A 57671-nucleotide genomic window follows, 5' to 3' on the forward strand; every position below is an offset into this window, starting at 1 on the left:
TTGTTGACGAACCGAGGCGAAACCCGGAAATGCCGAGCGGCTTCACGGTTGCTATGCCCTTCATTCACAAACGCAACGACACGCTCACGCAACTCGATCGGATGCGGCTTGCCCATGGTGCATCTCCTTCCATGGGCAAAGTGAAACACAGAGCAAGACAAACTGGAACCATGAATCAGGTTTACAGCGACACGCTTTAGAACTCATGCGCCCATTTTCGGTAACCGATTGACCTGATGCGCCAGGGCTGGTTCTCGAGTTTTCGCCAGGCATCGCAGCAATGAGCGACGATGTCGTCGTAGGATTTGAAGACCCGGTTGGAGAGCCAGTTCTCACGCATGAACTGCCAGAGATTTTCAACCGGGTTCAATTCGGGCGATTTCGGCGGCAACGGCAGGATGGTGATGTTTACGGGGACGACGAGATTATTGGACATATGCCAGCCTGCTTGATCCACGATGAGGATGGCGTGTGCATCGTCGGCAACATGGCGAGAGATTTCGGCCAGATGCCGGGTCATGGCATAAGTATCGCACCAAGGCATGATCAGCGCCGCAGCCTTGCCGAGCTTCGGGCAGATTGCGCCGAAGATGTAGGCCGACGTTGTACGTTGATCATGCGGTGCCGAAGGTCGCGTTCCGCGCTTGGCCCAGCGGCGCGTGATCTTCGTTCGTCGGGCAAATGATTCACTGGATCATTTGCTCTTCCTCCTCACTCTGCCCGATCCGGGCCTCGTCCTCGAACCAGATTTCTATGCGTTTCCCCTGTGCCGCCCCGGCGGCAATCTGCGCTACTGCGGCAGGGAAGTTTTTTTAAATTCAACAATGACTTGAGGGTCCTGCGCATGATGTTTGGGGCGGGCGGTGAGCTTGCGATAGCCCATAGCGTTCAACTCGCGCCCAAGCGTCTGACGACTGACTGAGATGCGATGCTCCTCCCAGAGCCATTGCACCAGATCGACGAGCCTCCAGCGCACCACCCCGTCGAGATAGGGAACCGGGCCTTTCTCGACCGCCGTGACAAGCGCCTTGCGTTGTTGGTCGTTCAGCAGCGGCGCACGGTCCTTGGCCTTTCCAGTGTGCAGACCGTCTGGCCGTCCCGATTGAAACGTTCGACCCAGTCCCGAATGATCTGCAGACCAACCCCGCCCATCGAGGCTGCCTGACTGCGTTAACCGCCATCGTAAATGACCGACAATGCAAGCAATCGGCGGGACCAATCCGCATCCCGGCACTCCCGCGCCAACCGTCGCAAATCGTCTGCCGTGTAGTCACGGCGAATATCCAGCGCTGTCCCCATGGCGAAATCTCCTTCCGCCATGTTGAATCATGATTTGCCCTAAAACGTAATCCCGTGAGTCGAGTTCATCGAGCTTTGGTATTATATTTCGGGGCAATAGATGTTCATCACATATTTAGCTGCTGTCCCTAATGGATCGGTTCCTGCTGCCTTTGAATCGAGCATCTCCACTGCAACCCATTTGTCGTATCCGATCTGTTGAAGTGCTTTAAATGCGCTCTTATGATCAGCCTCCGGATTCTGAAAATCCTTCAGGTCCGGCTCAGCGGCGTGGAAATGCGCCAGCTCCGCTGCACATGTGACGACAGCTTCGGCAATATCGCCTCCCCCAAGCATCACGCAACTCGTATCAAGATGGACCTTGAGATTGTCATGCCGGGTAAACCGCACCATTTGTAACACAGACTGCCACGTCGTCAGAAAGTCGCCGTTGTAATAGGGTGGCACAGGCTCAAGACCAATAATCATATCATATTGTCGAGCCGTTTCCGCAAGTTCGGCGAAACGCTCGGAACCTATACGAAAAGCTTCATCATCTGTAAGCGTGCCTTTACTACGTTGACGTGGAGCACCAAATACTGCCACCGATGCGCCGATTTCTTGCGCAAGTCCTCCAACCTTGTGCATATGTTCGCTCATCCGTTTAAAAGACTGGGTATCTTCAAGTAAGTTTATATTGTCGACGCCGAAAAAAATTGCCTGTAAGGAGGAAACGGTCAGGCCGAATGACTCCACATGTCGCCGAAAATTTCTCTGAACGATATCGGTCTGCTGATCCCAAGGCGCTATTCGACCAGGTGCTATCTCAAGGCCACTGACGCCTAGTTTGGCAAGATGCTCGAAGGCCAAGTCACTCGAGTCTTGCGCGAACGCCAAGTTTGAAAAGCTAATTTTCACAAACGTGGTTCCGCTGTAAATTTGGCGAGATCGGCAAGAACCTGCTGTCTTGTAATATGATAGCGGTCAGTGCCGTCTAAAAGCTCCGGATAGCGAGTTTGCATGTCATATCGCGGCCCCGGAAGCGAGTTGGCGCCAATCGTGCTTCGCTCAAAAAATGAGGAATGAATGTCTTTGGTCGGTATCGGTTCAGGCGAGATATTGACGAGCCTATACTGACTTGCCGCTACTTTAGCCAAATCTTTCGAAAATCGATGCATAGGATACCACTGAAGTACTCCATTCGGCGAAATATTTTCCGTCCCAGAGCCCTTTAGGAGGTCGTATATTAGATTTTTCTTCAGGCCATGGCCGAAAAGGCCTGGAAGCCGGATGATCGTTGTCTTCGGAAATTGTGCCTCGGCCCATAGTTCTAATTCACGCCGATGCCGTCCATAAGGTTGCGCCTGGGAAAGATCAGGCGAGTCTTCTTCGGTGACGCCAACAGGATTTGAATAAACGTCGATCGTCGATATCAGGATGAAATGGTCAGTGGATATTTCCCGAATGTTTTGTTTGAGCGAGTCAATAGCCTGACGGTCGGCTTCCGGCTCTTTGTTGGCAAGCCATTTTACAGCCGAGACGCCCGCACATACGACTGACGAAAACTGACGGCCTCGGATTTTCGTGATGTTTGATGAGTTATACAGCGCATCGTAGTTATCCGTTTGCAGCAGCGTCGAGCCGACGAAACCGGTGTATCCAATTAAAGCGCTTGTGGTCATTTAAACTTCACCGGCAGGTCGAGTTGCAGAATATCGTTTTGAATTGCAAAATTCCGAGTTAGAGGCGCAGAAGAATTGTTTTCTTCGAGCAGCGACAGGATTCTTTCGGTTGCATAAAAGATTGTATCTATTTTTCCTGACATAACGCTGAATGTCCGTTTGTCACGATAGACCGCGCAACTGCGATCATCATCCTTGCCGACCGGCTTTGTTTTGATCGAAAGCTGAACACCGCGGAATTTGAAACATTCCTTGAAATTTGGCACATACCGAGTGATCTGATTTTCCATTGCGTTGCGCTTCAGCTCAACGAGATCACTCCCAACAGAATTTAGTTTCTCCCAAGCTGCGGCTGATGATATGTAAGTGCCCAATGGCGTGTGCTCTACGCTGGAGAGCGTAAAAATCGATGGGTCTTCCGTAGGATAAACCGAACAAAGTGGACCATCCACCATCGTTATCGCCGGATGCGCATACTGCGCTTCGTAATAAAGCAGCATGGTGGGTTCATAATAAATGTCACGCGGGATGCCTGAAAAATGTCCCCATGTCGCATCGATAACATAGTCGTATTTTTCACCCTCTACTCTGACATGGCTGTCGAAAGCTTCGATCGACCTAACCGTAGCATTCAAATGCAGAATTCCCTTAAGACGCTTTTCAAAATGCTCTCTTGCCTGCTTTATCATCAGAACCCGCTCTTGGGTTAAAACTGCGCCAGATACATTTTTTAGCCATTGGTCGAAATCCGTCGTCTCGACAAAATCGATACCTGAAGATGCCATGATGAGCTTGTAGGTTGGAAAGTCGATCAGGCTATCGGCCACGGGGATCGCGTAAATATTTTTTTCGATTGGGTGGGACAGGTCAGGATAACGCTCAATAAAGCGCAGGAAACCATCTCGAGATTGCTGCCGTGTCCCATGATGGCGCGCGTAGTGGAACCCCATGTGCAATCTGAACTGGTTGTTGCCTGACGCACAATGCAGGGTTCGTCTTTCGCTCTCGAAAATTCGAACATCAAAACCAAGGCTCGCCAAGGAGGATGCGATGTGGCACCCGTACCAGCCGGCTCCGATAACCGCCACTTTAAAGCTCAAATCATGCTCCTGCCGCCCACGCCGGCGTTGTAATATCGCCGACTGATTTCGGCGTTGGTAAGCCGCGATTTATATCTAACCGAGTTTTGGACGGCAAGCTGCCTCAGATCTCATATCGAAGTCTAAGGCTTATATAAGGAGAATCATACAAATGAGCCTTATCGCGTCGTGGCGAGGTCTTAGAGCGCCTAACAAAATCGTCTGAGGCAGATGAGCGCGCATCCGAGTGTGAAAAAGGCCTAATGGATATCGCTGCGCCGTTCGTATCGAATGGCGAGGCGTCGGAACTGGTTGAGCCAAGCGAAGGTACGCTCGACCACCCACCGATGGCGTCCGAGCTTTTGGCTTGTTTCGATGCCGCGCCGTGCGATGCGGGGCACCACGGACCGGGCGCGGCATTCAAAGCGGCAGCGGCGATGGTCGTAGGCCTTGTCGGCATGGAGCTTGGCGGGTCGCTTGCGTGGTCTTCCCCGTCCGCTGCGAATACCGGGTATGGCATCCAGCGTTGCGGCCAGCATCATGCTGTCGTTTCGGTTGGCGCCGCTCAGGGTCAGGCCGAGCGGCGTGCCGTTCCGGTCGACCACAAGGTGGCGCTTCGTGCCCGGTTTGCCGCGATCCGTCGGGTTCGGACCGGTCGCGGATCCCCCTTTTTAGCTGCGACGCTTGCGCTGTCGAGCGAGGCACGGCTCCAATCGAGCCGATCGGCATCGGCCAGACGTTCCAGAAGAGCCCGGTGCAGCTTGGCCCAGACGCCGGCTGCCTGCCAGTCACGCAGACGCCGCCAGCAGGTCATGCCTGAACAGCCAATCTCCGATGGCAGCATCTCCCAGGGAATGCCCGAACGCAGCACGAAGACGATCCCGGCCAAGGCTTTGCGATCATCGCAGCGAGGACGCCCGGCTTTCGATCGGCGTGGTGCAGGCGGCGGTAAAAGAGCCGCTATCGCTTCCCATAATTCGTCAGATACAAGAGGTTTGCTCATGCAGCATCAACGCACAAAACCCAATTTTGTTAGATGCTCTAAGGATGTCTGGCATCAGCGAAGCCGTGTGTTACGGACAAGGACAGATGCCTCGTCCCGCTTCCCTGAGTTTGCAGCAGCGGTACGCCGGTACACACTCTATTATATAAATGTCGAGACCGACTCGCGCGTTATCAACGTGCAGGCCACCTTGTGCGGCGCTTCTGACGTATTCGCCTGCGCTTTTACTGGCGGCTGGCCGGGAGGGTGTCGGTCCAGCTGGCGGATGGCCCAGGCGCCCATGGCGCGGTGGGGAAGGTCCAGCGTTGTCAGTTGCGGGCGAAGGTGGCGGGCCAGTTCGTCGTCGTCATAGCCGATGACGGAGATATCCCCGGGCACACTCAGGCCTGCTTCCCGCAGAGCGGTCATGCATCCCCAGGCCATCTTGTCGTTCTGGCAGAAGATCGCCGTCGGTCTGTCGGTAAGGGCGAGCAATTGCTGCGTGGCCTCAAATCCCGAGGTCGGCGTCCAGCTTCCCTGGGCGACGAGATCGTCGTCATAAGCGATGCCGGCCTTACGCAGCGCTTTTCGATAGCCGATCAGCCGATCCTGCGCCGCCTCCATGAAGCTTTCGCCGGCGATGATGCCGATCCGGCGATGTCCCTTCTCGATCAGCGTCGTCGTGGCCAGCCGGCCGCCATTGATTTCGTCCGGAACCACGGCCGGGAAGCGTCCGTCCGTGGTGTAGCAGTTGAGCAGAACGAGGGGCACGGGTAGGCGCTCGAAGATCGGGTCGAGCGCAACGCGGCGGGTGAAGATCGACATATAGACGATGCCTTGCGCGCCCGCGCGCAGCAGGCGCTCCACGGCGCGGCGCTCATGCTCGGCGCGTCCCTGCGTCTGCGCCACGAGGATGGTGACATCCGCTTCCCAGGATTCCTGGCGCGCGCCTTCGATGGCGTTCACCGCTTCCGGCGTGGTTGCCAGCTGATCGACGATGAAGCCGATACATCCGCCGCGCAGTTCCTCAAGCGCTGCCCGCCGGAAGAGGCTCTTTTCGCCATAGCCAAGCGCACGCGCGGCTTCCACGACCCGTGCCCGCAGCTCGGCGGAAATCTTGATCTCGGTGGTGTTGTTCAGCACCACGGAGACCGTCGCCTGTGAACAACCGGCGGCCTTGGCCACGTCCATCATCGTGACGCGCTTGGAAGGTTTCAGGCTGCTCACATTCTCGTCCATTCGAAGGTCCTCAATGTCCCTAACCGAAAAGAGCGGGATCTTCCATTGACTAATAATTATTAGTCGCGGTAGGTTGTGTACGTCGAGGAGGACACACGATGACACAGCACGCAAAATTCGATTACGACATCGCGGCTCATCTCAAGACGCTGGCGGAAGACGGCATCATCGGTCTCAAGGGTGCGTTCAGCCCCGAATGGGCCGACGAGATGCGCGAGGACATGATGACGGCCTTCTGGTCGGCCATCCAGCGGCCCGGTGGGGCTGTCGGCCGAGGACCGCGCCGTTGGTATGTCGAGATCCATCCCCAGAACTTCAGGGGCTTCGTCGATCTCGTCACGCATCCCTGGCTTGTCGATGTCTGCACCAACCTGCTGGGACCGGATTATCAGATTGTCGAGATCGGTCTGGACGTGCCCTTCCAAGGCGCGAAATATCAGCCCTGGCACCGCGATTTTCCCTCACCGGTTGACACATACCAGGACCGCAAAATCACATCGCTCGCCTTCAACCTGACCGGCGTCGATGTGACCGAGGATATGGGTCCCTTTGAGGTCGCGCCCGGCACGCAATATGATGACGGCCGGGAATGGAAGCACGAGATGTTTCCGGACAAGGCGCTCTGGGGCCGGTTCCAGGAGCGGGCAACGCGGAAATTCCCCAAGCGGGGCGACATTTCCTGCCGTTCGGCGCTGACTGTTCACCGAGGAACGGAGCATCTGTCGCCGATTGCGCGTCCCGTCATGGTGCTGGGCGTCGATGCGCCGGGCGCAGGCCATGCAGAGCTGCATGACATGATGGTGACGAAAGATTGGTACGACGCCCTGCCGGAGATCGCCCGCAAGCATCTCGTCTGCCGCGTTGTCGACGAGCTCGTGCCGATCACGCAGAAGCACGATATCGAAGGCCTGGTCATGGGCGCCGATCCCACCTGATCGCACCATGTTCATGCACGACTGACAGGAGTCAGCCGCCGGCGAGTTTGCTCTCTCCGGCGGCATTTCTGCGTTGTGCGGAACGGGGTGAGGCGGTGGTGCTGCGGACCACGACAGGCCCGTCCACCTTGATCGTCATCGGCCGGATGGTCTTTCCATGCACCGCCATGTCGATGAGAAGTTCGGCGGCCTTCGATCCCATTTCGTAGTTCGGCAGCACGATCGTCGTCAGAGGCGGGTGGGTGTAGCGCGCCAGCTCCTGATCGTCATAGCCCATGATCGACAGGTCGTGCGGGACGCGAAAGCCGCGTTCCGTCGCTGCCTCCAAGGCGCCGATGGCCATCAGGTCGTTGCCGCAGAGAAGGGCGCTTGGCGGATCGGGCAGCGAAAGGAGATCGAGCGCTGCCTCGTAGCCGCGTAGTGGCAGCCAATCGCCATTGCGCAACAAGGCGGGGTCGAAGGCGATATCGGCGGTGGCCAGCGCCTGCTTGTAGCCCTTCAGGCGGTCCATGGCCGCGTCCATCCACGGCTCGCCATTGATAAAGCCGATCCGCCGGTGTCCGAGCCCGGTCAAGTGGGCGGTCGCAGCGAAGCCGCCGGCAACCTCACCCGGCACGATCGCGGGCACCTGCCGCGCCTCGCCGACGCAGTTGAGCAGCACCGTTGGGATGCCGTGCAGGATCTCCGGCACCGTGACGCGTCGGGTAAAAATAGTGGCATAGATGACGCCGATGATCGCGGGATCTGAGGCGATGGCGCGCAGGATCGCGTCTTCCAGATCGTGATTCGACCGTGTTGCGTAGGTGGATACGAGAAAACCCTGTCCAAAAGCGTGGTCGCGCGCCCCATCCAGACTGATGACGGGATGCGGGCTGGTCGAGATTTCATCGACGATGAAGGCGATGGTCGTCTTGCGGGTCTCCGCCACCGGCATGGGATCATGGCGTGTGCCAGGCAATTGATAGCCGATTTTATGAGCAGCCTCGCGAACCTTCATCTGGGTTTCCGAGGAGATGCGTGCCCCGGTCATCTCATTGAGAACCAAGGAGACGCTGGATTGCGAGACGCCCGCGATGCGCGCCACATCGGTCATGGTCGGCCGCGTCGGGCGGCCGCGGCGCCGGCGTCCCAGATCGCCGTCTTTGACAGTCTCCATCGGCGTCCTCCCGCTGCGATGCGTCTTTCCCGATCAGCATGCTAATAATTTTCAGCTTGACTGTTAATATCATTAGCAACAAATTGGCTGATGTGAAGCGCCTATCGCTCATGGCCGATCTGAGGAGGTCGGACCACTCTGGGAGGAGAAACCGAGATGCCCGTATTCTCACGTCGCACATTCATTCTGGCGGCAAGCGCGCTTGGCGCGCTGTCGTTGGCTGGCACCGCTGCCGCCGAGGTTCCGGCGCTGAAGCAGAAGCAGACCTACAAGGTCGGCTTCGCGCAGACCGAGTCCAACAATCCCTGGCGCATCGCCCAGACCGACAGCATGAAGGCCGAGGCGGCAAAGCTCGGCTACCAGCTGGTCTATACCGATGCGGCCGGCTCAGCCGCCAAGCAGGTGGCCGACGTCAATTCGATGATCGCCCAGGGCGTCGACGTGATCTTCCTCGCTCCGCGCGAAGAAAAGCCGCTGATCCCCGCCGTCATGGCCGCCAAGAAAGCCGGTATCCCGGTCATCCTGCTCGACCGCAGTGTCGATCCGAAACTGGCCAAGCCCGGCCAGGATTACCTGACCTTCATCGGCTCGGACTTCGTCAAGGAAGGCCAGCGCATGGCCGAATGGCTCGCCAAGAATGCCAATGGCAAGTCCAAGATCATCGAACTCGAGGGCACCACCGGCTCTTCGCCGGCCAACGACCGCAAGAAGGGTTTCGACGAGGCGATCAAGGCGGCCGGAAACTTCCAGATCGTCGCATCGCAGTCGGGCGATTTCGCCCGTGACAAGGGTCGCCAGGTTGCCGAAGCGCTGCTGCAGGCACATCCCGACGCCGATATCATCTATGCGCACAACGACGAGATGGCCATTGGCGCGATCTCGGCGATCGAAGCCGCCGGCAAGGTGCCGGGCAAGGACATCATGGTCCTGTCGATCGATGGCGGCAAGGAAGCGGTCGGCCTGGTTGCCGAAGGCAAGATCGCTGCTGTCGTCGAATGCAATCCGCGCTTCGGACCCAAGGCCTTCGAGACCATGGCGCGCTATGCCAAGGGCGAGAAGATCGAGCCCTGGGTGATCAACGACGACAAGTTCTATGACAGCACAAACGCCAAGGCGGAGCTTCCGAACGCCTATTGAGTGCAGCCCGTGCATGCCCGGCGCCAAGAATTTGCGCCGGGCATGGATTTCTCTAGCCTGGCTGGAACGAGGTCGTCAGCCAGTCGCGCAGGACAAGACGCATAAGGTGCCTCGTCCTCGGCCCGGGTTCACCCGAGGCTGCTTCGATTACACGCGCTTGAGAGCGCCGGTCCGATACCGTCGGATCGCGTGGCGCTCAAGAAGGAGCCACATGCTGTTGTCCATCCAAAACCTCTCGAAATCCTTTGCCGGCGTTGCCGCCCTTCGCGGCGCATCGCTCGAGATGGCCGATGGCGAGATCATGGCGCTGGTCGGCCAGAACGGCGCAGGAAAATCGACGCTGATCAAGATCCTCACTGGCGCTTACCGGCTGGACGAGGGCCAAATTTCCTTTGCGGGACGCGATGTTTCCTTCTCCTCGCCGGCGGAAAGCCAGAAAGCCGGCATCGCGACGATCTATCAGGAGATCAACCTCGCCGCCCAGCGATCGGTTGCCGAGAACATTTATCTCGGTCGCGAACCGAGACGGTTCGGCTTTCTCGATCATCGCGGGATGCGCGAAGGCGCGCGCCAGGTGCTCCAGGACTTCAAGCTCGACATCGACGTGACCAGGCCGGTGGCGCATTTCAATGCGGCCACGCGGCAGATGGTGGCCATTGCCCGCTCCGTCACGCAGCAGGCCAAGCTTCTGATCATGGATGAGCCGACCTCCTCTCTCGACGAGCGTGAGGTCGCTGTCTTGTTCGAAACGATCCGCACGTTGAAGCGCAGCGGCGTCGGGGTGATCTTCATCGGCCACCGGCTGGACGAACTTTACGCGCTGTGCAACCGGGTGACGATCATGCGCGATGGCCAGACGGTCGCGGTCGGCGCGATGGGCGACATGCCGAAGATGGAGCTTGTCCGTCATATGCTCGGCCGTGAGCTTGCCGCGTTCGAAGCACTGGGAAAAAGCGCCGATCAACAGGCCGAACGACCGCTGCGGCTGGAGTTGCAAGGGGCGGGCTCGGGCCTCAGGGTGCGCAATGTCGATCTGACCGTGCGGGAGGGCGAAATCTCCGGCCTTGCCGGTCTTTTGGGCTCGGGGCGAAGCGAAACGGCGCGGATCATCTTTGGCATGGACAGGCTGGAGCGCGGCACCATGCGGATGTCCGGGGCAGGGCGCACATACGATGAGCCGGCCGAGGCGATCGCCGATGGCATCGGTCTCGTATCCGAGGACCGGAAGGTCGATGGCATCGTGCCGGACATGAGCATCCGGGAGAACATGACGCTGGCGCTGCTGCCGAAACTCAGGCGGGCCGGCATCGTCGACCGCGCGCGCGAAGACGAGATCGTGCAGCGCTTCATCAAAGCGCTGCGGATCAAATGCGCCTCGGCCGACCAGCCGATCAAGGAGCTTTCCGGGGGCAATCAGCAGAAGGTGCTTCTGGCCCGCTGGCTATGCACCGACCCCAAGGTGCTGATCGTCGATGAGCCGACACGTGGCATCGATATCGGCGCGAAATCCGAAATTCTCAAACTTCTACGGTCGCTAGCCGATGAAGGGCTGAGCGTCCTGATGATCTCTTCCGAGCTTGAGGAACTCCTCGCCGCGGCGGACAGGATCACGGTTCTCAGCGATGGGGCCTCCGTCGCAGTGCTGCCAAGACAGGCCATGTCCGAGAAAGCGCTGCTTGCAGCCATGGCGCATCAGGTGGACTGACATGACGATCACCGACACATCCTCCGCCGCGCCGACCGTGCGCAAGCTTTCGTCCCTGCAGCTCGCCAGCCGCTATGGCACGATGCTGGCGCTGCTTCTGCTCATCCTCTTCAATCTGGCGATGACGCCGAACTTCCTGTCCTGGCAGACGGTCAACGTCAACCTGACCCAGGTGGCAGCAATCGTCATCGTGGCGACGGGCATGACGCTGGTGATTGCCACCGGCGGCATCGATCTCTCGGTCGGCTCGCTGATGGCGATTTCGGGTGCCGTCGCGCCCATGATCTTTCTCGACACTCTTGTTCCGATTGCCGACCCGGTTCTGGCGGTCGCGCTTGCCTTCGTGCTGCCGATCCTGGTGACCATGGCCTTCGGCTGGTTCAACGGCATGCTGGTGACGCGCTACGCCATCCAGCCGATCGTCGCCACCCTGGTGCTGTTCATTGCCGGGCGCGGCATCGCGCAGGTCATCACCAACGGCAATTTGCAGGTCTTCAAGAATCCTGGCTTCCAGTTCATCGCCATGGGACAGATTGCCGGCATTCCGGCGCAGGTCGCGCTGATGCTCGTGGTGGCTGCCGCCGCCTTTGCGGTCATGCGCTATACCATGTTCGGCCGCCAGGTTCTGGCAGTCGGCGGTAACGAGAAGGCCGCCCGGCTTGCCGGCATTCCTGTCCGGCGCATCAAGATCCTCGTCTACGTCATCTCCGGCGCGCTGGCTGGTCTCGCGGGCCTGGTCGTGGTGGCGCGCAATTCGGCGAGCGACGCCAATCTCGTCGGGCTCGGCATGGAGCTGGATGCCATCGCCGCCGTTGCCGTCGGTGGATCGCTGTTGTCAGGCGGGCGCGCCAACATCATCGGGACGCTGCTCGGCGCGCTCGTCATCCAGCTGGTCCGCTACACGCTGCTGGCCAATGGCGTGCCCGACGCCGCTGCGCTTGTCGTCAAGGCCGGGCTGATCGTGCTGGCGGTCTATGTTCAACAGCGGGCGGACCGCAGCTAGGGGCTTGAGCCATGTTTTCCGCACTCCTCCGTCCAAAATCCGCCGGCGACCTCGCACGTCTCGGTGTGCTGCTCGCTCTGGCGGCGCTGATCCTTTTCGGCGCGCTACGGTATGACAATTTCATCTCGCCCTTCAACATATTGAGCTGCCTGCGCTATAATTCCATGTTCGCGTTGATCGCGCTTGGCATGTGCTTCGTTATCATCACCGGCGGCATCGATCTTTCGGTCGGCGGCGTGGCCGCGCTGGCAAGCGTCGTCTCGGCCTTTGCCTCGCCATATGGCTGGGCGGCGGGCATGGCGGCGGGCATGGCCGCAGGGCTCGCTTTCGGTCTGCTCAATGGCTTCATGATCACCGGCATGCGCATTCAGCCCTTCATCGCCACCTTGGCGGCGATGCTGGCGTCTTATGGCCTGGCGCTTCTTCTTGCCGACAACCAGTCTGTTTCCGTCTCCTACGACACCGCCTTCACCATGATCGGCCAGGAAGACCTTCTCGGCTTTCCCATTCCGGCCTGGATCGCGCTGTTCGCCTTTGTCATCGGCTGGGTGTTTCTCGAACGCCTGCCGGCCGGACGCCATGTGCTGGCCGTGGGCGATGGCGAGGCAACGGCGCTGCTGATGGGCCTGAAGGTCAGGCGCATCGTCTTTTTCGTCTATGCAGCCTCGGGTCTCCTGGCGGGACTCGCCGGGACGATTCTTGCCGCCCAGTTCGGCGCGGGGCAGCCGACGGAAGGCGTCGGCTGGGAACTCTTCGCCATCGCCTCCGTGGTCGTCGGCGGAACGCTTCTGACCGGTGGGGCCGGATCGGTCGGCGCGACGCTGGCGGGCGTGCTGCTGCTCGGCATGGTCTTCAACGTGCTGAACTTCGAAAATGGCCTCGGCTGGATCTCGCTTTCGGCCTATTGGCAATCGGTCATCCGTGGTCTGTTCCTCTTGGTCGTGGTCATCCTCCAGGCGCGCATCTCCGCACGCTCGCCTCGAGAGGCGAGTTGACCGTCATCTGATCGGACGGGCTGGCGTTAAGCCACTCGGCGGAGAAAGCCCCAACAGCCGAAAGCGCCGGGGCTTCCAGCTGCCTCTACAATTCCACGAGAACCACACCCTTCAATTTTCCGCTGCAGGCTTCATGCAGGGCTTTCGGCGCGTTCTCGATGCCCTTGAAAACCGTGCTGGCGAAATGAAGGTTAGAGCCGCGCTCCCACAGCCATGTGATCCAGTCATCGAAAGCGGCCGCCCCATCCCGGTCGGCGCTGTAGCCGCGCATTCTGATGTCTTTCAGGATCATCTGGAACGAGTCGATTTTGGCCGGAGCGACAATGCTGGAGTGGCTGTCGTTTAATTCCGCGGTAAGCGCGCCGAGCAGCACGAAACGCGCACCGTCCCGCGCCCGCGCAAAAGCCGCCTCAAGTTGTTCCCCACCGACCATATCGACGAAGACGTCGATGCCGTCAGGCGCGACCTGAGAAAGCTGACTGGCGATCGGCCCCTGACCGCGCAGTACGACGGCGTCATAACCGAGTTCGGCTTTCATCCACGCTGCCTTGTCTTGCGTGCTGGTGCTTCCGATCACCTTGGAGGCGCCGAGTTTGCGCCCGATCTGCCCCGCCATCGAACCAATCGCCCCGGCGCCACTGGACACGAAGACCGTGTCGCCCGGTCGAACCTCCACGCCACGGGTCAGCGCGGCATAAGCAGTCCAGCCATGGCCGAGCAAGGCGGCGGGATCCATCCGCCTGGGTGGCAGAGCGGTGCAGGATCCGGCACTGACCACGGCATAATCGCGCCAACCGAGCGGATGCAGAACGAAATCGCCTGGATGGAACGGGCTGTCGGGCGGGCAGGAGACGACCTCGCCGATCGCCCCGTCCGCCAGCGTATCGCCCGGCTTCAATGTCGGAATGGGAATGCCCTCGACGGCCTGCGCGTCCGGGCTGGCCATCAGCCGCGTGGAGATCGACACGCGGAACCAGCGATTGCGCAGAAGGAGTTCGCCGGGGCCGGGGCTCGGCAGAGCCATCTCAACGATCTCAAGATTTTCCGGCAGGAAGATCGGTCCCGGATGCGAAGCCAGCCTGACTTCCCGATGCGTGGCCTGGTGATGTGTCATCTCGTCTACTTTCTTCGGGCAAGCATGCGTCCAGGCGACCGCGGGCATGAGGTGCGCGCGACTTGGGGCGGCATGCGGTTAAAGGGTCATTTCGCACAGCGTGATGCCGGCGTGCGCCATGGGCCACAGCGGAACTTCTTGGAGAGGCGCAACGACAAAAGCCGGCAGGCTTGTCCGCTTCAAGCGCCCGCTCTCCATCAACAAATATTAAATGACCGGCGGTCAGTCAATATGCTATAGCACTAAAAATCTTGTGATATGTGATATTGACTGACTGACAGTCATTAATTAGAGGAAGGTCAAGTTCGGCTCTGGAAAATGGCGTTGCCGAATGCGCCAAGCCCCTGGAAAGCCGAGCGCTTGGATCTATCCACTTTGGACATTTGGAAAACACGCCCATGCAAAAGCCCGCCTTCGATGCATCTGCCGCCAAGCCGAGCCATCTTGCCGTCATCATTGCCTTCGTCCTCGTTTGCCTCAATCTGCGGATCGTCTATGGCGGGATAGGCCCGCTGCTGCCCTACATGGCTCTGGATCCGGTCGTTGTCAGCGCGCTGACGGCTTTCCCGCCGCTGTGCATGGGTCTTTTCGCGCCGTTCGGCGCGATCTTCGCCAAACAGCTCGGCGAAGAGCGTGCGCTGTTTCTGTCCATTGTTCTCCTGACGGCTGGGATCGTCATCCGCTCCTTGGGCTCGGCCGAAGCGCTGCTGGCGGGAACGGTGGTTGCCAGTATCGGTATTGCCGCGCTCAACGTGCTAACGCCTGTGTTCATCCGGCAGAACTTCGAGCCACGCCGCATCGGCGTGATGATGGGGGTCTATGCGATGATGATGGGCGTCGGCGGCGGGCTGATGGCGGCACTGGCAGTGCCCCTCTATCATGCAGCCGGAGGCTCCTGGACGGTCGCGCTCGGAAGCGCGGCTGTACCCGCCGTGTTGGCGCTTGCAGCGCTGGCGCCGCTGCTGGGTGTATCAAGCAAACCCGTCCACGTCAGCGGACCCAGCCAGCCCTGGCATTGGCTTCTTCGCCATCCCACCGCATGGAGCATCGTCGCCTTCTTCGGCATTCATTGCCTGGTCTTCTACGTCGTTCTGTCCTGGCTGCCGGCGATTTACGTCGACAAGGGCGCACCGCCGACGGCGGCGGGCATTGATCTGGCCGTGAGCATGGTGGGAATTTCCGTCGGCGGCTTTGTCGGGCCGACGCTTGCCGCCCGCCGGCGCGACCATCGCCTGCACATTCTCGGCAGCATCGTGCTCAGTATCGTGGGTATTCTCGGCGTTCTGCTGGCCCCGGCCGTTAGCGGCCCGCTCTGGTCGATCATTCTCGGCTCGGGCATGGGCGCGGGACTGGCCATTCCGGGCGTACTCTACGCCAAGCGGACCGCTGACCGGCATCATATGGCGCAGCTTTCCGGCATGGTGCAGACCTTCGGCTATCCGATTGCCGCGACAGGGCCGGTGATCGCGGCCGCCCTGCATGGCTGGAGCGGTGGCTGGACTTGGCCCCTGGGCTTCGTCCTCGTGCTCTTGGCTGTCAACGGCATCATCGGCCTGCGCGGCGGACGCGATCACATCATCGGCGGCGAGGGTCAGTGACATGAGCCAAGCCGATTTCCCGGCCCTTTTTGCAATGGCCCATTCCAGCGCGGTTTTACTGCTCGCGCGCATGTTGCTCACCTTCGTCTTCTGGTCGGACGCGCTGCTCCAGCTGATGGCGTTCAAGACCTATTCGCGGGCGCTGGAACGGTTCGGCCTCAAACCGGGATGGGCATTCAACATGGCAACGATGATCTTCAAGATCGCCATGTCGCTGATGATCGTCCTCGATGATCACGCGTGGATAGCGGTCACAGCGCTGTCGGTCTTCGTCCTTGCGACCATCCCGATCGCGCATGCTTTCTGGGGGAAGAGCGGGGAGGCGGCGTTCATTGCCCGCAACTTCGCCTTGGAGCATATGTCCCTCATCGGCGGATTGCTGATGGCAGGCATGCTGTCAGGGTGAGGCGGCGGCGGTTTAGCGCCAAAGGCTGGAGTGGTGCGCCCGTCGTCGCCCACGTCCATCTCAAGACCACGGTGCGGGAGACGACGCTTTGGCTTGACGAGATGACCATGCGCGTGAAGACACGGCTTGTCTCCTAAGGGCTCACTGTGCCATCCGGCATGCTCGACCGGATCCGATAAAGGGACACCGACAAGTTGGCCAATGAACGGGTTCAGGCCTTTTCATAGGCTGATCCATCCTCGCAAACCCGGCGAAACGCTGAACCGTTTGATGCTAGGGTGACGCCTTGAACGGTGATCAAAAGGGAGCTTCGATGAAGACGGCCATGACGGGACGGCCACGCACCAAGCCTGCGGACATTCGCCGCGATGAATTGATGGATGCGGCAGAGGTGCTCTTTCTCAAGAAGGGCTTTGCCGCCACGAGCGTCAGCGAAATCGTCGAGGAGGCGGATGTCGCCAAGGGCACCTTCTATCTCTACTTCAAGACGAAAGACGACGTTCTCGCCGGGCTTCAGACACGGTTCGTCGAAACGTTCTGCAAAGCGGTCGACACGGCGATGGCGCATGAGCATGCCGATTGGTCCGAGCGCATCGCCGCCTGGGTGGAGGCCTGTGTGCATGCCTATCTCGATAACGTGGCGCTGCACGACCTCGTTTTTCATCAGCACACGCCTGCAAATCGCGCGATGAAATCCGACAATGCCGTCGTCACGCGTCTGGCGGCGTTGTTGACGCGCGGCGCCGAAGCCGGAGCCTGGAACTTGCCGGAACCCCGTCTGACTGCGGTCATGCTGTTCGATGCGCTGCATGGCGCCGTCGATGACAGTCTCGCATTCGGCAAGACGGATGACCGGGAAAAGCTCGTCGCGGTCGTCGCCGATTTCTATCGCGCTGCCTTGCGGCTCTCCTAGGGCTTTTACGTTAAAGGCCACAGGGGAAGGGGTTGGCGACCGTTCGCCGACTTGGGAGGAGCGAGCTTGCTCCGTCGTCGGGGTAGGATTTTCTCCAAATTTGTATACTAAAAAAATAGATTTACTGTAATTTGCCTGTTGCGATGATCGATAAAGGACAGGTGATCCCGTTCCGACACCTCGCATCCATCCTGTGCGCTGACGAGCGGATCACCTGCGCGGTCGGCCATGCATACCGGTTTGGGCGGCATGTCCGGCGTCTCGCGCACGCCTCACGTGATAATAGGACAAGCCTTCCACATGACCACGCAGATTGATCTGGCTTGGGGCGCAGCACCCAGCCAGCATTATGAGACGATCGCTGCCCGCTTTCGCCCGCTCTTTGCCGAAATCGCCAAAGGCGCGGTGGATCGTGAGCTGCAGCGCAGGCTACCGGTCGAGGAGATCGCCCAGTTGAAACAGGCTGGTCTTGGCGCGGTGCGTTTGCCGGAGGCGGAAGGTGGCCTTGGTGCGACGCTTCCAGACTTCTTCGCCCTCCTGATCGACCTGTCGGAGGCCGACTCCAACATCACCCAGGCCTTGCGCGGCCATTTCGGCTTTGCCGAGGATCTCGTCAACAAGCCGCAGGGCCTAGACCGCGCCCGCTGGGCGGCGCGGCTCGCGCGCGGCGAGATCGCCGGAAATGCCTGGACGGAGATCGGCAATGCCAGCCAAGAAGGCTTCTCCACGCGCCTGTCGCTTCGCGACGGTAAGCTCGTGGTCAACGGCGAGAAATTCTACACGACCGGGTCGCTCCTGGCAGACTGGATCGATATCGGCGCCACGGGCCTCAATGGCGAGAGCGTCACCTTTCAGGTGCGGCGAGACGATCCCGGCGTCGAGATCATCGATGATTGGGACGGCTTCGGCCAGACATTGACGGCAAGCGGTACGACGCGTTTTACCAATGCCGAAGTCGATCCGGCGGATGTCGTGATCGATGAAAACAAGTTTCGCTACGGTGCAGCCTTCTATCAAACCGTGCATCTCGCAACACTGGCCGGCATCGGACGAGCGATCGCCACGGAGACGGCGCGTGCGGTCGCCGAACGCCGGCGCCACTACACCAATGCCGCCGGACCGCGTTCCAGCCAGGATCCGCAGGTGCTGCAGATCGTCGGCAGGCTGCGCTCCAATGCCTATGCTGCGGGCGCGATCGTGCTGCAGGTCGCAAAAGCGCTGGAGCGCGCCCATGAGGCGCATTTAGCAAGCGATGAGGCAGCGGAAGAGAAAGCCAATGCCATCGCCGAGATCGAAACCTCGCAGGCGCTGACGGTGGTCACCAGCCTGATCCTGGAGGCTTCCACCCTCCTTTTCGACGCGCTCGGCGCCTCCTCGACCCGCAAGCCGCTGGCGCTTGACCGGCACTGGCGCAACGCCCGCACGCTGTCGAGCCACAATCCCCGGATCTACAAGGATCGCATCGTCGGCGATTACGCGGTCAACGGCACGCCGCCGCCTTATCAATGGCGCATCGGCCTGAGTCCGGCTGCGGCAGGCGAGGCAAAAGCGTCATGAGCGCCGCACTGGCTGATAGGCGCGCGGGGGCCGGGCAATGACGAAACAGATCCGTTTTAACGCCTTCGAGATGAATTGCGTCGGGCATCAATCGCCGGGCCTCTGGGCGCATCCGAAGGACCAATCCTGGCGCTACAAGGACGTGCGCTATTGGTCGGAACTGGCGCAGACGCTGGAGCGCGGCATTTTCGACAGCATCTTCATCGCCGATGTCATCGGCTATTACGATGTCTATCAGGGTGGCATGGAGCATGCCTTCCGCCAGGCCGCGCAGATCCCGGTCAACGATCCGCTGCAGCTTGCGGTGCCGATCACCTTCAACACAAAGCATATCGGCGTCGGCATTACCGCCTCGACGTCGTTCGAACATCCCTACACCTTTGCCCGCAGGCTGGCGACCGCCGACCATCTGACAGACGGACGCGTGGCCTGGAATATCGTCACGTCCTATCTGCAGAGCGGCGCACAGAATGTGGGCGAGACGGGGCTGCGCCAGCACGACGATCGCTATGCGGTTGCCGAGGAATATGTCGAGGTTCTCTACAAGCTGCTGGAAGGCAGCTGGGAGAAGGGCGCGGTGTTGCGCGACAAGGCGCGGCGCATCTTCGTCGATCCCGACAAGGTGCATGCCATCGCCCATTCCGGCCGCTATTATCAGGTGCCGGGCTACCATCTGAGCGAGCCTTCGCCACAGCGCACGCCCTTGCTGTTTCAAGCTGGCCAGTCCGAGGCCGGCCGCCGATTTGCCGCTCGCAATGCCGAATGCGTCTTCGTCGGCGCGCTGACCAAGCCGGCCCTGAAGGCCTATGTCGACGACATCCGCGCCCGCGCCGCCGCTCATGGCCGCGATCCGGCAAAATTGCTGGTCTACACGCTGCTGACGGTCATCGTCGACGAGACGGATGAGAAGGCGCAGGCGAAGTTCGAGGAGCTTTCAAGCTACGGCTCGTACGATGGCGCGCTGGTGCTGATGTCCGGCTGGAGCGGCGTCGATTTGGGCCGCTACAAGCCGGGCGATGCGGTGCGCGCGGTCGCGGGTGCGGAGTTGCGCTCGCTCATCGACAGGTTCGAAGAGTCCGGGCGCAGCTGGACCATCGAGGAACTTGCCCGTTGGGGCGCGATCGGCGGCAGTGGACCCGTGATCGTAGGCAGCGCGCAAACCGTCGCCGATATCCTGGAAGACTGGGTGGACGAAACCGGCGTCGACGGCTTCAACCTCTGTTACGCGATCGAACCCGGCACCTTCGAGGATGTCGTCGATCTGCTCGTGCCGGAGCTGCAGAGGCGCGGCCGCTACCCCACCGCCTATCGCGAGGGAACCCTGCGCGAAAAGCTGTTCGGCCAGGGGCCATATCTGCCCGAGACCCATCCGGCCGCTCGCTATCGCGATATCGAGGCGGTCAAACGGCAGGAGCGCGAAGGGTCACCTGCATGACCGGCAAAGCCCGCCTGACCCCCTGATTCATGCATGGAAGGACATTTCGCAGATGAGCAGCTTCATCGAAAGACGCGCAACAACGGCTGCGGCCCTTATCGCCCTCTTGGCGGCAGGGCTGGCAGGCACCGGCGTCGCAAGGGCTGAGGACGTTCCCGCCAAGGGCGGCACCTTGATCTATGCCACCGACCGTGAGCCCACCTGCCTCGATCCGCATGTGGATGGCGACATGCCCCAGGTTTTCGTCGCGCAGCAATATACGGATTCGCTCGTTTCCCAAGACAAGGATGGCCGCATCGGCCCCTGGCTCGCCAAGGACTGGACGATCTCGGACGATGGAAAGGTTTACACTTTCCACCTGCGCGACGACGTGACCTTTACCAATGGCGAAAAGTTCAATGCCGCCGCCGTAAAGGCCAATCTCGATCACATCATCAACCCCGCCACGCAATCCTCGACGGCGGGCGGTTATATCCAGCAATATTTGAAGACCGAGACGCCGGACGAGCACACGGCCGTCGTCTATCTGAAAAAGCCCTATGCCGCGTTTCTAGAGGTGCTGGCGCAGGGTTTCCTCGGGATCGAGGCGCCATCGGCGCTCGCCCGCGGCCGTGATGAAAACTGCCAGAGCCCTGTCGGGTCCGGTCCCTTCAAGGTCGTCAAATGGGACCGCAAGAGCGAGATCGTCTTCGAGCGCAACCCCGACTATAAGTGGGCGCCGCCAACGGCGAAGCATCAGGGGCCTGCCTATCTGGATCGGCTGGTCTGGAAAATCATTCCCGAACCCTCCGTACGCTTCGCATCGCTGGCGGGCGGCAATGTGGATGTGATCGAATCCATTCCGCCCGAAGCCGAGGAGGGCGCCGCCAAGGATGGCAATCTCACGCTTCTGATCAAGGACCGCCCGGGCAATCCGACCAATTCGGCGCTGAACACCCGGCGCGCACCCTTCGACGATATCCGCGTGCGCGAAGCCTTTGTCCGCTCGGCGGATATTCAGGGCGCACTCGACAGCGTCTTTTTCGGCCGTTACCAGCGCGCGCCGGGGCCGCTCAGCGCGGTCACGCCTTTCGCGTCACCCGATTTCCAGGCGCATTACGATTACGACCCGGATCGTGCCAACAAGCTTCTGGACGAGGCCGGCTGGAGCGAGCGCAATGCAAATGGCTACCGCATCAAGGATGGCAAGACGCTGACGGTCGAGGTGCTGATCGGCGATTTCCAGGGCCCGGCGGAGCGCTCGCTCTGGGAGCAGATCCAGGCGACGGCAGCGGAAACGGGCTTCGAGGTCAAGCTGCAGAATCTCGGCTTTTCCGAATGGCTCGACCGGATGGGCAAGTGGCAATATGATGCCGTTGGCGAATATTGGAACACCAACACCGCCGACGTGCTGCGCATCGTCTTCTCCTCGGAATTCCTTGGGGCCGCAGGATCCGGCGGCTATCATCAAAATGCCACAGGGTTCTCCAACCCGGCCTTTGACGAGGTCGTCAACAAGGCGTTGGAAACGACGGAAGAGGGCAAGCGCCGGGCGCTTTATCTCGATGCCCAGAAGATCATCGCCTCGAACTATCTGCAGGTTTTAACCTTCCCGCAGAGCACCCGGCTTGGCATCTACAAGACCGCGCAGGGCGTGCGGCTCGAGCCCTCGCTGTCGGTTCCCGTACTCTATGATGCCTGGGTGAGAAAATGAGCGCGCCAGCTGGGCGGTCGTTGCAGATCAACCGGCTCTGGCCGCTCGGCTGGCTTATCTGCCGGCGGCTCCTCTCCGGCGCGTTGGTGCTGCTGGCCTCGGCCACGGTCACCTTCTTCGCCCTGCGGCTGACGCCGGGCGATCCGGTTCGCGCGGTGCTTGGCGGGCCAACGGCCAATCCGACACCAGAGACCGTCGCGCGTGCCATCGCCGAGTTCGGACTGGACCGGCCGCTGCCCGTTCAGTATCTGCTGCATATCGGCCGGCTGTTGCGCGGCGATCTGGGCACCTCTTTCTCTCAGCATCAGCAGGTCAGCGCTGTCATCGCCGAGCAGATCGGTCCGACGCTCTGGCTCACAGGCTCGGCTGTCGCCGTGGCCTGGCTGCTCTCCACCCTTTCCGTACTGGCCACCGCGCGACGCGGGTGGGCGCTCAGTGCGGTGGGCTCGGCCGCAGAGACCATGGCCGCTGCCCTGCCGCAGTTCTGGCTGGGCTTGGTGCTGCTTGCTGTGTTTGCCTTCGGCCTGCGCTGGTTTCCACCGCAAAGCGATGGCGGCTTCCTTGGCATGGTGCTGCCGACGCTTGCGCTGGCCGTGCCGCTCGCCGGCTTTTTGGCGCAGGTCACGCGGGAGTCCTTCGAGCTGGCGCTCGATCAGCCCTTCATTCTCTCCGCGCGCATGCGCGGTCTGGGCGAAGGCGCGGTCAGATGGCGACATGGCCTTCGTCATGCCGCCCTTCCGGGCATCAGCCTCTCGGCCTGGGCGATCGGCTCGCTGATCGGCAATGCCGTTCTGGTGGAGGTGATCTTCTCGCGGCCTGGGCTCGGCCGCGTGCTCTATCAGGCCGTGAGCGTGCAGGACATGCCCTTGACCATTGGGGTCACGCTGGTGGTCACGCTGGTTTATGTCGTTGCGAGCCTGGCCGTCGACCTTCTCTATATCCTTGTCGATCCGCGTTTGAAGGCAAAGCGCACATGACCATTCCGCTCTCGACATCCACCTTTGCCCAAAGCCGCCGGCTGCCGAAGGTCAGCCTGCCGCCTGTGGGCGCGAGCCTCGCCATGCTGTTCCTGATTGTCCTGATCGCCGCGTCGATCTGGCCGGACCTGTTTGCGACAAGCAATCCGCTGAAGATCGCGCCGCGCCTTGCTTTTCGCCCGCCGGGCCTGGGCCATCCTTTCGGCACGGATCAATCGGGGCGCGACATCTATTCCCGCGTCATTTACGGCGCGGGCCAATCGCTGCTGCTCGGTGTCGGGGCCGTTGCCGTTTCGATGGCGCTCGCCATCCCCCTCGGGCTTATCGGCGGTCTCGGCGGACGGCTTGCGGAGCGGTTCATCGGCTGGGTGCTGGATGTCCTGTTCTCCTTCCCCACGCTGATCCTGGCCTTGCTCTTCGCGGCTCATCTGGGCGGCGGCATCGGTCCGCTCATCGTGGCCACAGGGGTGGGGAATGCGCCTGGCTATGGGCGGATGATCTTCGGCCAGACGCTGAGCGTGCGCCGCGCCGGCTATATCGAGGCCGCTCGCATGCTCGGGCATTCGCCGCTACGCATCATCTGGCGGCAGATCCTGCCAAACGTCATGCGGCCGCTGATCGTCATGGTCACCATGGGCATCGGCCAGGCCATCGTCTGGTCCTCGGCCTTGTCCTTTCTTGGGCTTGGCGCCCAGCCGCCGGCTGCCGAATGGGGCACCATGCTGGCCATGGGGCGCGATTTCGTCAGCCGCGCCTGGTGGCTCACCGTCTTCCCCGGCCTCTTCATCGTGCTGACGACGCTGTCGACCACCGTCGTCGGCCGCTATCTGCAGCGCTGCCTGGAGGGGCGCACATCATGAGCAAAGCGTCGCTCATCGTCGACAATCTTTCGGTGGATTTCGCGGCAGGCTCGGCAAGGAAAAGCGTCGTCCGACATGTCAGCTTCCGCGTCGAGCCTGGCCGTGCCGTGGCGCTGGTGGGGGAGTCCGGCTCGGGAAAGAGCGTCACCGCGCGCAGCCTCGTCGGGCTGGCCGGTGCGGGCGCTATCGTTTCCGCAACCCGTCTTTCCTACGGCGATCGTGATCTGCGCGCGCTGTCGCAAAGGCAGTGGCGCGAGATCCGCGGACGCGATATCGGCTTCGTGCTGCAGGACGCGCTGGTCTCGCTCGATCCGTTGCGCACCATCGGCGCCGAGATCGAGGAGGCCCTCGCCGCCCATGGTTGGGGCGACAGGGCAAGCCGACGGCGTCGCGCGCAAGACCTCCTTCGCTCCGTTGGCATTCCCGATCCTGATATTCGCGCGCTGCAGCGTTCGGATGAACTGTCGGGAGGTCTGCGCCAACGCGCGCTGATTGCAACGGCGCTGGCGCTCGATCCTGCCATCGTGATTGCCGACGAGCCTACGACGGCGCTCGATTCCACGGTGCAGGCGCAGATCGTAGCGCTTCTGTCAGCTATTAAGGAGAAAGGTCATGGCCTGCTGATCATCAGCCATGATCTCCATCTCGTATCCAAACTCGCTGACGAGGTCGTCGTGATGCACCATGGCGACGTGGTGGAGCAGGGGCCGGTCTCGGACGTGTTGGCGAAGCCGCGGCACGCCTATACGCGCGCGCTGCTCGATGCCATGCCGGGCCGCCATCCCCGCCGCCGGCGACCAATTGCGCGCGATCGGGAAGAACAGGCGTCCAGTCTACCCGAGACAGTTCTCGATGTGCGTGATCTGACAAAGACCTTCGACGGGCCGGCGGGCAGCGCCCGGCTGGCGGTGGACAAGGTCAGCTTCTCAATCCAGCGCGGCCGCACGCTCGGCATCGTCGGAGAATCCGGCTCGGGCAAGACGACGGTCGCTCGGATCGCGCTTGGTCTGGTGACACCGGATGAGGGTGAGATCGCGTTTGCCGGGCGGCCTTGGGTCGCATCCACAGGGCGTGGACCGAGAGTAAGCGAGGCCGATCGCCGCCCGTATCGCCGCGATCTGAGCGTGATCTATCAGGATCCTCTCTCGTCCTTCGACCCGCGCTGGACCGTCGGCCAGATCCTGTCCGACGCCTTGCAGGCTGCGGGTCTGGCCCGGAAGGACCAGGCACGGCGCATTGCCGACCTGCTGGCAAAGGTGCGCCTTCCCATTGAGATCGCCGACCGTTGGCCGCTTAACCTCTCGGGCGGTCAGCGCCAGCGCGTTGCCATTGCCCGGGCGCTTGCCGCCAATCCCAAGGTCGTCATCTGCGACGAGCCGGTCTCCGCCCTCGACGTGTCCGTTCAGGCGCAGGTCCTCGATTTGCTCGCCGACCTGCAGGAGGAACTCGGCATCGCCTATCTCTTCATCTCGCACGATCTCGGCGTGATCCGTCAGATCAGTGACGATGTGCTGGTGATGCAAAGCGGCCGCGCGGTGGAACAGGGCGCAACCGAGCAGGTTTTCTCCGCCCCGGCGCATCCCTTTACCAAGGCGTTGCTGCAGGCGGCCTCGTGATCACGGCGACGCCGCCCTATTCGCGCCTGGTGCCACACCTAGGCACGCGTCCTTAAAGGCGCCGTCCGTCCGTTCCGAAGAGGTGCAGACGCGCGAGCTTTGGGCTGAGATAGACAGTCTGGCCGGGTTCGAGCGACAGCCGATCCTTGGTCACGACGGTGACGTTCTCCTGCCCCAGCCGCACCACCAGATGCGTCTCGGCGCCCGTCGGTTCGATCACGGCGACGGTCGCGGCGACGCCTTCGTCGGCGAGCGCGATGTCCTCGGGGCGAATGCCATAGGTGGTGGGCGTGCTCGCGATGCCCGGCGGCAGCGGCAGCACCGTGGCGCCATCCTTGAGGCGGAAGCCGCCCTGTTCCATACGGCCTTCCAGGAGGTTCATGGAGGGCGAGCCGATGAAGGCCGCCACGAACGTGTTGGCCGGGCGGTCGTAAAGCTCGAGCGGGCGGCCCACCTGCTCGACAACACCGCCGCGCATGACGACGATGCGGTCGGCCATGGTCATGGCCTCGATCTGGTCATGGGTCACGTAGACGGTGGTGGTCTTCAGCCGCTGGTGCAGATCCTTGATCTCCGCACGCATGGTAACGCGCAGCTTCGCATCGAGATTGGAGAGCGGCTCATCGAAAAGGAAGACCTGGGGATGACGCACGATCGCTCGCCCCATGGCCACGCGCTGGCGTTGGCCGCCCGAAAGCTGGCGCGGCAGCCGGTCAAGCAGCGGGCCCAGCGCCAGAATATCGGCCGCCTCGCGCACCCGCGTTTCGATCGACGCCTTGTCCACGCCTTGGAGCTTCAGCGCAAAGCCCATATTTTCGGCCACGGTCATATGCGGATAGAGCGCATAGGACTGGAACACCATGGCGATGTCGCGCTCCTTCGGCGCCACGTCGTTGACGACGCGCCCGCCAATGCGGATCTCGCCGCCGGAGATCTCCTCCAGCCCTGCCAGCATCCGCAGCAGCGTGGACTTGCCGCAGCCGGACGGCCCCACAAGCGTGACGAATTCGCCGTCCTCGATATCGACCGAGACGCCATGAATGACGGGGACGACACCATAATGCTTTTCCACCCGTTCGATGCTGACCGATGCCATGATCTTCTCCTCCAGAACACCGGATCGAAGGGGAACGCCGCCTGCGAAGAGCCGATGCGAAAACAAGGGGCCGGACCACCGGCGCTAGGCGCTCTTGGGGTCCGGAATGCTATGGGACGCGGCGCCGCATCCCGCGGCGCCGGCGCCTTACAAGGCGAGCGCGAAGGCTTTGGCTTCCAAAAGATCGCCGCCGCTCGTCAGACGTGCCGCCTTTGCCGGCGCGAAGCTCTTCAGGCGCTTGGTGCCGCTCCAGCGGCCGCCATCGGCAAAGACCTCGATGGAGCCGCGGTCGAGGAAGATGCGGATCTCCTTCGCTGCCGCATCACGCGCGAGATAGCGGGGCGCCGGCTTGTCCCCGGGAACGCCATAAAGGATTGCCAGTCCGTCCCCGGTCTGCTCGACCCCGAGCGTCAGATCCGGATGGTCGATCTCCAGGCGAAACGCGGCGCCGGCCTGCGTGGCCGTCAGCAAAATTTCGACAGCCCCGTCACCAAGCGCGAGACCTTCCGGACGCTGCAGCGCGCCGGCATCGAGCGCGGCGCTGCGCAAGGTTTCGACCGCATCGATCGGCGGCGACAAGAGCGCATCGCCTTCAAGCACCAGCCGGCGCGGCAGGGTCATGGCGCTGTGGAAGTCGATCTTCTTGGAAACATCGGTCCAGTTCGCGAGCCAGGCGATGGCAATCGTGTCGTCACCGTCGCGAAAGCCCTGGAACGCATAGGCGTCCGTGGCGAAGTCCAGTTCCTGCTCGAATTCCGGCGAGAAGCTCTGGCCATCGAAGCGGCCGACGGTCGCAATCGTCAAATTGCGCCGTCCCGTCTGCGGGCAGCGGCTGGTCAGCAGTGCGAAGATCAGCGCCCAGCGCGTCTCAGCATCCTCAGGCGGGCCGAGCGGCACCAGACAGGGGCATTCCGCCGCCGTCATGCCAAAACGGTTCTCGCGGTGCAGAATGCCGAGATAGCGCCAGCCCGTGGCGGCCTGCGGATCGTCGGTCTCATAAAGCAGCACCACGCCGCCATCACGGTCGCGGCTGCCGAGCAGCATTTTGAAGCGACCGTCCGGGCCCTTGATCACATAGGGGTCGCGGAAGTCGAGCGTCAGGTTCAGGCCTTCAGGCCGCGCCGGCAGCACCAGCTCGGCGGGGCCGGCGGTGACGCCATCCGTGGAGACGGCGCTCCATTGGTTCTGCTCCTCCGGTTCCCGGTCCTTCACCTGCTCCGTGAAGAAGACGCGGATGGAGCCGTCCCCTTCCGCAATCGCCGAGCCGGAAAAAGCGCCGCCAAGACCCTCTGCCGTCTTCGACAGCTCGTCATTCGGAAAGAGGAAGATCGGCAGATGACGCCAGCGCAGGACGTCCTGCGAGACAGCATGGCCCCAATGCATGTTGTTCCAGCGCAGGCTGTGCGGGTAATGCTGGTAGAAGAGATGCGCGCTCCCGCCAAACCGCCCGAAGCCATTCGGATCGTTCATCCAGCCAAAGGGCGGGGTGAAATGATAGAGCGGCAGATCGGCGGGCGGTGCGTTGGCAGGCCCATGGGAGAGCAAGGCGATGCCCTCTTCCATTACCTGATCAGGATGGAAAGCATAGGCAGCCGAAAGCTCCGTGGTAGCGGGATCGTAAGCCAGCACGGCCGAGCCGCCCTTGTGCGCTTCCAAGAGGCGGAAGGCGAACTCAGCCGCATTGTCGGTGTTCGCCTCGCCGGCCGAATGGCCGTCCAGCGTCAACGTCAAGCGTGCCGGGGAGCCTGATTGCCGGGCTTTCAGCCACAGGTGGATGTGGCTGCCGGGTGCAAGCCGGGTGGTGAGCGCGGCGGAGAGGGAGGAGGTTTGTTCGGTCATGGCTTAACCCTTGATTGCCGAGCCGACGAAGGAACTGACGAACCAGCGCTGGAAGGCGAGATAGAAGGCGAGGATGGGCAGCATCATCAGCACGGAGGCCGCCATGGCGCGGTCCCAGAAAATGCTGTCCTGGCCGAAGAAGGTGGCGATGGCGACGGAGATCGGCCGCGCATAATCGGTCTGGGTAACGAGGATCGGCCACAGATATTGGTTCCAGGCCTCGATGCCCATGAGGATGGAGACGGTGGCGAGCGCCGGCAGGCTCAAGGGCAGGAAAATGGAGCGATAGACCCGGAAGACCGATGCGCCGTCCATCTCCGCCGCCTCGAACAGGTCCTTCGGCAACTGCGCGAAGAACTGGTAGAAGAGGAAGGTGTAGAGCGGGCTGGCGATCCAGGGCACGATCTGCACCGCGAAGCCATCGGTGATGCCGGCGCGCGAGACCATGATCACCAGCGGCATGATGATGCTTTCCTGCGGGATGACGTAAAGCGCAATCACCAAGGCCAGGATGACGGCCCGGCCGCGCAGCGAGCCCCATGCCAGCACGAAGCCGGCCATGGAGTTGACGACGAGTCCGCCGACCACGGTTGCAAACAGGATGATCAGCGAATTCAGCAGATAGCGGCCAAAAGCCAGCTCTCCGGAGAAATGCGCCACTTCGGCGAAATTGGCGAGTGTCGGGTTCGAGACCCAGAAGGCGCGGAATGTGCCCATATCCGCAAGGATCTGGAAGCGATCATCCTTCAGGCTGGCGACGGCCAGAAGGAAGAGCGGCGAGACGATCACCAGCGCGATGATCAGCATCGACGCCGCCTGGATGGCGCGATAGGCATTGAAGCGTTTGCGCCGGATGGCGGGCACTTTCGCCGGTTGGGCAAGCGGAGCGGAGGCAAGGGCTGTATCAGACATCGTAGCGCCTCAGGAGAAAGCGTTGCAGGAGCGCGATGACGAGGACGATGAGGAAGAGAATGACCGACACGGCCGAGGCATAGCCAAGCTTCTGCTCCTCATAGCCGATGCGCACCATGTAATGGACGACGGTTTCGGTCGAATTCTTCGGCCCGCCCTGGGTGAGGATCGCCACCTGGGTGTAGAGCTTGAAGGCCTGGATCGTGGTGATGACCAGGACGAAGACATGGGTGGGACGCAGGCCCGGCATGGTCACGTTCCAGAAGCGCTGCAGCGCATTGGCGCCGTCGATGCGCGCGGCGTCGTAGAGCTCCTCGGAAATGCCCTGCAGGCCGGCGAGGTAGATGATCATCTGAAAGCCATAGGCCTGCCAGGCCGAGAGCAGCACGATGGAAAACATCGCCCAGTTCGGATCGCCCAACCAGTCGATCGGCTGGATCATGCCGAAGGAGAGGAAGCCGAGGATCTGGTTGAACGGACCCGTCGGATATTGAAACAGCGTGGCCCAGATCACGCAGACCACGACCATCGAGGTAATTGCCGGCAGGAAGAACAGGCCGCGAAACAGGTTTCGGAACGGGATCTTCTGATGCAGCAGCAGTGCGGTCAAAAAGGCCAGGCCGCACTGGACCGGGATGATCCAGATGGTAAAGCGCGTGACGTTCCACAGCGCCGTCCAGAACAGGGGATCGTTGAAGATCCGGATGAAATTCGCCAGGCCGACGAAGCGCACCGGCGTCGGGCGCGGCACCAGCGGCTGGTTGGTCATCGCCGTCCAGAAGGACAGGATGAAAGGCGCGATCAGGAAGACCGTCATCAGGATGACGGCCGGGGCCAGCATGCCCATTTCCTGGAACAGCCTGATACGATCACGGCGCGCGCCCTTGCGGGGCGCCGGACGCTGGGCGGCGGTTGCAGCCGCGCCGGCCGATGACATGCTCATGACGATATCTCCTGCGGCCGGCAAGCCGCCTTGGCCCGGAGCGCCGGCGTCAAGGCGCGTCATCCGGGAGTGGACCATGAGAAGGGGACAGGAAGCCGGCGGCAGGCGCCGGCTCCACAGGCGGCATCTGTCGAGGCTTATTGCTCGCCGTTGAACGGCGGGTAGCCGTCATTGTCGGCAATGTCCTCGTCGATCTTCTGAGCGGCATCGGACAGAGCCTGCTTGACGTCGCCCTTGTTGAAGATCTTGTCCACGGCCTGCATGTAGGCGGCGGTGATCGCAGGATAGGCCGGATGCGGCGGGCGCGGCACGGCGGTCTTGGAGGCCTGCTCGAAGGCTACGGCCAGTGCGCCGCCCGGCGCATAGAGCGGGCTTTCAGCGGCAAAGCTCTTCAGGCCGGGATAGGCGGACTGCGACTTGGCATAGTCGCGATAGGCCTTGTCCTTCAGCATGAAGGACACGAACTTACCCGCGATATCGGGATGCTTGGAGGCGGTGGTGATGCCCCAGATCCAGGTCCCATCCGGCGATGCGCCCTTGGCGCCGAATTTCGGCAGCGGCATGACGACGACGTCGTCCTTCATCGCGGCAGCCGCCTCGGCGTAGAACCAGTGCCCGCCCAGCGCCAGCGCGGCTGGATGGCCCTCGGCATAAAACTGGTTGGTGCCGGAGGATTGCGGAACGACCCAACCCTTGTTCACCCAGTTTTGCATCATCGTCATCGCATCGACGCAGGGTTGGCTGTCCAGCATGCCTTCCGACTTCCAGCTCTTGCGGTCGATCAGGTCACAACCCGCCGATTGCAAGATCGGGCTATAGGCGTAGGTGATCCACTCCGTCTTTATGCCATAGCCGCGGAAGGTGTCGATCGGCCATTTCACGCCTTCGACCTTGGAGAGCTTTTCGAGATTGGCTTCGAACTCCTCGCGCGTCCAGGCGTCATCCACCGACTTGGGAATCCGCGCGCCGATCTTTTCCAGATATTTGCGGTTGCCATACAGCACGACGGAGCTGTCGGTCAGGCCGATCGCATAGAGCTGCTTGTCGATGGCATAGGTGCCCTGCGCGATGTTGGACTCCGTCATGTCGGAGAGCACATCCGCATCGATCACGTCCTTGATCGGCGCGAGATAGCCGGACCAGACATAATTGGCGAGGAAGGGCGCATCGAGTTCCATGATGTCGGGAAGCTGCTTGGCCATGACGGCGGCCGAGAACTTCTCGTTATAGGCATCGTGCGGGGCGTAGATCAGCTCGATGTCGACATCGGGATTTTCCGCCTCGAAGCGCTTGGCGAGATCACCATAGGCCGCAACCCAGCCGGGGTCACCCTGATGCATCATCTTGATGACCGTCTTGGCCTCGGCGCTTGCCGAAAAGGCCAGGATCGCAGCGACCGAGCTCGCCAGAAGTAAACGTTTACCCATTATGAGATCCTCCTCCTTGGGGTCTTGTCAAAGCTTATGTATGCAGCAGACCGCCCGCGTCCCTTTCGCCGACTGCCTGAACTCTAATCGCCAAGCGCTGTGCCGCGCACCGGCCCTGTCGTGCCTCACAGCCGCCATTCGCTTCTCCCGCCCAACGCCCGGTCGCCTCACACTGAGCGGCGCTCGACCATCTGAAACGGCAGGCGACGCACCTCAGGCGGCAGCGGATCCGCGCTCAGCAGAATATCGGCAGCCATGCGGCCCATCAGCCGGTGCGGCAGCGCCATGGTCGTCAGCGGCGGATCCAGCCGCGAGGCAATATCCACCTGATTGTCGAAGCTGGCCACCGCCACATCGTCAGGAATGCGCCGGCCCAGCCGATGCAGGGCGGCGTAGACCTCCATGGCCACACGGTCATTGCCACAGAGCAGCGCGTCCGGCGGATTGGGCCCTTGCATCATCGTCGCCACGTGGTGGGCAACGAGGCTCGGTGCCCGGTCGCTGTAGATCGCCCGCCGCACGGCTGGCAGCACCGGCATGGCAGCCTCATCCAGGCCCGCCTCGACCAGCGCGCGGCGGAAACCCTTCTCGCGCAGCTCGCCAGCGAGAATGCCGGGCAGGTTGATGAAGGCCAGCTTACGCCTGTCGGCCTCAATCAGATAGCGGGTGATCTCGTGAGCGGCGCCCTCTTCGTCCGGCACGAGCGAGAGAACGCGGCCTTGCGTTTCCTGGCAATTGATCATCACGCCGACGACATCCTTCGCCGCATCCGGCAGGGTCACCGTCTTGTGATACATGGCGGCATAGGCGATGGCGCGGGGACGGAAACGGCGCACTTCCTCCAGCACGGCGCCCACATCCCGGCGGCCGCCGAGCGTCATGGCGAAGACGGCCATATCGGCCGAACGCGCCGCGCTGTCGAGCCCACGAATGATCTCGGTGGCGAAGGGCGACGTGATAAGATCGTCCGCCACGAGGCCGATCAGCGGCATCCACCCTTGGCGCATGGAGCGAGCCGCGAGATTGGTGACATAGCCGAGCTCGGCCGCGATGCCGACGATCCGCTCCCGCGTCGCCTCCGCCATGCGGGCGGAGCCGCCATGCAAAGCGCCCGAAACGGTCTTGACCGAGACGCCTGCAATCCGGGCTATATCGTTGAGCGAGGCGGCCAAGAGGGCTCCGGTATCGTTGAGTTAAAGCTAGTGGGTTATCGATTACCCTAAGCGATACAGCCGGCTGACCCTATTGTCAATCCTATGTTCATCATCAAGCATGAGGACACATCAGGTGGCTTCAATCGAGACGGGAAGAGGACACTGCCGAGCCTATCGCACACAAGCCCATGACTCATAGGCATTGTGTAGCACGCTCGGGCCCCGAGCGATCCGTTCTGGAGGGCATGACAATGCTAAGGCGGAACCAGATGTCCCGCCAACGATGCGGCAAAGCGTCAGTGAAGTCAGCTTTTACCGTAGTCCGCCACGAGTTTTTGCGGGCCAAGGGTCAATAGCCGATCCAGAGCCTGGGTGACGGCTGCGCGAAACGGCTGCGAGGCGGGGAGGTCAGTGCCGAAGACGTCCGAGAGCGTGAGATAGGCGCCAACCAACTCGGACGCGGTGCTGCGCCCTTCCGTCACCTCCCGAATACGGCCTGCAAGCGGATCGCGCACGTCGATCGGGCGGCCGGCAAGATCCTGCCCGCGGGCATAGGCCATCCAGCCGGCAACGCCGAGCGCCAGGCGCTCGAAGGGCTGACCGGCCGCAATCCGCGCGCGAATGGTTTGCAGCAGGCGCTGCGGCAGTTTTTGCGAGCCGTCCATGGCGATCTGCCAGGTGCGATGGCGCAGGCCCGGATTGCGGAAGCGTGCGATGAGCGCGGTGCGATAGGCGGGGAGGTCGAAGCCCTGCAGTTCGGGCAAGTTCGGCGAAACCTCGTCTTCCATCAATCCCTGCAGCAGCGCGGCAAACCCCGGCGCCGCCATTGCGTCGGATACGGTCTCATGGCCGGCAAGATAGCCGAGATAGGCAAGCGTCGAATGGCTGCCGTTCAGCAGCCTGAGCTTCATCAGCTCGAAGGGTTCCACATCGGCAACGAACGTGGCGCCGGCGGCACCCCAGTCCGGGCGCCCGCCAGAGAACCGGTCCTCGACCACCCATTGAAGAAAAGGCTCAGCCATCACCGGCCAGGCATCCTCAAGCCCAAGCGCCTTTGCGACAAGCGCGCGATCCTGGTCCGTGGTTGCCGGAACGATGCGGTCGACCATGCTGGAGGGAAAATCGACATGCTCTGCCACGAAGGCGCCGAGATCGGGATCGCGCAGCTCAGCGAAGCGGGTGACGACGCGGGCGAGCGTGCGGCCATTGGCGGGGAGATTGTCGCAGGAGAGGATGGTAAAGGGCGCATGCCCCGCCGCGCGGCGCCGCGCCAGCGCTTCCACCAGAAAGCCGATCGCCGTCTTCGGGCTGCTGGGGTTGGCGAGGTCGTGGCGGATATCGGGATGGTCCTCGTCGAGCGTTCCGGTCGCCGGCTTGTGGCAGTAGCCCTTCTCGGTGACGGTCAGCGAGACGATGCGGGTGGACGGCGCCGCCATGAGATCCAGCACGGCGCCGGGATCCTCAGGCGCGACGAGACAGGCGGCCAGAGCGCCGATGACCTGCAAGCGGTCGCCCGTGCCGTCACGGACGTCGAGTGTATAGAGCCCATCCTGCGGCGCCAGAGCATCGCGCGTCTCGGGACTGCGCAGGGAGACGCCGGCAATTCCCCAGGAGAGATCGCCGGCCTCAAGCACCGCCTCGGTCAGAACGGCCTGATGGGCGCGGTGAAAGGCGCCGAGGCCCAGATGGACGATGCCGATCTGGAGCCGGGAGCGATCATAGGCAGGGCGGGCAACAACTTCGGGAAGGGCGGCGAGGGTCTGCTTGGAGAGGCGGGCCATGGTGTCCTCAATGCGCCGGCTGCGATTGCTTGGCGCGGGCGACGATCTGGGTCGGGTTGACGAAGCGCAGGGCGAGGATCAGCCAGAACAAGGTCGTCACCATATAGACCACGGCCATGGCGTCGATCGACTGCGAGGCGCGCACGCCCGAGGCGAAGACGGCATAATAGAGCGAGACGACCAGCGTCTGGCTCGTCGGGCCGGCGACGAGGAAGGTCAACTCGAACATGGCGATGGTGCGCACCAGCACCAGAAGCAGCGCCGCCAGCATGCCCGGCAGAAGCAGCGGCAAAAGGATGCGGGTGAACAGGCTGCCGGTGCCGGCGCCGAAGACGCGGGCGGCGGCTTCCACGCGCGGATCGATTTGCTCGATGAAGGGGATCATCACCAAAACTACGAAGGGAATGGAGGGCACGAGATTGATGATCACCACGCCCCAGAAGGAGCCGCCAAGCCCGACCTGATAGAGCAGGGTGGCCAGCGGGATGCCATAGGTCAAGGGCGGCACCAGGAGCGGCAGCAGGAAGACCAGCACGACGAAGCGCTTGCCGGCGAAATCCCGCCGCGCCAGAGCATAGGCCGTGGTGATCCCAATCAGGCCGGAGAGCAGCGTCACCAGGAAGACCACCTGGAAGGTGACGAGCAGCACCTCCGTCAGCTGGAATTCGCGCCAGGCGGCGAAATACCAGCGGGTGGTGAAATCGACCGGCAGCCAGGTGCCGAGCCAGCGCGTCGCCAGCGAATTGGTCACCACCGTGGCAATGACGCCGAGGAGGTTGAGGATGAAGAGCAGCGTCACCGCCCAGACGGCGGTGCGCCACAGCTTGGAGCCGAGGCCACGGTCGCGGATCATGGGGTCAACCTTTCGTGCCGCTGGCCGAGCCGCGATAGAAGAAGCCGCGCAGGCCGAGCACCGCGAGAACGACGAGAAGCTGGACCGCGCCCATGATGATGGCGATGGCCGAGCCGAGCGAGTGGTTATATTCCTCGAAGGCCGCCGAATAGGCCGCGATCGAAATGACGCGCGTGGCGCCCGCCGGCGCGCCGAGCAGCACCGCCGAGGGGAAGACGGCGAAGGCCTGGACGAAGGCGAGGCAGAAGGTGACCGACAGGCCCGGCACCAGGAGCGGCAGGAAGATGCGGGTGAAACGCCGCCAGGCGCTTGCCCCCAGCGTTGCCGCCGCCTGCTCGATCGCCGGATCGATGCCGGTCACGTAGGAGAGCGTCAGCAGGAAGGCGAAGGGAAAGCCCGTGATCAGCAGCGAGGCGAACACACCCCAGTAATTGTTGGTCAGCCTGAGCGGCGTGTCCAACAGGCCGATCAGGATCAGCGTGCGGTTGAACCAGCCCTGGGGGCCGAGAAAGTTCAACAGGCCTTCGGCGACCAGCACCGTGCCGAGCGTGATCGGCAGCACCAGAAGCGTGGTCAACAGCCGCTGCCGGCGCATCAGCCGCACGCGAAAGGCGATGGGAACGGCCAGCAGAAGATTGAGAAGGGTGACCGGCAGGGCCAGCCAGAGCGTGGCCGAGATGGTGTTGTAGAGAAAGGGATCGGAGAAGAAGCGGCGATAGTTTTCATACCAGGCGCCGGCCTGCGGGGTGAGCGAATCCACCACGCCATAGAGGAAGGGATAGATGAACAGCGCGAGCACGGCGATCAGCCCCGGCAAGACGAGCAGCGTCGTGCCGTCGAAGCCTTTGGCGGCGAGCCGGGTCTTCAGCGCCGGCCGGGCCGGGCGTTGCGCCGCGCCCTGAAGAACCATGTCGCTCATCGGCCGGTCTCCTCGAAGATCAGCGTGCGGGCCGGGTCGGGCGCGAGGATGACGGGCGCGCCCTGCGGCAGGGTGCTGTCGGCGCGGAAATAGACGAGCGTGCCATCGGGAAGGGCCGCCGAGCCGAACCAGGCGCGGCCACGATATTCGATGCTGCGCACAGTGCCTGTCAGACCATCGCCGCCGCGCGCCTCGCCCTTGGAGGCGACGAAGTCTTCGGGGCGCACGGACACGGTGACGGGCGTGCCCGCCCGCAAGCCGCGCGCCGCCGGCAGAGCGAGCCGGCCGCCCGGAAGCTCGACCATGCTGCCGTCCGCGGTCACCCGGCCGAGGATCCGGGTGCGAAAGCCCATGAAATCTGCGACATCGACATGGTTCGGCCGTTCGTAAAGCTCTTCAGGCGTTCCAACCTGGCGGATGACGCCATTGGCCATGACGACGATGCGGTCGGCAAGCGAGAGCGCCTCGTCCTGATCATGGGTGACATAGATGGTGGTGGAGCCGATCGCCTCGTGGATCGCGCGGATTTCGGCGCGCATTTCGAGCCTGAGCTTAGCGTCGAGATTAGAGAGTGGCTCGTCCATCAAGACGAGAGGCGGCCGGATGACGATGGCGCGCGCAATCGCCACACGCTGCTGCTGGCCGCCGGAGAGCTGACCGGGCAGCTTGTCGCCCTGGGATTTCAGCCGCACGAGATCGAGCGCGGCGTCGATGCGTGCTTCGGCCTCGGCCTTGGGCACGCCCTGCATGGCAAGGCCAAAGCCGACATTCTTGCGGATCGTCATATGGGGAAACAGGGCGTAACTCTGGAACACCATGCCGAAGCCACGCTCTTCCGGCGCCAGCTCGTGGATCGGTTTCCCATCGAGAAGAATGGCACCGCCCGTCAGCGGCAGGAGCCCGGCAATGCAGTTCAGCGCCGTCGATTTGCCGCAGCCGGAGGGTCCGAGCAGCGCAATGAACTCGCCGCGCTCGACCGTCAGATCGAGGCCATCGAGCGCGCGGTAGGCGCCGAAGGCGCGTTCGAGGCCGGCCAGTTCCAGCCGGCCGCCGCCGGCGCGTGGCGCGGGCGCGCGCTGGGCTGCAGCTGTTGGCGCGGATGTGGCGCGAAGGGTGGCAGCGTTCATCACGAAGGCTCCGAAAGCGAGAGAGAGGGGCGCGGCTTGATCGAAGCGCCGCTCGATGAAGGATCGGAAACGCCCGCCCCGCCAAAGCGTCTTGATCAGGCACTGCTTCCAGCAACCGCTTGAGCGGCTGGGGGCGAAACCGGGCGGAGAACAGGCCGGAGCTGGAGCCCCGACCTCGAAAGGCTCAGCCCTTCTTGGCGCCGATCCGCTCGTCCCAGATGCGGAAGGCGGCGACGAGCTTTTCGGCATCGAGCGGGATTTCCAGCGGGTTTTCCGCGATCCAGGCCTCATATTGCGGCCGGCCGAATTCCTTGATCGCCGCCTGGCTTTCTTCCGGCGCCATGGAAAGCGGCACGTCTTTCACCGCCGGGCCGGGATAGAAATAGCCCTGGTCATAGGCGTAGGCCTGGGATTGCGGGGTCAGCATAAAGTTCATGAGGTCGAGCAGCACGGCGAGCTTCTCCTCAGACACGCCCTTCGGCACCACCATGTAATGCGCGTCCGTCACCCAGTGGAAGCCGGCAAGCGTGCCGACCTCGGCCTCGGCCGGAACCGTGCCGAGAACGCGCGGATTGATATCCCAGCCGGTGGTCGAAACGACGATGTCCCGCGTGCCTTCGCCGAGTTCACGCATGGTCTGCGTGGTGCCGGAAGCGTAATATTCGATGTTCTGGCCAATCTCTTCCAGGAAGGCCCAGGTCTTGTCCCAGCCTTTTTCCGGATCGCGCGGATCGGCATCCTTCAACAGATAAGGCAGACCCATCAGGAAGGTGCGGCCGGGGCCGGAATTGGAGGGACGGGCATAGATGAACTTGTTCTTGTTTTCTTTGGTCCAGGCGAGCAGCTCCTCGGCGCTCTTTGGCGGCGTCTTCACCCGGTCCGGCATATATTCGATCAGCGGGCCCGAGGGGTAATAGGAGACGATGACGCCGTGATCTTTCGCCATGGCCTGCATCTTGAAAGCCTGGGGAATGTAGATCGACTGGAGATCCGGCAGATCGGCCTTATAGGGCGAAAGATCGGTCCAGATGCCCTGGTCGAGGCCGGCGGCCAGCGCGTCCGTGCCGGTCAGCACGAGATCGATATCGACGCGGCCGGCAGCCTGCTGGGCCTTGAGCTTGGCCGGCAGTTCAGGTGCGGGCGCCTTGGTAAAGGCGATGCGGCTTGCCCATTCGGGCTTGGCCTGAGTGTAGCGCTCCATGGCCGCCTGTGTCAGTGCCAGATTGCCGGCCACGTCGGCGACCGTGATGGTCACGGGGCTCGACGGCGCTTTCAGTGCGGCGAAAGCCTTGCCGCCGAACAGCGAGGCGCCGGCCATCGCGGCCGTCGTTCCCATGAAGCGTCTGCGGGTGATATGCATGCTCGAGTCCTCCCGTTGAGCACCGGCGGCTCCCACCACCGGCCTGCTGAATTCAAAGACGGTAGGCCTGTTTGGCCAGCCGATAGGCAAGATCCTGCGCCACCTCATGGGCCTCGTCCTCATCGAGGCGGCCATCGCGCACCAGGCCGGCGAGATAGGCGCAATCGACACGCCTGGAGACGTCGTGGCGGGCGGGAATTGACAGGAAGGCGCGGGTGTCGTCGTTGAAGCCGACCGTGTTGTAGAAGCCGGCGGTCTCGGTGGTCGTCTCGCGAAAACGCTTCATGCCGTCGGCGCTGTCGAAGAACCACCAGGCCGGGCCGAGACGTAAGGCAGGATAATGACCGGCAAGCGGTGCGAGCTCGCGCGAATAGGCCGTTTCGTCGAGGGTAAAGAGAATGATGGTGACCGAGGGGTCGTTGCCAACAGCACCAAGCAGCGGCTTCAGCGCATGCACATAATCGGTGCGACTGGGGATGTCGGCGCCCTTGTCGAAGCCGAAGCGCTCGAACAGCGGGCCGTTGTGGTTGCGCACGGAACCGGGGTGGATCTGCATGACGAGGCCGTCTTCCTGGCTCATCCGCGCCATTTCCGTCAGCATCTGCGCGCGGAACAGCTCCCGCTCGCCGGCATCTGCCACGCCCTGGCGCACCTTGTCGAACAGGCGCTCGGCATCGCCCGGCGCCAGATCGGCTGTCAGCGCCGAAGGATGGCCGTGATCCGTCGCCGTCGCGCCACGCGCCTTGAAGTAGGCCCGCCGTGCCCGGTGACCGGCCAGATAGCCCTGATAGGTCTCATCCATTCCGGTCAGTTCGAAGAAGCGGGCAAGCGCCTCGGCAAAGCCCGGGCGGTCCGGGTCGACGACTGCATCCGGCCGATAGGTTGGCACCACGCGGCCTTTCCAACCGGAGGCGCGAACGGCGTCGTGGTGCTTGAGATCGTCGAGCGCCGAATCCGTGGTGGCAATGACCTCGATGCCGAAGCGCTCATAAAGCGCGCGCGGACGCATGTCCTCACGACCGAGCGTCTCGGCGATGCGGTCGTAGAGCGCATCGGCATTGGCGGCGGACAGCCGCTCCTCGATGCCGAACACCGTCTGCATCGCATGCTCGAACCAGAGGCGCGACGGCGTAGCGCGAAAGAGGCTGTAGTGCCGGGCAAACAGCCGCCAGATGGCCCGCGCGTCCGTTTCCACCGCGCCGCCATCCGTGCGCGGCACGCCCAGCGCCTCCAGCGGCACGCCCTGCGAATAGAGCATGCGGAAAATATAGTGGTCGGGGATGACGAACAGCGCAGCCGGATCGGCGAAAGCCGCGTTCTCGGCATACCAGGCAGGCTCGGTGTGGCCATGGGGCGAGACGATCGGCAGATGCTCGACCGTGGAGAACAGCTGCCGGGCAATCGCGCGCGTCGTCTGCTCGCTGGGAAAAAGCCTGTCTGGATCGAGCGCCATATCACTTCCCTTGATCGCTGCCGGCCTCGGCCGTCGTCTGGCCTGCCGGCTCCGGCACTGGTCTCTTATCAGGAGGTCTGCATACCGGCCTTGCATTCTCTAGCAACTAGTATACTAGCATGTCAATCGGTTCAAGCCGTACGGAGCCAATCCCCATGTCGACGCCCGACTCCGCATCTCCCGCCCTCGACGTCTCGCGCCGTGCACCGCCCGCGCGCCGCATCACCTCAGCCACGCAGATCTTCGATATGCTGCGCGCCGAGATCGTCGCCTCGCATCTGCCGCCAGGCACGCCGCTGCAGGACAAGATGCTGATCGAGCGGTTCGGGGTCAGCCGCACGCCGGTGCGCGAGGCGCTCATTCGTCTGGCGGAGATCGGGCTCGTCGATATCTTTCCGCAGTCCGGCACCTTTGTTTCGCGCGTGCCGGTGAAGGCGATTCCCGAGGCGGTGCTGATCCGCAAGGCGCTGGAGGGGATCACGGTGGAAAAGGCGGCCGAGCAGGCCACGCCGGAGCGTATGGGCCCGCTCGAGAAGACGATCCGGCGCCAGAAGGTCGCTGCCGGCCTTGGCGATCTGGATGCGTTTCACGAGGCGGACGAGGCCTTCCACGCCGAGCTTTCGGAGCTTGCCGGCCATCCCGGCATCTGGACCCTGCTGACCCAGGTGAAGATGCAGATCGACCGGGCACGACGCCTCACCCTGCCGGTTCTTGGACGCATGGAGCAGGTGATCGCCGAGCACGAAATCATCCGGGCCGCCGTGGCTGAGGGTGACGCCGAAGCCGCCAAGACAGCGATGATGCACCATCTGAACGCCGTTATTCTCGATGTGGATGCGCTCAAGGATCGCTATCCCGACTATTTCATCTGATCGAAAAGCCCGGCGCGACGCGACCGGGCCGCAAGGAGGAAAACACGATGCGCCAAGGCTGGAGATGGTTCGGTCCCAAGGCCCCCGTTACGCTGGACGAGGTGCGCCATGTTGGCGCCACCGATATCGTTTCGGCGCTGCATGAGGTGCCGATCGGCGCGGTGTGGACGAAGGACGCCGTCGAAGCGCGGCGCGACATGATCGAGACCACGCCGTCCGGTCGCGTGCCGCTGCGCTGGTCGGTGGTTGAGAGCATCCCGATTCCCGATGCGGTCAAGCGCGTGGGCGGCAAGGCCAAGGCCGAGATCGAGGCCTGGATCGCCAGCCTCGAAAATGTCGGCCGGGCCGGTATTCCCATCGTCTGCTACAATTTCATGCCAGTGGTCGACTGGTGCCGCACCGAGCTCGATTTCGTCACCGATACCGGCGCGACCGCCATGCGCTTCGATTTCGAGACCTTCGCCGCCTTCGACCTTTTCATTCTCGAACGGCCCGATGCCGCCCACGACTACAGCGAGGCCGAGCGGGCGCGGGCCGAAGCTCTGTTCAAGGCCATGGACGAGCAGGCCGTGTCCGATCTCGTACGCAACATTGCCAGCGCGCTGCCGGGCTCGACCACCGAGCCGATGACCATTCCCGGTTTTCGCGACAAGCTGGCGCAATATCGCGGCATCGATGCCGCCCGGCTGCGCCAGCATCTGATCGAGTTTCTCGAAGCCGTCACGCCGGCGGCCGAAAGCCTCGGCGTCAAGCTCACCTTGCATCCCGACGATCCGCCGCGCCCGCTCTTCGGCCTGCCGCGCATCGCCTCCACCGAGGCGGATTATGCGGCGTTGTTCGACGCCGTCCCTTCACCCGCCAATGGCATGTGCTTCTGCACCGGCAGCCTGGGCGTGCGGCTGGAAAACGACCTGCCGGCCATGGTCGAGCGCTTTGCCTCGCGCATCCATTTCTCGCATCTGCGCAACACGCGGCGCGAAGCCGACCCCCGCACATTCCATGAGTCGGCGCATCTCGATGGCGATACGGACATGGTCGCGGTGCTCAAGGCGCTGGTGAAGGAAGATGCCAAGCGAGCACCCGGCGAGACCATCGTCATCCGTTCCGATCACGGCCACCGCATGCTGGATGATCTCACCAAAACGGTGACCCCAGGCTATCCCGCCATCGGCCGCATGCGCGGGCTGGCGGAGCTGCGCGGCATTCTCTACGCGCTGGGACATCCGCCGGAACTACCGCGTGCAGCAGAGCTGGCCTGAGTTGCCCTAAATTTTGCCGGAAGGGTGTGCCGCGGGATACCACGCTGACGATGTGCAGGCTGGAGCGCCCCCTTATCCGCGTATCGGCATCCTCTCCCTCGGTGGAGGGAGGTCGGATGGGGTGGGCAGGCCGCGAGATCCTTATGTCGTATCTCGTCGGTAAAAATCGCTCCCATCGTTCGCCAATCCGACCCAGCCATTGTGAGACATGTCATTTCGCCTATTTGCCCCGCTCGACTTGATGTTTTCGGGGCTTATTTTCCGGCCTCGCTGATACCGGAAGATAAAGCAGGGGAGGGCGACATGGCTCGCTACACGATCGACGATGCGGTTACCGATCTCAGCGCCGTTCTCGACCGGGCTCCAAAGGGCGCGGTTTCGGGCGAATGGACTGCCAGCACCATGCAGGCCGGCCATGCCGATATGTCCGGCGGTTATAAGGATAGCAGCGGCGCCTACCTGTCGGACCCGCACGGCGCGCTGTTCGACGCGATCCAGCAGATCATGAGCAGACTGGCGGATGCCGGGCATGACCGCTTCAACCGCATGCAGATCACTTGGACCGCCGGCTCCTGGCCGTTTCGCAAGAGCAAGGTGACGGTGCAAACCTTGTTCGATGCGGCCAGCGTGCCGCGAGGTGCGGACGACCCGGTCTTCGAACGTGCCGCCGACTGCCGCAGACGCATTTGGGAAGACGCGGGTGCCTACATCGAAGGCTACGCGGCGCGCAGCGAGGCGGCCAATGCCCATCGACAGACGGCATGGTTCGGCCCGCACCGCCGCGTCTTGCTGGTCCGCGATCAGCATGGCCTGCATCTGGTCACCGACGGACTGTCGACGCCCTGGGCAGGTATCGCCGAGCCGGAAAATGGCGTGGAATGCGAGCTGATCCTGCCGATGGACATGTTCGGTGAGCCGCAGTCACTGGATGTCCAGACCGATGCTCAAACCGTGGATCTCTGGGCGACCACGCTTATCGCCGTCGGCGATCTCGTGGCCGATGGCTACCGCGTCGCGCGCGATGTTTCGGTGCATGGCGCCATTCTTTTTTGCGCACTGCCAGATGGCTGCCTGCCTTACACGCGACTGATTCTCAGCCTGGACGGCAGGGTTCTTTCCAATCTGCCCTTCGGCAATGTGCCGCTTCTGCGCGCCACGCCGATCAGGGAGGCGGAACTCGACGGGCTGGATCTCGACGGCACCTGGGCGGCTGACGCCGCGAAGACGATCCTGCAGCGTCGGCACACCAAAGCTTGAGCTGACAGAGTCGCGTCTAACGTAGTCCTGTGGACGGCATGCGCTCGAATCAGCTTTCCAGCCAGCGCCGGCCGGAAGCAGTCAGATGGGCGTGCATGGCGGCTTGCGCGCCGAGAGGGTTGCGCGCGTCGAGACAGGCGAGAATCGTTTCGTGCTCTGTCAGCGCCTGTCGCCAGGTTTCCGGCGTCTCGAAGCGCCCGCGCATGCGATCGGACATCGGACTGTGACGCTCATCGAACAGCTGGGCCACGACTTCGGCCAACACCGTATTGCCTGCGCAATCGGCAATTGCCAGGTGGAACTGCCGGTCCTGCTCCATCGGTTTGCGTCCCTCGTCGATCTCGTGACGCATGGCGTTCAGGATGCCCGTCAACGTTGAAAGGGCCTCAGGCGAGATGGCGGCGGCCGCCTGGATGATGACGGCGCCTTCGATCACCGCGCGCGCCTGCATCAGCTCCATTGGACTTTCGCCGAGCGAGCGATTGCTCGCTACTTGGCGCGCTGGGCTCAGTGCGTAAATGCCCGAACCCATTCGAATTTCGATCGAACCATCGATTTCCAGCGCAATCAGTGCTTCGCGCAGCGATGGTCGAGACACGCCCAGCTGCTGCGCCAGTTCCCGCTCGGCCGGCAGCCGCGCGCCGGGCGGATATTGCCCGTTCTGGATGAGTTGGCGAACCTGGTCGGCAATCTGTTGGTATAGACGTCGAGTCTCGGACATTTGGTCAGGCCAATATCTGGAGTAAGCGCTTCGAACGACAGTAAGCAGCCAAATTTGCCATAAGAGCAAGCGCCTTTCAAAAATTGGCTTGACCAAAACGCAGGGGCCGGCCTAGGAAGGAGGTACGGGAAGGTCAAGGAGCGCCTTTTCGTCAGGGAGGACATCGTCATGGGTGGAGTGCAGCTTGCCGCTGGCGAGCCTGAGCCTGCGCGCTTGCTGCTCAGGCTGGAAGGTGTCGCCAAGGAATTCCCCGGCGTCAAGGCGCTGCAGGGCGTCAGCTTCGATCTGCGTGCCGGCGAGGTGCATGCAGTCTGCGGCGAAAACGGCGCCGGCAAATCCACCCTGATGAAGATCATCAGCGGCGTCTACCAGCGCGATGCCGGCGAGATCGTCTACAAGGGCGAGACGGTGCATTTCACCTCGACGCATCAGTCCGAGGCAGCCGGCATCGCCATCATCCACCAGGAACTGAACCTGGTGCCGCATCTCACCGTGGCCGAGAACATCTATCTGGCGCGCGAGCCGCGACGGGGTTTCCTGGTCGACCGGCGCCGGCTCTATGCCGATTCAAGGCGCTGCCTCGACCGGCTCGGTGTCGACATCGATCCTCATGCGCAGGTGCGCACGCTTTCCGTCGCCCAATGCCAGATGGTCGAAATCGCCAAGGCGCTGTCGCTCGATGCCTCCGTGCTGATCATGGACGAGCCGACCTCCTCGCTGACCGAGCAGGAAGCCCGGCTTCTCTTCCGCGTCATCCGCGATCTCAAGGCCGCCGGTACTGGTATTGTCTATATTTCCCACCGGCTGGACGAGATGGCCGAGATCGTCGACCGCGTCACCATTCTGCGTGACGGGCGCTATATCTCGACCGACGATTTTTCCGCCATCACCGTGGACGACATCGTCGCGCGCATGGTTGGCCGGCCGCTGGAGGAAAAATTTCCCGCGCCGACGCGCCAGCCCGGCAGCGAGGTGCTGTTTTCCGTTTCGGGCCTCACCCGCAGGGGCGTGTTCTCCGACATCAATTTCGAGATCCGCCGGGGCGAGATCCTCGGCTTTGCCGGGCTGATGGGTGCAGGTCGCACGGAAGTTGCCCGTGCGATCTTTGGGGCCGACCCCTTCGATTCCGGCACCATCGCGCTTAACGGCCAGACGATTGCGATCACCGATCCGCGTTCGGCCATCGAAGCAGGCATTGCCTATCTTTCCGAGGATCGCAAGGGGCAGGGCTTGGCGGTAAAAATGCCCGTCGATGCCAATCTGACACTGGCCAACATGGACGCGGTGGCCAACAGCGCCGGCATTATCGACCGCCAGCGCCACCGCGCGTCCAGCCAGCACTATGTCGATCTTCTCAGCATCAAGACGCCTTCGCTCAGCCAGCCGGTGCGGCTTCTGTCAGGCGGCAATCAGCAGAAGATCATCATCGGCAAATGGTTGTTTCGCGAGCCGAAGATCATGTTCTTCGACGAACCGACGCGCGGCATCGATGTGGGGGCGAAGTTCGCCATCTACCAGATCATGGACGCGCTGGCCGCGCGCGGCATCGGCATTGTGCTGATCAGCTCGGAACTGCCGGAGATCCTCGGCCTGTCGGACCGTGTCGCGGTCTTCCACGAAGGCCGCATCACCGCAACGCTCTCCACGCGTGAGACATCGCAGGAAGACATCATGCTCTACGCCTCCGGCCGCAGCCGGCACGGCGAGTAAGGACACCAGACCATGGCCGACATTACCAATGGCAAGCCGCAGGAAGCGATGACCCAGCGCAAGGGCCTGAGCGACCGGCAGAAGGATATCATCCAGAAATTTGCCGCGCTCGGCAGCCTGGTCATCCTGGCCGCCGTCTTCGCCGTCACCTCCAGCGCCTTTCTTACCGTCAACAACGGCATGACGATCGCGCTGCAGGTCACCTCCATTGCGCTGCTCGGCATCGGCGCGACCTATGTCATCATCACAGGCGGCATCGACCTGTCGGTGGGCTCCGTGCTGGCGCTGGCCGGCGTGGTGGCGGCGCTTGCGGTCAAGGATTACGGCACGCCGATCTGGCTCGGCATGCTCATCGGCATTCTCACCGGTTCCGCCTGCGGCGTCATCAACGGCTTCGTCATCACGAGGCTGAAGCTGCCGCCCTTCATCGCCACGCTCGGCATGATGCTGATTGCCCGCGGCGTCGCGTTGCAGATCACCGGCGCGCGCGCGGTCTCCGGCCTTGGCGAAGCCTTCGGCGTGCTCGGCAATGGGTCGCTCCTGCGCATCGAGTCGATCGACGATCAGGGCTTTCCGGTCGTCACCTTTCCCGGCATTCCCTATCCGGTGGTGCTGATGATCGTGATCGCGGTCGCCGCCGGCTTTCTCTTGAACCGCACGGTCCTCGGCCGGCATATCTACGCCATCGGCTCGAATGCGGATGCGGCCCGGCTTTCCGGCGTCAACGTCACGCGCGTCACCGCTTTCACCTACATTGTTTCCGGCACGCTGGCCGGGTTGACGGGCTGCGTGCTGATGTCGCGCCTCGTCACCGCCCAGCCGAACGAAGGCGTGGCCTATGAGCTCGACGCGATTGCATCGGCCGTAATCGGCGGCACATCGCTGATCGGCGGCGTGGGGACGATTTCCGGCACCTTTATCGGCGCTTTCGTTATCGGCATCCTGCGCAATGGGCTCAACATGAACGGCGTCTCCGCCTTCATCCAGCAGATCATCATCGGCCTCGTCATTCTGGTCACCGTCTGGATCGACCAGATCCGCAACCGCCGCTGAGACATGGCCGGGGGCGTGTGTGCCCGGTTCTTGACACGGGAAGGGGAGGAGCCTTCCCCCGTTTGAAGCCCCGGCAGGGTTTCGATCATTGAGGAGGAAACTATGCGTAAACTCGTTCTGGCGCTTGCGGCTTCGGTCATCGCGCTCTCGGCTGCTTCGACCGCTTCGGCTGGCGAAATCGCCGTCATCGTCAAGACGGTCAACTCCACCTTCTGGCAGAACGTCCAGAAGGGCGCGGATGCGGCCATCGGCAAGGCCAAGGGCCACACCATGACCTTCCAAGGCCCGGCCTCGGAATCCGCCATCGCCGACCAGGTGAACATGGTGGAAAATGCCGTAAACCGGAAGGTCGACGCCATCCTGCTCGCCCCGTCCGATCCGGATGCGCTGGTGCCCGCCGTGAAGCGCGCCTGGGAGGCCCGCATTCCGGTCGTGATCATCGACTCCATGCTGTCGAAGGATGCCGAGAAATATTATCAGTCCTTCCTCGCCACCGACAACAAGAAGGCCGGCGAACTGGCCGCCAAGGCCATGATCGACAAGGTCGGCACCGAGGGCAAGATCGCCGTCATGTCCTATGTCGCCGGCGCAGGCTCGGAAATCGGCCGCGTGGGCGGCTTCACCGACTATATCAAGGCCCATTCCAAGCTCACCATCGTCGGTCCCTATTACTCGCAGTCGCAGATGGCGACCGCACTGAACCAGACGACCGACGTGCTGGCCGCCAATGCCGATCTCAAGGGGATTTTCGGCGCCAATGAGCCGACCGCCATCGGCATGGGCCGCGCCATCAAGCAGGCCGGCAAGGCTGGCAAGATCGTCGCCATCGGCTTCGACGGAAACCAGGACCTGCAGGAATTCGTGAAGGACGGCACGCTCGAAGCCACCGTCGTTCAAGGCTCCTACCAGATGGGCGAAAAGGGTGTGGATGCGCTCGTGAAGATCCTCGACAAGGGCAAGGTCGAAAAGTTCATCGACACCGGCGTCGTCGTCGTCACCAAGAGCAATATCGACAAGCCGGAAGCCAAGAACGTTCTCTACTGATCCGACCTTCGGGCGCGCGGGGAGCACGATCCCCGCGCGCATTCTCACCGCTTCTCTTTAAAATGACGGATAAGACGATGCTGGTCACCGACAGACGCAAGCTGCGCCATCGCGATGTGTTCTTCACGGCCATGGGCCTTGGCTGCGCGCAGATGGGCAGCCTCTATCGCTGGACGAGCTATCAGGAATCGCTCAGTGCCTTCGACACAGCCTGGACCGCCGGCATCCGCTATTTCGACACCGCACCCTTCTATGGCTATACCCGTTCCGAGCGCCGTCTCGGCACCATGCTGACCGAGTATCCGCGTGGCGACTATCTTCTTTCCACCAAGGTTGGGCGCCTGATGGTGCCGGATGAGACGGTGGGCGAAGAGGAAGACACCTATGTCCGCCCGCTGCCTTTCCGCCCTGTCTACGATTACAGCTATGACGCGATCCTGCGCTCCTTCGAGGCAAGCCAGCAGCGCCTTGGCATCCTGAAGCCCGACATCCTCTATATCCACGACATCGGCCGCGTCACCCACGGCGAGAAGCATGACCATTACTGGGCGCAGCTGACCCAGGGAGGCGGCTTCAAGGCGCTGGGCGAGCTGCGCGCCAGTGGCCAGATCAAGGCAGTCGGCCTCGGCGTCAACGAGTGGGAAGTCGTGTCGGACGCCATGAACGAATTCGATATCGACGCGGCCATGCTTGCCGGGCGCTATACGCTGCTGGAGCAGGAAAGCCTTGGCATGATGGCGCGTGCGCAAGCCCAAGGCGTCGGCATCGTCGCAGCCGGGGTCTTCAACTCCGGCATTCTCGCCGGAAACCGCAAGTTCAACTACAAAGATGCGCCGGCCGCACTTCTCCAGCGCGTGGACGCAATCGAAGCGGCCTGCGCGGAAGAGGGCGTCAGCCTCCAAGCTGCTGCGCTCGCCTTCCCGCTTCTGCATCCGGCCACGGTCACCGTCGTATCCGGCGCACGAAACGCCGAACAACTGAAGGCGAACATCGCCTGGTTCGAGGAAACGATTCCTTCGTCGTTCTGGCAGCGGCTCAAGGAGCGTGGGCTGATCGCCGAGGATGCGCCGATCAGCCCGGTCGCAAACGGAGCGGCCTGATGCTGATCGATGCGCACCAGCATTTCTGGCGCCTCGCCGCTCGCGCGGGCGAATGGCCGCCACCGTCGCTTGCCGCCATCTATCGCGATTTCGCGCCCGAGGACCTGATCCCTCAGCTCAAGGCCGCCGGGGTCGATGGGACGGTTGTCGTTCAGTCTTTGCCCAAGGGTGAGGACACGCGCTTTCTGCTCGATCTGGCCGAACGCCACGATTTCATTCTCGGCGTCGTCGGCTGGGTGGATCTGAAGGGCGCGCAGGCTGCCACCGAGATCGCTGACCTTGCGCGCGAGCCGAAGCTCAAGGGTCTGCGGCCAATGCTGCAGGATCTGCCCGAGGATGGCTGGATCGACGATCCCGCGCTCGATCCGGCCGTGGCCGCGATGATCGAGGCGGGCCTGAGCTTCGACGCGCTGGTGCTGCCGCGCCACCTGCCGGCGCTGACGGCGTTTGCGCAGCGCCATCCGCGCCTGCCCATCGTCATCGACCATGGCGCAAAGCCCGTCATTTCAGAAGGTCTCTATAGCGAGTGGCGTAAGGCCATGGAGAAGCTTGCTGCCCTGCCGCAGGTCTTCTGCAAGCTTTCCGGCCTCTTGGTGGAGGCAGGCGATCAGCGCCCACAGGCAATTCGCCCCTATGCCGAGACCCTGTTCGATCTTTTCGGGCCGGAGCGGCTGATCTGGGGCAGCGATTGGCCGGTGGTCGATCTCGCTGCCGATTACGCAGCCTGGCTAGCCCAATGCCGCGCCATCGTGCCGGCTGTGGCGCATGACCGTGTTTTTGGCGGCAATGCCCGCCGCTTCTATCGTCTTTGAGGGGACAATCATGCAGAGAATGGGGATGATGATCGGCCTGCAGCCGGACAAAGTCGAGGAATACAAGCGGCTGCATGCGGCGGTCTGGCCCGAAATTCTCGATCTGATCTCCCGCTGCAACATCAAAAACTACACGATCTTCCTGCGCGAGCCGGAAAATCTCCTGTTCGGCGTGTGGGACTATCACGGCGTGGATTTCGAGGCTGACATGGCCAAAATGGCGGCCGACCCGAAGAACCAGGAATGGTGGTCCTTCTGCATCCCTTGTCAGAAGCCCTTGGACACGCGCAAGGATGGCGAGTGGTGGGCGATGATGGACGAAGTCTTCCACATGGATTGAGACCCACGGCACTGCCGCAGGACATTGAAAGCCGTGGCGCTTGCCACGCGGGAATGAGGACGAAGCAATGAGCCAGACATTAGACGGTAAGATCGTTGTGGTCACCGCGGCAGGGCAGGGCATCGGACGCGCCAGCGCGCTCGCCTTTGCCCGCGCCGGCGCCACCGTTCACGCCACCGACATCAATGACGAGACGCTGGCAAGCCTCCGCGCCGAGGCGCCGGTGACCACCCGCAAGCTTGACGTTTTGGATGGCGCAGCCGTTGCCGCGTTCTTCGCCGAAATCGGCCGCGTCGATGTGCTCTTCAACTGCGCCGGTGTGGTGCACAATGGCTCGGTGCTCGACATCACCGACAAGGACCTGGATTTCGCCTTTGATCTCAATGTCCGCGCCATGATCCGCACCATCCAGGCGGCGCTGCCGGGCATGCTGGAACGCGGGGATGGCGCCATCATCAATATGGCCTCGGTCGCCTCCTCGGTGAAGGGCGTGCCCAACCGCTGCGCCTATGGGCTGACCAAGGCAGCCGTGATCGGACTGACCAAGTCCGTCGCCGCCGATTATGTTGCCAAGGGCATCCGCTGCAACGCCATCTGCCCCGGCACGGTGGAAAGCCCATCGCTGGAAGGCCGTATGCGCGCCCAGGGCGATTACGAGACCGCACGCGCCACCTTCATCGCCCGCCAGCCGATGGGCCGGCTGGGAACGGCGGAAGAGATTGCCGATCTCGCCGTGCATCTGGCCGGCGCGACCTATACGACGGGGCAGGCCTACTGCATCGACGGCGGCTGGTCGCTCTGAACCGAATTTGCTGAAAGGATATTGACGATGAAATTCCTCCGCCATGGCGCGCCCGGCGCCGAAAAGCCCGGCCTTTTGGCCGATGACGGCACGATCCGCGATCTCTCAGGACACGTTGCAGATCTGTCCGGCGCGGCGCTGGCTCCCGATGCCCTGAAGGCGCTCGGTGGGATCGACGTCTCCGGCCTGCCAGTGGTCGATGCCGGCACGCGCCTTGGCGCCTGCGTGGCCGGAACCGGCAAGTTCATCTGCATCGGGCTCAACTTCTCTGACCACGCGGCCGAAACCGGCGCTTCCGTGCCGCCGGAACCCGTGATCTTCATGAAGGCGACCTCCGCCATCGTCGGTCCGAACGACGAGGTACGCATTCCCCGTGGATCGGAGAAGACCGACTGGGAAGTCGAACTCGGCGTCGTCATCGGCAAGACCGCGAAATATGTCAGCGAGACCGAAGCGCTCGACTATGTCGCCGGCTATTGCGTCAGCCACGACGTGTCCGAGCGCGCCTTCCAGACCGAGCGCGCAGGGCAGTGGACCAAGGGCAAGTCCTGCGACACCTTCGGGCCTATCGGCCCTTGGCTGGTGACCAAAGACGAGATCACCGATCCGCAGAATCTCGGCATGTGGCTGAAGGTCAATGGCGAGACCATGCAGGACGGATCTTCCAAGACCATGGTCTATGGCGTCGCCTTCCTCGTTTCCTATCTCTCGCAGTTCATGTCGCTGCATCCCGGCGACGTCATCTCCACCGGCACGCCGCCCGGCGTCGGGCTCGGCATGAAGCCGCCGCGCTTCCTGAAGGACGGCGACGTGGTCGAGCTCGGCATCGAAGGCCTGGGTACGCAGAAGCAGACCTTCCGCGCCGACCGCTAAGCGCATCAGGGGCCGGCCCTGCAAGGGGTTTGGGCCGGCTCCTCAGTCCCCGCCCACGCCCCGTCCAACATCGTCCATCGCCCTGCCACGACCTTGTGCGTGCCCGGCGAGGCTGTCTTCTGGCTGCCGGAGAGCTCCCATGACCCGCATCACCAATCTTCGCGTTTTCGATCTGCGCTTTCCGACCTCCGCCAGCCTCGACGGCTCCGACGCGATGAATCCGGATCCGGACTATTCGGCCGCGTACGTTATCCTCGAAACCGACAGGCCGGATCTATCGGGCCATGGCCTGACCTTCACCATCGGCCGTGGCAACGATATCTGCTGCATGGCGATCGAGGCCATGCGCCATCTGGTGATTGGTGCCGATCTCGCCGAGGTGCGGGCAGCGCCGGGCAAGTTCTGGCGCAAGCTCACCGGTGATAGCCAGCTGCGCTGGATCGGTCCGGACAAGGGCGCCATGCATCTGGCAACGGGGGCCGTGGTCAATGCATTCTGGGATGCCATGGCGAAGGAAGCCGGCCTGCCGGTTTGGAAATTCGTCTCCACCATGTCGGCCGAAGAAATCGCCGATATCGTAGACTACCGCTACCTGACCGACGCGCTGACGCGCGAGGAGGCCGTCGAGATCCTGAAGAAGGCCGAGATCGGCAAGGCCGAGCGCATCGCCACGCTGGAAGCGGAAGGCTATGCCTGCTACACCACCTCGGCCGGCTGGCTTGGCTATTCCGACGAAAAGCTGCGCCGCCTTGCGCAGGAAGCCGTCGATGCCGGTTTCAACCATATCAAGATGAAGGTCGGCCGCGATCTGGAAGACGATATACGCCGGTTGACCATCGCCCGCGAAGTCATCGGCCCCGACCGCTATCTGATGGTCGATGCCAACCAGGTTTGGGAAGTGGGCCAGGCCATCGACTGGATGAAGCAGCTCGCCTTCTGCAAGCCTTTCTTTATCGAAGAGCCGACGAGCCCGGACGATGTCGCCGGCCACCGCAAGATCCGTGAGGCCATCGCCCCGGTGAAGGTAGCGACGGGCGAGATGTGCCAGAACCGCATCATGTTCAAGCAGTTCATCGCCGAGGGCGCGATTGATATCGTCCAGATCGATAGCTGCCGCATGGGCGGGCTGAACGAAGTACTGGCCGTGCTGCTGCTGGCCGCGAAATTCGGCAAGCCTGTCTGGCCACATGCCGGCGGTGTCGGCCTTTGCGAATATGTGCAGCATCTCTCCATGATCGACTACATCGCCGTTTCCGCCACCAAGGAGGGCCGGGTCATCGAATATGTCGATCATCTGCACGAGCATTTCCTCGACCCTTGCGTGATCCGCAACGCCGCTTACATGCCGCCGTCCCTGCCGGGCTTCTCCATCGAGATGAAGCCGGACTCGATCGTGACCTATACGCATGGAAGCAAACAGGCGGCGTGAATCCGTCAGCAATCGGGCGCAGCACGCAAGGCCGCCAACAGGTCTTGCGTGATGGGACGTCATGGGGTGCGAGGTGAAGAGTCGCGCGTTTAGCGGGCAAAACGCGCCGACCACCTGGAAAAGAGCAGGTACAGGATCGGCGTTGTGTAGAGCGTCAAGGCCTGGGAGACGATCAGGCCGCCGATGATGGTGATGCCGAGGGGACGGCGGAGATCCGTACCGGGGCCGGTGGCGAGCACCAGCGGCAACGCACCCATGAAGGCGGCGAGCGTCGTCATCATGATCGGCCGGAAGCGCCTCAGGCAGGCTTCATGAATGGCGGTCTCGGGCGCCATGCCATGCCGTCGTTCGGCTTCCAGCGCGAAATCCACCAGCATGATGCCGTTTTTCTTGACGATCCCGATCAGCAGAATGATGCCGATGAAGGCGACGATCGTCAGCTCCGTCCCGCTGATCCACAGTGCCAGAAGCGCACCAAGGCCGGCGGAGGGCAGGGTGGAGATGATCGTCAGCGGATGCAGCAGGCTTTCATAGAGAATCCCGAGAATGATGTAGACGGCGAGAAGCGCTGCGACGATCAGCATCGGCTGGCTTGCCGATGACGTTTTGGCGCTGGCGGCGTCGCCGGCGAATTCCGCGTGCAGCGTATCGGGCAGGTGCATGCCGGAAACGGCGGCCTTCACCGCATCGTTTGCCTGTGAAAGCGTGGTGTCCGCGTCCGTATTGTAGGCGATGGTGACGGAGGGAAACTGGCCCTGATGGTTCACACCAATGGGCGCCAGGCTTCGCTCGACCCTGGCGAAAGCGCTGAGCGGCACTTGGCTTCCAGATGCGCCCGGCACATGGATCTTCAGCACATCGTCAGGCGCTCCGGCGAAATCTGGATAAGCCTCAAGGATGACGCGGTACTGATTGCGCTCGCCATAGACGATCGTGACCTGTCGCTGGGCGAATGCATTGTTGAGCGCCGTGTCGAGCGTGCTCATCGTCACACCCAGACGGTTTGCGGCGGTCCGGTCCACCACCACCTTGGCCTGCAGCCCGTTTGGCTGGCGGTCGCTGTTGACGTCCGTCAGCAGCGGCTCCTGCCGAAGTCTCGCCAGGATGCGCGGCGCCCAGGCGGTCAGCTCGGCGAAGTTGGCGTCCCACAACGTGAATTGATAGGGGGAGTCCGAGGACCGCGCGCCAACGCGGATGTCGCTTGGCGCGAAGAAGGACGTGTCGAGACCCGGAATGACGGCGGTCATCCGTCTTAGCCGGTCGATCACCACGTCGGTGGCATCGCGTCGTCCCGCCGGTTTCAGCGATATCTGCATCTGGCCGCGATTGGCCGTGCCCATCAGGCCGCCACCGACACTGGCGCCGACATTGGCCACCGCCGGATCCCTCTCGACGATCGAAAGCGCCCGGCGCTGAAGCGCGACCATGGCAGGATAAGAAATATCGCTGGCCGCCTGGCTAATGCCCATGACGAAACCCGTATCGTCGCGCGGAACGAAACCCTTGGGGATCTCGGTGTAGAGCCAGCCGGTCAGTCCGACGCAGGCAAGCGTGCTGATGACCGCGAGATGGCGATGATGCAGAACGCCGGAGAGCGTGCGGTCGTAAAAGCCGATCATCCCGCCGCTGCCGCGCGGCTGTGTCGGATCATGCGGTCCCGAACGGTCTTCGGCCTCATGCTTCTTCAGCCGGTGAGCACAGATCATCGGTGTCAGCGTCAGGGAGACGACGGTGGAAACGATGATGGTGAAGGCAAGCGTCAGGGAAAAGCTGAGCAGAAATTTGCCCACCACGCCGCCCATGAAGAACAGCGGGATGAAGGCGGCCATCAGCGACAGGCTGATGGCGATCACCGTAAAACCGATCTGCCTTGCCCCGGCGCGCGCCGCCTCGAGCGGTGGCATGCCGGTCTCCAGATTGGCGTAGATGGCTTCGATCATGACGATCGCATCGTCGACGACAAAACCGCTGGCGACCGCGAGCGCCATCAGCGACAGGTTGTCGACGGACAGGCCCGTCAGCCACATGGCGGCGGAAGCACCGGCGAAGGCGAGCGGCACCGTCAGCCCTGCGGCAAGGGTCGGCACGACACGGCGCAGGAAAACGAAGACGACGGCCATGACCAGCCCGATCGTCGCCAGCAGCGTGGCCTGCATATCGCGCACGCTGGCATGGATGGTGGTCGTCCGGTCGTTCAGCACGTCGATCTCTATGCCGGCGGGGATCAGCCGCTTCAGCTCCGGGATGAGCGACCGCACTGCATCGACCGTCTCCACGACATTGGCGTCCGCCGCCTTGGTGATGTTGATGAGGACCGCCGGCCGGCCATTGAACCAGGCATCGGAGCGGCGGTTGCGCACGCCCGGTTCCACGCTGGCAATGTCGGCGAGCCGCGTGGCCGTGCCGTCGCCCGAGCGGATGATCAGTTGGCCATAATCCTCCGGCTTGGTCAGTTGGGCATTGGCCGAGAGCGCATAAAAGGCATCCGGCCCGTCGATGGCCCCGATCGGCGCCAGAACATTGCCGTTGACGATGGCATTGCGCACGTCATTGGCGGAAAGCCCCATGGCCGCGAGCCGATCCGGGTCGACCCGCACCCGAACGGCCGGCTGGTCGGCTCCGCTGACATTGACGTCCCCCACGCCCTCCACCTGCGAAATGCGCTGAACCAGCACCGTATCGGCCGCATCGAAGATCGTGCTGGCAGCGAGGCTGTCCGATGTGAGCGCGAGCGTCAGGACGGGGGCTGCGGCAGGGTTCGCCTTGCGCATCGAGGGCAGCGTCGGCATGTCGCTCGGCAGATCCGTCGCAGCGGCATTGATTGCCGCCTGCACATCATGCGCAGCACTGTCCACATCGCGCGCGATGTCGAATTGAAGCGTGATGTTGGTCGTGCCGAGCCCGCTTGTCGAGGTCACCTCGGTCAAGCCAGCGATGGCACCCAGATGCCGCTCCAGCGGCGCGGCGACGCTCGACGCCATGCTTTCCGGATCCGCGCCCGGCCGGCTGGCGAAAATGCGGATGGTCGGCAGGTCCACCGCAGGGAGGCTGGAGACGGGCAGAAAGCGATAGGCGACGAGACCGAGCAACATCAGGCCGATGGCCAGAAGCGTGGTGCCGACCGGCCGGTCGATGAAAAATGCCGAGATCTTCATGCCGGCCCGCCGGCCTTCTGGCCCGTTTTTCCTCCAATGAATCGGAAGCGCAGACGGTCCAGCGCCAGATAGATCACCGGCGTGGTGTAGAGCGTCAACACCTGGCTCAAAAACAGCCCGCCGATGATCGAGATGCCGAGGGGAATGCGCAGCTCCGCGCCGGTGCCGTGGGCTAGAGCCAGGGGCAGCGCACCGAACAAGGCCGCAAGCGTCGTCATCATGATCGGGCGAAAGCGCAGCACGGCCGCCTTGACGATGGCGTCACGCGGCAAAAGCCCTTCATGGCGCTCGGCCTCCAGAGCGAAGTCGATCATCATGATCGCGTTCTTCTTGACGATGCCCATGAGCAGAACGATGCCGATCAGCGCGATGATCGACAGATCCTGCCCGAAAAGCATGAGCGCCAAGAGCGCGCCGACGCCGGCCGAAGGCAGCGTCGAGAGGATCGTCACGGGATGAATGGCGCTTTCGTAGAGCAGGCCGAGAACGATGTAGATCGTCACCACCGCCGCCAAAATCAGCCACGGCTCCCCTGCCAGCGAGCGGTCGAACTCCTCAGCGTCGCCGCTGTAGCTGCGCTGGATCGATCCCGGCATGCCGATGTCTCGCTCGGCGGTCTTGATCGTCTCCAGTGCCTGGGAAAGCGAAGCGCCGCGCGCAAGGTCGAAGCTGAGCGTGACGGCAGGAAATTGCTCGCTTCGGCCGATCACCAGTGGCGCGGTCGCGAGACGGACGGTCGCCATGGCCTTGAGCGGCACCATCGCATTGTTGGCGCCTTCGACATAAAGCTGGTCGAGCGCCTTGGGGTCGTCTCGAAAACGCTCGGCTGCCTCGAGAACGACGCGATACTGGTTTGCCTGGCCATAGATGGTGCTGATCTGACGCTGGCCGAAGGCATCGTAGAGCGCGTCGCTGATGGCCTGCATGGACACGCCCAGCCGCGCCGCCGTTTCCCGATCCACATCGATGGCAAGCCGGCCGCCGCCCATCTCCGCATCGGAATTCACATCGATCAGCAGC

General features: G+C 62.8%; 48 protein-coding genes and 1 pseudogene (1 of these 49 running past the window's edge). 26 read left to right on the top strand and 23 right to left on the bottom strand.

From position 1 onward, the window contains the following. Window positions 1–196 precede the first annotated feature (196 nt). The 6 genes and pseudogenes from BMX61_RS07170 to BMX61_RS07190 all read right to left on the bottom strand — a co-directional run bounded on the left by BMX61_RS07170 (window position 197) and on the right by BMX61_RS07190 (window position 6260). A pseudogene (locus BMX61_RS07170) lies at window positions 197–1320 on the bottom strand (IS630 family transposase). Between the two features lie 60 nt (window positions 1321–1380). Further along, entirely contained in the window at window positions 1381–2148 is a 768-nt protein-coding gene (locus BMX61_RS07175) for a sugar phosphate isomerase/epimerase family protein (protein WP_170854909.1), read from the bottom strand. Between the two features lie 44 nt (window positions 2149–2192). Next, the gene (locus tag BMX61_RS24270) at window positions 2193–2960 is read right to left on the bottom strand and encodes an NAD-dependent epimerase/dehydratase family protein (RefSeq protein ID WP_075626055.1); all 768 of its coding nucleotides are present in this window, start codon (window positions 2958–2960) and stop codon (window positions 2193–2195) included. Then, entirely contained in the window at window positions 2957–4060 is a 1104-nt protein-coding gene (locus tag BMX61_RS07180; protein ID WP_075626054.1) for an FAD-dependent oxidoreductase, read from the bottom strand. Before BMX61_RS07180 ends, BMX61_RS24270 begins: the two co-directional genes overlap by 4 nt. 239 nt (window positions 4061–4299) lie before the next feature. Beyond that, window positions 4300–5042, bottom strand: a protein-coding gene (locus BMX61_RS07185) for an IS5 family transposase (RefSeq protein ID WP_092742425.1) whose coding sequence is annotated in 2 segments (ribosomal slippage) — window positions 4300–4706 and window positions 4706–5042 — 744 coding nt in all. Because the reading frame shifts where the segments join, the coding sequence is not laid out codon by codon here. A gap of 141 nt (window positions 5043–5183) precedes the next feature. Then, the gene (locus BMX61_RS07190; protein ID WP_075626053.1) at window positions 5184–6260 is read right to left on the bottom strand and encodes a LacI family DNA-binding transcriptional regulator; all 1077 of its coding nucleotides are present in this window, start codon (window positions 6258–6260) and stop codon (window positions 5184–5186) included. A 98-nt stretch (window positions 6261–6358) separates the two neighbouring features. Here BMX61_RS07190 and BMX61_RS07195 point away from each other — a divergent pair, with 98 nt between their 5' ends. Beyond that, window positions 6359–7195, top strand: coding sequence for a phytanoyl-CoA dioxygenase family protein (locus tag BMX61_RS07195; RefSeq protein WP_075626052.1), 837 nt, complete (start codon window positions 6359–6361; stop codon window positions 7193–7195). 31 nt (window positions 7196–7226) lie between these two features. Here BMX61_RS07195 and BMX61_RS07200 read toward each other — a convergent pair whose 3' ends face one another. Continuing rightward, a complete protein-coding gene (locus BMX61_RS07200; protein WP_234794625.1) occupies window positions 7227–8351 on the bottom strand; it encodes a LacI family DNA-binding transcriptional regulator in 1125 nt (374 codons plus the stop codon). A 156-nt stretch (window positions 8352–8507) separates the two neighbouring features. On the opposite strand from BMX61_RS07200, the gene BMX61_RS07205 reads away from it, so the two are divergent. From BMX61_RS07205 to BMX61_RS07220, 4 genes are all read left to right on the top strand, one after another. Continuing rightward, window positions 8508–9488 carry an ABC transporter substrate-binding protein gene (locus BMX61_RS07205; protein WP_075626051.1) on the top strand — a complete coding sequence of 327 codons (981 nt, stop codon included), beginning with the start codon at window positions 8508–8510 and terminating at the stop codon, window positions 9486–9488. Window positions 9489–9699: 211 nt separating this feature from the next. After that, entirely contained in the window at window positions 9700–11193 is a 1494-nt protein-coding gene (locus tag BMX61_RS07210) for a sugar ABC transporter ATP-binding protein (RefSeq protein ID WP_075626050.1), read from the top strand. A 1-nt stretch (window position 11194) separates the two neighbouring features. Continuing rightward, entirely contained in the window at window positions 11195–12196 is a 1002-nt protein-coding gene (locus tag BMX61_RS07215) for an ABC transporter permease (RefSeq protein WP_075626049.1), read from the top strand. 11 nt (window positions 12197–12207) lie between these two features. Further along, window positions 12208–13191 (top strand): ABC transporter permease, encoded by a 984-nt coding sequence (locus BMX61_RS07220; RefSeq protein ID WP_075626048.1) that lies wholly within the window; start codon window positions 12208–12210, stop codon window positions 13189–13191. Window positions 13192–13276: 85 nt separating this feature from the next. On the opposite strand, the gene BMX61_RS07225 is transcribed toward BMX61_RS07220, so the two are convergent. After that, window positions 13277–14305, bottom strand: a complete 1029-nt coding sequence (locus BMX61_RS07225) for an MDR family NADP-dependent oxidoreductase (RefSeq protein WP_075626047.1) — start codon at window positions 14303–14305, stop codon at window positions 13277–13279. Between the two features lie 398 nt (window positions 14306–14703). On the opposite strand from BMX61_RS07225, the gene BMX61_RS07230 reads away from it, so the two are divergent. From BMX61_RS07230 to BMX61_RS07270, 9 genes are all read left to right on the top strand, one after another. Beyond that, on the top strand, window positions 14704–15903 hold the full coding sequence (locus BMX61_RS07230) for an MFS transporter (protein ID WP_075626071.1): 1200 nt from the start codon (window positions 14704–14706) through the stop codon (window positions 15901–15903). Window position 15904: 1 nt separating this feature from the next. Next, window positions 15905–16309 (top strand): DoxX family protein, encoded by a 405-nt coding sequence (locus tag BMX61_RS07235; RefSeq protein ID WP_075626046.1) that lies wholly within the window; start codon window positions 15905–15907, stop codon window positions 16307–16309. Window positions 16310–16622: 313 nt separating this feature from the next. Continuing rightward, window positions 16623–17222: a TetR/AcrR family transcriptional regulator gene (locus BMX61_RS07240; RefSeq protein ID WP_075626045.1), complete on the top strand. Its 600-nt coding sequence runs from the start codon at window positions 16623–16625 to the stop codon at window positions 17220–17222. A 300-nt stretch (window positions 17223–17522) separates the two neighbouring features. After that, window positions 17523–18779, top strand: a complete 1257-nt coding sequence (locus BMX61_RS07245; RefSeq protein WP_075626044.1) for an acyl-CoA dehydrogenase family protein — start codon at window positions 17523–17525, stop codon at window positions 18777–18779. Window positions 18780–18816: 37 nt separating this feature from the next. Next, complete coding sequence (locus tag BMX61_RS07250) at window positions 18817–20214, top strand: LLM class flavin-dependent oxidoreductase (protein ID WP_075626043.1); 1398 nt, start codon at window positions 18817–18819, stop codon at window positions 20212–20214. 52 nt (window positions 20215–20266) lie between these two features. Beyond that, complete coding sequence (locus BMX61_RS07255) at window positions 20267–21907, top strand: ABC transporter substrate-binding protein (protein WP_075626042.1); 1641 nt, start codon at window positions 20267–20269, stop codon at window positions 21905–21907. Further along, window positions 21904–22884 (top strand): ABC transporter permease, encoded by a 981-nt coding sequence (locus BMX61_RS07260; protein ID WP_075626041.1) that lies wholly within the window; start codon window positions 21904–21906, stop codon window positions 22882–22884. The genes BMX61_RS07255 and BMX61_RS07260 overlap by 4 nt, the downstream gene beginning before the upstream one ends. Beyond that, the gene (locus tag BMX61_RS07265) at window positions 22881–23744 is read left to right on the top strand and encodes an ABC transporter permease (protein ID WP_075626040.1); all 864 of its coding nucleotides are present in this window, start codon (window positions 22881–22883) and stop codon (window positions 23742–23744) included. The genes BMX61_RS07260 and BMX61_RS07265 overlap by 4 nt, the downstream gene beginning before the upstream one ends. After that, complete coding sequence (locus BMX61_RS07270; RefSeq protein ID WP_075626039.1) at window positions 23741–25360, top strand: dipeptide ABC transporter ATP-binding protein; 1620 nt, start codon at window positions 23741–23743, stop codon at window positions 25358–25360. The genes BMX61_RS07265 and BMX61_RS07270 overlap by 4 nt, the downstream gene beginning before the upstream one ends. A 52-nt stretch (window positions 25361–25412) precedes the next feature. Here the strand turns inward: BMX61_RS07270 and BMX61_RS07275 are convergent, their stop codons facing one another. The 12 genes from BMX61_RS07275 to uxaC all read right to left on the bottom strand — a co-directional run bounded on the left by BMX61_RS07275 (window position 25413) and on the right by uxaC (window position 40224). Beyond that, entirely contained in the window at window positions 25413–26456 is a 1044-nt protein-coding gene (locus tag BMX61_RS07275; protein ID WP_075626070.1) for an ABC transporter ATP-binding protein, read from the bottom strand. Window positions 26457–26603: 147 nt separating this feature from the next. Continuing rightward, window positions 26604–28295, bottom strand: coding sequence for a glycoside hydrolase family protein (locus tag BMX61_RS07280; RefSeq protein ID WP_075626038.1), 1692 nt, complete (start codon window positions 28293–28295; stop codon window positions 26604–26606). A 3-nt stretch (window positions 28296–28298) separates the two neighbouring features. After that, complete coding sequence (locus BMX61_RS07285) at window positions 28299–29102, bottom strand: carbohydrate ABC transporter permease (RefSeq protein ID WP_234794633.1); 804 nt, start codon at window positions 29100–29102, stop codon at window positions 28299–28301. A 97-nt stretch (window positions 29103–29199) separates the two neighbouring features. Further along, window positions 29200–30144 (bottom strand): carbohydrate ABC transporter permease, encoded by a 945-nt coding sequence (locus tag BMX61_RS07290; RefSeq protein WP_075626069.1) that lies wholly within the window; start codon window positions 30142–30144, stop codon window positions 29200–29202. A 143-nt stretch (window positions 30145–30287) separates the two neighbouring features. Continuing rightward, window positions 30288–31577, bottom strand: coding sequence for an ABC transporter substrate-binding protein (locus tag BMX61_RS07295; protein WP_075626036.1), 1290 nt, complete (start codon window positions 31575–31577; stop codon window positions 30288–30290). Window positions 31578–31744: 167 nt separating this feature from the next. Further along, a complete protein-coding gene (locus tag BMX61_RS07300; protein ID WP_075626035.1) occupies window positions 31745–32749 on the bottom strand; it encodes a LacI family DNA-binding transcriptional regulator in 1005 nt (334 codons plus the stop codon). A 287-nt stretch (window positions 32750–33036) separates the two neighbouring features. Next, window positions 33037–34512, bottom strand: coding sequence for a mannitol dehydrogenase family protein (locus BMX61_RS07305; RefSeq protein WP_075626034.1), 1476 nt, complete (start codon window positions 34510–34512; stop codon window positions 33037–33039). A gap of 7 nt (window positions 34513–34519) precedes the next feature. Next, window positions 34520–35365: an ABC transporter permease gene (locus BMX61_RS07310; protein WP_075626033.1), complete on the bottom strand. Its 846-nt coding sequence runs from the start codon at window positions 35363–35365 to the stop codon at window positions 34520–34522. A 4-nt stretch (window positions 35366–35369) separates the two neighbouring features. Continuing rightward, window positions 35370–36275 (bottom strand): ABC transporter permease, encoded by a 906-nt coding sequence (locus BMX61_RS07315; RefSeq protein WP_075626067.1) that lies wholly within the window; start codon window positions 36273–36275, stop codon window positions 35370–35372. A gap of 5 nt (window positions 36276–36280) precedes the next feature. Then, entirely contained in the window at window positions 36281–37411 is a 1131-nt protein-coding gene (locus tag BMX61_RS07320; protein WP_083639256.1) for an ABC transporter ATP-binding protein, read from the bottom strand. 184 nt (window positions 37412–37595) lie between these two features. Then, the gene (locus BMX61_RS07325) at window positions 37596–38771 is read right to left on the bottom strand and encodes an ABC transporter substrate-binding protein (RefSeq protein WP_075626032.1); all 1176 of its coding nucleotides are present in this window, start codon (window positions 38769–38771) and stop codon (window positions 37596–37598) included. Window positions 38772–38823: 52 nt separating this feature from the next. Beyond that, a complete protein-coding gene (gene uxaC / locus BMX61_RS07330) occupies window positions 38824–40224 on the bottom strand; it encodes a glucuronate isomerase (RefSeq protein WP_075626031.1) in 1401 nt (466 codons plus the stop codon). A gap of 155 nt (window positions 40225–40379) precedes the next feature. Between uxaC and BMX61_RS07335 the strand changes: the two genes are divergently transcribed. The 3 genes from BMX61_RS07335 to BMX61_RS07345 all read left to right on the top strand — a co-directional run bounded on the left by BMX61_RS07335 (window position 40380) and on the right by BMX61_RS07345 (window position 43612). Further along, entirely contained in the window at window positions 40380–41096 is a 717-nt protein-coding gene (locus BMX61_RS07335) for a GntR family transcriptional regulator (RefSeq protein ID WP_075626030.1), read from the top strand. A gap of 47 nt (window positions 41097–41143) precedes the next feature. Then, a complete protein-coding gene (uxuA, locus tag BMX61_RS07340; protein ID WP_075626029.1) occupies window positions 41144–42355 on the top strand; it encodes a mannonate dehydratase in 1212 nt (403 codons plus the stop codon). Window positions 42356–42658: 303 nt separating this feature from the next. Next, complete coding sequence (locus BMX61_RS07345) at window positions 42659–43612, top strand: hypothetical protein (RefSeq protein WP_075626028.1); 954 nt, start codon at window positions 42659–42661, stop codon at window positions 43610–43612. Window positions 43613–43661: 49 nt separating this feature from the next. Here the strand turns inward: BMX61_RS07345 and BMX61_RS07350 are convergent, their stop codons facing one another. Beyond that, window positions 43662–44333, bottom strand: a complete 672-nt coding sequence (locus tag BMX61_RS07350; RefSeq protein ID WP_075626027.1) for a FadR/GntR family transcriptional regulator — start codon at window positions 44331–44333, stop codon at window positions 43662–43664. A 168-nt stretch (window positions 44334–44501) separates the two neighbouring features. Here BMX61_RS07350 and BMX61_RS07355 point away from each other — a divergent pair, with 168 nt between their 5' ends. The 9 genes from BMX61_RS07355 (at window position 44502) to BMX61_RS07395 (ending at window position 53496) form a co-directional block, all read left to right on the top strand. Continuing rightward, window positions 44502–46043 carry a sugar ABC transporter ATP-binding protein gene (locus BMX61_RS07355; protein ID WP_075626026.1) on the top strand — a complete coding sequence of 514 codons (1542 nt, stop codon included), beginning with the start codon at window positions 44502–44504 and terminating at the stop codon, window positions 46041–46043. Window positions 46044–46055: 12 nt separating this feature from the next. Next, window positions 46056–47096 carry an ABC transporter permease gene (locus tag BMX61_RS07360; protein ID WP_075626025.1) on the top strand — a complete coding sequence of 347 codons (1041 nt, stop codon included), beginning with the start codon at window positions 46056–46058 and terminating at the stop codon, window positions 47094–47096. 102 nt (window positions 47097–47198) lie between these two features. Then, entirely contained in the window at window positions 47199–48140 is a 942-nt protein-coding gene (locus BMX61_RS07365) for an ABC transporter substrate-binding protein (protein ID WP_075626024.1), read from the top strand. 77 nt (window positions 48141–48217) lie between these two features. Further along, complete coding sequence (locus BMX61_RS07370) at window positions 48218–49240, top strand: aldo/keto reductase (protein ID WP_075626023.1); 1023 nt, start codon at window positions 48218–48220, stop codon at window positions 49238–49240. Further along, window positions 49240–50052 (top strand): amidohydrolase family protein, encoded by an 813-nt coding sequence (locus BMX61_RS07375; RefSeq protein WP_075626022.1) that lies wholly within the window; start codon window positions 49240–49242, stop codon window positions 50050–50052. The genes BMX61_RS07370 and BMX61_RS07375 overlap by 1 nt, the downstream gene beginning before the upstream one ends. Window positions 50053–50062: 10 nt before the next feature. Then, window positions 50063–50392: an L-rhamnose mutarotase gene (locus BMX61_RS07380; RefSeq protein ID WP_075626021.1), complete on the top strand. Its 330-nt coding sequence runs from the start codon at window positions 50063–50065 to the stop codon at window positions 50390–50392. A gap of 67 nt (window positions 50393–50459) precedes the next feature. Continuing rightward, a complete protein-coding gene (locus BMX61_RS07385) occupies window positions 50460–51194 on the top strand; it encodes an SDR family oxidoreductase (protein WP_075626020.1) in 735 nt (244 codons plus the stop codon). Window positions 51195–51221: 27 nt separating this feature from the next. Then, complete coding sequence (locus BMX61_RS07390) at window positions 51222–52067, top strand: fumarylacetoacetate hydrolase family protein (RefSeq protein WP_075626019.1); 846 nt, start codon at window positions 51222–51224, stop codon at window positions 52065–52067. A gap of 139 nt (window positions 52068–52206) precedes the next feature. Next, on the top strand, window positions 52207–53496 hold the full coding sequence (locus tag BMX61_RS07395) for an L-fuconate dehydratase (protein WP_075626018.1): 1290 nt from the start codon (window positions 52207–52209) through the stop codon (window positions 53494–53496). Window positions 53497–53585: 89 nt separating this feature from the next. On the opposite strand, the gene BMX61_RS07400 is transcribed toward BMX61_RS07395, so the two are convergent. Both BMX61_RS07400 and BMX61_RS07405 read right to left on the bottom strand, forming a co-directional pair. Next, entirely contained in the window at window positions 53586–56651 is a 3066-nt protein-coding gene (locus tag BMX61_RS07400) for an efflux RND transporter permease subunit (RefSeq protein WP_075626017.1), read from the bottom strand. Further along, window positions 56648–57671: the 3' portion of a multidrug efflux RND transporter permease subunit gene (locus tag BMX61_RS07405; RefSeq protein ID WP_075626016.1), read on the bottom strand. The gene runs 2075 nt beyond the window's last position; the window shows 1024 of its 3099 coding nt (coding positions 2076–3099); its start codon lies beyond the right edge, outside the window — the gene reads right to left on this strand; its stop codon occupies window positions 56648–56650. The genes BMX61_RS07400 and BMX61_RS07405 overlap by 4 nt, the downstream gene beginning before the upstream one ends.

The organism is Xaviernesmea oryzae, from assembly GCF_900109605.1.
In the GTDB taxonomy this organism is placed as follows: Bacteria; Pseudomonadota; Alphaproteobacteria; order Rhizobiales; family Rhizobiaceae; genus Xaviernesmea; species Xaviernesmea oryzae.

Bases quoted from the DNA above. Each gene is read 5' to 3' on its own strand.
- BMX61_RS07240 (WP_075626045.1), top strand. From the start codon at position 16,623: ATGAAGACGGCCATGACGGGACGGCCACGCACCAAGCCTGCGGACATT.
- BMX61_RS07210 (WP_075626050.1), top strand. From the start codon at position 9,700: ATGCTGTTGTCCATCCAAAACCTCTCGAAATCCTTTGCCGGCGTTGCC.
- BMX61_RS07360 (WP_075626025.1), top strand. From the start codon at position 46,056: ATGGCCGACATTACCAATGGCAAGCCGCAGGAAGCGATGACCCAGCGC.
- BMX61_RS07355 (WP_075626026.1), top strand. From the start codon at position 44,502: ATGGGTGGAGTGCAGCTTGCCGCTGGCGAGCCTGAGCCTGCGCGCTTG.
- BMX61_RS07320 (WP_083639256.1), bottom strand. From the start codon at position 37,411: ATGAACGCTGCCACCCTTCGCGCCACATCCGCGCCAACAGCTGCAGCC.
- BMX61_RS07380 (WP_075626021.1), top strand. From the start codon at position 50,063: ATGCAGAGAATGGGGATGATGATCGGCCTGCAGCCGGACAAAGTCGAG.
- BMX61_RS07295 (WP_075626036.1), bottom strand. From the start codon at position 31,577: ATGGGTAAACGTTTACTTCTGGCGAGCTCGGTCGCTGCGATCCTGGCC.
- BMX61_RS07365 (WP_075626024.1), top strand. From the start codon at position 47,199: ATGCGTAAACTCGTTCTGGCGCTTGCGGCTTCGGTCATCGCGCTCTCG.
- BMX61_RS07285 (WP_234794633.1), bottom strand. From the start codon at position 29,102: ATGCTGATCATCGCGCTGGTGATCGTCTCGCCGCTCTTCCTTCTGGCC.
- BMX61_RS07335 (WP_075626030.1), top strand. From the start codon at position 40,380: ATGTCGACGCCCGACTCCGCATCTCCCGCCCTCGACGTCTCGCGCCGT.
- BMX61_RS07215 (WP_075626049.1), top strand. From the start codon at position 11,195: ATGACGATCACCGACACATCCTCCGCCGCGCCGACCGTGCGCAAGCTT.
- BMX61_RS07315 (WP_075626067.1), bottom strand. From the start codon at position 36,275: ATGGTTCTTCAGGGCGCGGCGCAACGCCCGGCCCGGCCGGCGCTGAAG.
- BMX61_RS07275 (WP_075626070.1), bottom strand. From the start codon at position 26,456: ATGGCATCGGTCAGCATCGAACGGGTGGAAAAGCATTATGGTGTCGTC.
- BMX61_RS07290 (WP_075626069.1), bottom strand. From the start codon at position 30,144: ATGTCATCGGCCGGCGCGGCTGCAACCGCCGCCCAGCGTCCGGCGCCC.
- BMX61_RS07370 (WP_075626023.1), top strand. From the start codon at position 48,218: ATGCTGGTCACCGACAGACGCAAGCTGCGCCATCGCGATGTGTTCTTC.
- BMX61_RS07305 (WP_075626034.1), bottom strand. From the start codon at position 34,512: ATGGCCCGCCTCTCCAAGCAGACCCTCGCCGCCCTTCCCGAAGTTGTT.
- BMX61_RS07205 (WP_075626051.1), top strand. From the start codon at position 8,508: ATGCCCGTATTCTCACGTCGCACATTCATTCTGGCGGCAAGCGCGCTT.
- BMX61_RS07200 (WP_234794625.1), bottom strand. From the start codon at position 8,351: ATGGAGACTGTCAAAGACGGCGATCTGGGACGCCGGCGCCGCGGCCGC.
- uxuA (WP_075626029.1), top strand. From the start codon at position 41,144: ATGCGCCAAGGCTGGAGATGGTTCGGTCCCAAGGCCCCCGTTACGCTG.
- BMX61_RS07375 (WP_075626022.1), top strand. From the start codon at position 49,240: ATGCTGATCGATGCGCACCAGCATTTCTGGCGCCTCGCCGCTCGCGCG.
- BMX61_RS07265 (WP_075626040.1), top strand. From the start codon at position 22,881: ATGACCATTCCGCTCTCGACATCCACCTTTGCCCAAAGCCGCCGGCTG.
- BMX61_RS07250 (WP_075626043.1), top strand. From the start codon at position 18,817: ATGACGAAACAGATCCGTTTTAACGCCTTCGAGATGAATTGCGTCGGG.
- BMX61_RS24270 (WP_075626055.1), bottom strand. From the start codon at position 2,960: ATGACCACAAGCGCTTTAATTGGATACACCGGTTTCGTCGGCTCGACG.
- BMX61_RS07270 (WP_075626039.1), top strand. From the start codon at position 23,741: ATGAGCAAAGCGTCGCTCATCGTCGACAATCTTTCGGTGGATTTCGCG.
- BMX61_RS07350 (WP_075626027.1), bottom strand. From the start codon at position 44,333: ATGTCCGAGACTCGACGTCTATACCAACAGATTGCCGACCAGGTTCGC.
- BMX61_RS07195 (WP_075626052.1), top strand. From the start codon at position 6,359: ATGACACAGCACGCAAAATTCGATTACGACATCGCGGCTCATCTCAAG.
- BMX61_RS07310 (WP_075626033.1), bottom strand. From the start codon at position 35,365: ATGATCCGCGACCGTGGCCTCGGCTCCAAGCTGTGGCGCACCGCCGTC.
- BMX61_RS07235 (WP_075626046.1), top strand. From the start codon at position 15,905: ATGAGCCAAGCCGATTTCCCGGCCCTTTTTGCAATGGCCCATTCCAGC.
- BMX61_RS07395 (WP_075626018.1), top strand. From the start codon at position 52,207: ATGACCCGCATCACCAATCTTCGCGTTTTCGATCTGCGCTTTCCGACC.
- BMX61_RS07190 (WP_075626053.1), bottom strand. From the start codon at position 6,260: ATGGACGAGAATGTGAGCAGCCTGAAACCTTCCAAGCGCGTCACGATG.
- BMX61_RS07325 (WP_075626032.1), bottom strand. From the start codon at position 38,771: ATGCATATCACCCGCAGACGCTTCATGGGAACGACGGCCGCGATGGCC.
- BMX61_RS07390 (WP_075626019.1), top strand. From the start codon at position 51,222: ATGAAATTCCTCCGCCATGGCGCGCCCGGCGCCGAAAAGCCCGGCCTT.
- BMX61_RS07260 (WP_075626041.1), top strand. From the start codon at position 21,904: ATGAGCGCGCCAGCTGGGCGGTCGTTGCAGATCAACCGGCTCTGGCCG.
- BMX61_RS07400 (WP_075626017.1), bottom strand. From the start codon at position 56,651: ATGAAGATCTCGGCATTTTTCATCGACCGGCCGGTCGGCACCACGCTT.
- BMX61_RS07230 (WP_075626071.1), top strand. From the start codon at position 14,704: ATGCAAAAGCCCGCCTTCGATGCATCTGCCGCCAAGCCGAGCCATCTT.
- uxaC (WP_075626031.1), bottom strand. From the start codon at position 40,224: ATGGCGCTCGATCCAGACAGGCTTTTTCCCAGCGAGCAGACGACGCGC.
- BMX61_RS07245 (WP_075626044.1), top strand. From the start codon at position 17,523: ATGACCACGCAGATTGATCTGGCTTGGGGCGCAGCACCCAGCCAGCAT.
- BMX61_RS07255 (WP_075626042.1), top strand. From the start codon at position 20,267: ATGAGCAGCTTCATCGAAAGACGCGCAACAACGGCTGCGGCCCTTATC.
- BMX61_RS07345 (WP_075626028.1), top strand. From the start codon at position 42,659: ATGGCTCGCTACACGATCGACGATGCGGTTACCGATCTCAGCGCCGTT.
- BMX61_RS07220 (WP_075626048.1), top strand. From the start codon at position 12,208: ATGTTTTCCGCACTCCTCCGTCCAAAATCCGCCGGCGACCTCGCACGT.
- BMX61_RS07280 (WP_075626038.1), bottom strand. From the start codon at position 28,295: ATGACCGAACAAACCTCCTCCCTCTCCGCCGCGCTCACCACCCGGCTT.
- BMX61_RS07385 (WP_075626020.1), top strand. From the start codon at position 50,460: ATGAGCCAGACATTAGACGGTAAGATCGTTGTGGTCACCGCGGCAGGG.
- BMX61_RS07225 (WP_075626047.1), bottom strand. From the start codon at position 14,305: ATGACACATCACCAGGCCACGCATCGGGAAGTCAGGCTGGCTTCGCAT.